Here is a 57,215-nt window from a genome sequence, read left to right as displayed (position 1 = left end):
TCGGCGTCGATGGTGGTGCGGATCACAGTATCGCCGGGCCGGGCGCGGCGCAGCCGGTCAGCGAGCAGCGCGGCATGGGCCGGGAAGGGGCGGCGCGTCTCCGGCAAGGGCGTGTTGCGGGCAGAGGCTGCGGCCTCGGCATCGATAATGCCTTCCGCCTCGGCCCGGTCGATGACCCGGTTTCGGGCGGACAGCGCCGCTTGCCGCCGCGTGGGTAAATCCGGGCGGCGGGTTTCGGGTGATTGGGGCAGGGCGACCAGCAAGGCTGCCTCCGCCGGGGTCAGCCGGGCGGGTTCCTTGCCGAACCACATCAGCGAGGCCGCCCGCACCCCTTCGGTATTGCCGCCATAAGGCGCAAGCCGCAGATACAGCGCCAATACCCCGTCCTTGCCGATCTGCCGCTCAAGCGCCATTGCCAGCCGCGCCTGCCGGATCTTGCCCTGCCAGTCGGCGGTCGGTCCCCGCTCCAGCAGCCGCGCGGTCTGCATCGACAGCGTCGACGCGCCAGAGACGATCCGGCCGTTCCAGACCGCCTGAAGCGCCGCCCGCATCACGGCGCGGCCATCGACGCCGGAATGGGTTGCAAAGCGCCGATCCTCCCACGCGATCAGCATTTGCAGGAAACGCGGATCGACGCCGCTTTCCGGCGGGGCAAGCCGCCAGATGCCGTCACCGACCTGAAAGCCGCGCAGCAGGCTGCCGTCGCGCGCCAGCACCTGCGTTCCCGTCGCCACCTCCAGCGGCGGCATCGGCGTGGCGTCGGTCCAGCGGTCGAAGCGGTCCCGTCCGGCATCCGCACCTGCCGCCAGCATCAACAGGGACAGCGCTGCACCGATCAGCCACCGTCCGGCGCGGCGCGACGGATCGCGGCGGTCAGGGGAGGATGACAACCGTGCCACTCCCGGTCCAGCCGCGTCGCTCCGGCCTGTAGAAGTCGCTGACCGTCGCTGCCGGGTGATGGAAGCTGCCGGGGGTCACGGCGCGAATGCGATAGGCAAAGCGCAGCGTCGCGCCGCCCCAGATTTCGAGCGAGGTCGCGAAGCGGTCGGCGCGGAATTCCGTCATATCGGTGTCCGTGGTCAGGTCCAGCCAGTCGAGATCGTCGAGTTCCCCGGCCTCGATCAGGTTCGGGTTGTCGATCTCGAAACCGGCGGGCAGCGGGTCGGTGACGATGATCTGGCCCTCTGCATCCTCGTCAAAGGGGCGGATTTCGACAACCGTGACGAGCCGCTGGCCCTGTGCGACAAGCGCCGGGTCCATCGGCGTGCCCTCGGGCGTGTAATAGCTGCGGGTGATGGCATAGGCGTTGCCGCCCGCCTCCACCGGCGCGCCCGGCACGGCGGTCGCGGACAGGGTGACGTCGACGGGTCGGTCGCCGTTATTTGCGATTGGCTGGCGCATCGGTGCCGCCGCGTCACCAAGGTCGATGATCGGGGCGGAAAGCGGCGCGCCGCCCAATGTCACGCCCTGTGCCGGATCGCTGCCCGCCGTGATCGCCTGACCGGCCAGCACGATCCACATCGCCTCCTGCGTCGACAGGCCACCGTCGCGGTTGATGAGCGCCGAGGCGATTTCATCCGCCTGCCGGTTCAGATCGACCCGTTCCGTCCCGGCCTCCGCCGCCAATGCCATGACAGCGGCGCGGTCGCGGATCAGCGTGCCGTAATCGCTGCGCCGGCCTGCCGGGTCGGCCCGTTCCTCCAGCAGCAGGGCTGCGCGGGAGAACATGCGGTCGGCGCGGGGCTGATCGCCCAGATAGGCCATCGCCGCCCCCATCTGCGCCGCCGCCAACGGTGTCGCGAAGCTGCTTGCGCCGGTATCGACATAGTAGCGCAGATCGCTGACCACAGCCGCGCGTTCCCGTGCCAGCACATAGGCGGCATAGGCCATCCACGCGGCCTCTCCGGGATCGGCATATTCCGGGTTCGTCGCCGTGTTCAGCCGGTTCTGCAAATTGGTCAGGGCGCGGCGGAAATTCGCGTCCGGCACCTCATATCCCTGCAACCGGGCCCGCGACAGGAAATCCGTCGCGAAGGCGTCCAGCCACGGATCGGAGCCGCGCGCGTTCCACAGCCCGAAACCGCCGCGTGTGGTCTGGCGGGTGAGGATCTGGGTGATCGTCTCGTCCACGCTGCGCGTCTGTGTATCCGGGCGGGCAGGCGAGTTTTCCGGCATGAGCCCGGCGGCGTAAAGCGTGGGCATGGCGGCGGAGGCGATCTGTTCGGTACAGCCGTAATCGAAATCGCGCAGCAGCGTCAGCGCTGCGGGGATGTTCAGCCTAGCATAGGCCCCGGCGGCAAGGCTCACCCGCCCGGTGCCGGGGACGAAATCGCCCAGGGCCGAGAAATCCGGGGTCTGCGCCGCGCCCGGCGCCAAGGTCAGGCGCATCGCGCGCGTGATCGCGGGGTCGAGGCGCATGACCGGGATTTGCAGATCCTTGGTGATGGTCCGCCCGTCCGGCAGCGTCGCGGCGATGCGCAACCCCGCCGCGCCCTCCACTGGCGGCGCGTCCAGGCTGAGGGGAAGATCGATCCGCTGCCCCGCCGTCAACTCGACCTGATCGCGGGTCGTGGCGCTGATCCGCACGTCCCGATCCAGCGGCGTCACCGAAAGCTGCACCGCGCCGGTCGGTCCGGTTGCATGCGTCAGCGAAAGCTGTGCCGTCGCCTGATCGCCGGGGGCGAGGAATTGCGGCACCGTGGCGGTCATCACGACAGGATCGCGGACCAGCATCGTCGTATCGGCCTGACCCACGGCACGACGGCTCCACGCAAGGGCCATCACCCGCACCTCGCCGTTGAAATCCGGCAGCGGCACCGACACGGTCGCGTGCCCCTGAGCGTCCAGCGTGACAGGGCCGGAGAACCACGCCATCAGCCGCTCGGTCGGCGGCGGCGATTGCGGTCCCGGCGCGGTCTGATCGCCGCCGCTTCGGATCGCGCCATCCGCTGCACCGGAGGCGAGGATTAGCCGCCCGTACAGATCGCGCAGCCCGACGCCCAGCCTGCGCTGTCCGAAATAGTGGTTGGAGGCCGAGGGCGGCGTGTATCCGGTGAGGTTAAGGATACCCTGATCGACGGCCCAGATTGTCGCCTGAACCGTCTCACCCCCGGCACCGTCGACCGTCAGCGTGACCTCCGCCGCGCCGCGCGGATCGGCCTCCGCCGGGGCGCTGAGAGAGACGTTCAGCAGCTTATCCGCCGGATCGACGGCAGCAGGGGCAAGCCCGATCCCCCGCATCGGGGCATGGCCCGCGTCCGGCCCGACCGGGCGGATGGCGCTGACCGCGACATAGACGCCCGCGCCCCAGTCATCCGTCACCGGAAGATCGACACGGTTCACGCCTTCCACAGCCTCGACGATCTGCATGGCAACCAGCCGGTTCGACAGGACGGAGATAAGCGCCGTGCCATTCGCTGCCGCCTCGAACGTCACCTGCGCGGTATCGCCGATGCGATAGGCGGGCTTGTCCAGCGTCACCCGCAGCCTGTCGGGGGTTTCCTTTTCGCTCGCGACCGCACCCCAGCCCGCGTCGAACTGGTACGATGTCTCCGCCCCGTTCGGCGCTTTCAGGGTCAGCTCAAAACGGCCCCATTCCACCGGGACAGACAGGGTCGCTGGCGTTGTGTCATCGACCGAGAGCGATCCCGATCCGGCGGAAAAGCGCTGCACGACCGGCTCCCACTGCCAGTCGCCGTCTATGGCGTACCACTGATACTGGGTTTCGATCCGGCTCAGCGTCCAGTCGATCTCTTCTGAAATGGCGGTGCCGTCGGGGGCAAGGGCGATGACCTCGAACCCGGCATCGCTGCCCTCGGGGACGATATCGCCTTCGAAACCCGGCTTCAGCCCGATGGCGTTTTGCGCGGGCAGGATGGTGACCTCGCCCCGCCGTTCCACCGGGCGGCCTGCACCTTCCAGCACGCGAAGCTGCATTTCCGCCGTCCAGGGGCGGGTGGAGGCGGTGATGGCGGGGGGCAGGTCGAAGCTGGCGGCGTAGCGACCTTGCGCATCGGTCTGACCCAGCAGCATGTCGGCGGATTGGGGCAGGGTATCGTCCTGCCGCCCGAAGACATAGCCCGGCCAGTCTGGCAGGCTGCGGGCGGGGCGCAGCGTCAGTTCGCCCTCGACGGGCAATTCGGCGGCGGGGGCGCCGAACAGCCAGCGGGCGTTAATCTCGGTGCCGAGGCGCGCTTGCGGCGGGATCGGTTCCTCCGGCAGTCGCAGGTCGAAATCGATCCGCTCCGGCAGGAAATCCTCGACCAGCATCCGGGAGGTGGCGAGCGGGGGGCCGTCAGCCTCCACCCGGTACTCGATCCGCCATGCCCCGCGAGGCGCGGTGTCAGGGATCGGCAGGTTCAGCACATAGCCGCCGTCACCGACCGGCGCGGGCATCATGGTCGCGAATTCCGCCCCGTCCGGGCGCAGTATCTTCGCGCTCAGCGGCAATCCGTCTATGGCAGCGGCGCGGGCATCGCGGGTCAGGATCGTGGCATGTGCCGTCTCTCCCGCGCGGTAAGCACCCCGGTCGAGAGCGGCAAATACGTCAATCGGGGGCGCGGGCGGATTGCCCTCCACCCCCCGGTCGGAGAGGTCGAATTCCGGGTCGATCAGCGACAGGAAACTGAGATCGGCGACGCTCTCCCCCTCGCGGCGGGTTGCGGTTATCAGCGCCGGTTCGGCGGCATCGCGACCGCGCGTCAGCCCGGCATCGAAATGCGCCACGCCCTCTGCATCGGTGGTGGCCCGGCCCAGAACCGCATTGCCGCGAGAGATCAGCGCGACCTCAACGCCAGCGCGCGGTCCCGCATCAGACAGGCCGCGCACGGCGACGGTCAGCCCATCGGTGCCGGAAAAGCTGCTGAGACCCAGATCGGAGACCATGAACCACTGCGTCGCGGCGGGGCTGACATCTTCATCGGCATTGGGAACCGCCGCCCGCAGCGCATAGACGCCGGGTTCAAGCGGCCCCGCCTCCTCCCGCAGGTCAAGCCGGGTCACGACCTCGCTGTTGATCGCATGTTCGCCGCCCCCGACAGGCGGTGCGACGGTGGCGAAGCCCTGCCAGACGCTTTGCCCCAGCGTGTCGGTGAAAAGCTGTTCCCGCCAGCCGCCAAGGGGACGCCCGAACATGCCTTCGCGCAAGGCGCGGACAAGGTTGCGGTCGGACATGCGGTAGAGCGTCAGTTCCACCTCACCAGTGTTGACCGTCGACATGGTCAGGCCGAGATCGCCGGAGGCGGGCAGTACATAGGCCCGGCCCGGAAAGCGCACCTCGGGGCTGCGGTCGGGGATATAGGCGGTGATCTCCACATCCCGGCGCAGCGCCTCGCCACTGGCGGCGGGCAGGCCGGCGCGGACGCGGATCGTCGCATCCTGACCGCGCGGCAGGCCGGAGACGCAGAGGTCGTTCCCATTCGCCTCGACCGCCAAGGTCGGGTCGGGCAGATCGACATAGGGCCGCAGGTCCTGACCGCGCGCGATGTCGTCGCTGAAGGTGATGCAAAGCTGTGGCATCGGGCCGCTGGCCTGGACGTAGTGATCGCGGCTGGCGAAACCGTAGCGCCCCTCGAAATCCTCGATGATCGCGGCAATGGATGGCGCCTCCGCCGGGCCGCTGCGCAGCGCCAGAAGGCCGTCGCGGCCGCGCCCCTCCTCATCCGCCGCCTGCGCCCAGAGCGAGAGGTAATCCGGCGCGGGTCCGTCTGCCCGCAGCCACGCATTCGTTGCCGCTTGCAGCATTTCGCGCCGTATCCGGGATTTGTCCTCGGCAGACCCCAGAACGTCGCGATAATCCCGCGCCAGATCCGCCCAGTCCGCTGCATCATCCGTCATCGCCACCAAAGCGCCCTGCAATTCCAGCCTGCGCCAGTCGCTGATCGCGTCATTGCGGTTGAGGACATCGCGCAAGGCGTCTGCCGGAAAGCCGTTGCCCGGAAAACGCTGCCCGATCTCCCGCGCCTGTGCCTTTGCTGCGGCGATGTCACTCGCGGACAGCCAGTCCTGCGCCGATGCGGCGCGGTCGCGGGCGCGGGTTGCCACTGCCGGATCGGTGCGGATCGCCGGGCCGGACAGCGCGCCCTCGAACGGGGTCGGCTCGCCTGCGCCGGATTTCGGGAAACAGGCATTGGAGCGGGCGTTATAGGTCAGTTGCGTGCAGGCCTCGTTGCTGAGGCAGGCATTGACGCAGGCATCCTGCGAAATCTCGAAGATCGGGCCAAGATCGCCGCCCGGCAGGTCGAAATCCTCCTGAAGCGCGACCCGCCCTTCTGGCAGCGGCGATTCAGTCTGGGCGAACGACATCAACGGGAGGAGCGCAAAGACAAGAGCCTGAAACATCTTCTTGCGCATCGAATTACCCCGAATTGTGTGCGGTAGGGCAAGCTTGCCAGACGGCAGGTGTTCCGGCAACTGCCTATCAGTGGCGAGCGGGTGTTTTGGGGGCGCGTGGTAAATGCGCGGGTTGACCCGGCGGGGTGCAGCGTCGAAACATGGCCGGGGTAATGGGAGTATGCAAGATGAAGACACGCGCCGCAGTCGCTCTGGAAGCCGGCAAGCCGCTTGAGGTCATGGAGGTCAACCTCGACGGACCAAAAGCTGGCGAGGTTCTGGTGGAGGTCAAGGCCACAGGTATCTGTCACACCGACGAATTCACCCTGTCCGGCGCTGATCCGGAGGGCATTTTCCCGTCCATCCTCGGCCATGAAGGCGCAGGCGTGGTGGTGGAGGTCGGCGCGGGCGTGACCAGTGTGAAGCCGGGGGATCATGTGATTCCGCTTTATACCCCGGAATGCCGTCAATGCGCCTCCTGCCTGTCGGGCAAGACCAATCTCTGCACCGCGATCCGGGCCACGCAGGGGCAGGGTCTGATGCCGGACGGGACCAGCCGGTTTTCCATGCCGGATGGTACGCCCATTCATCATTACATGGGCTGCTCGACTTTCTCGAATTTCACCGTTCTGCCGGAAATCGCCGTTGCCAAGGTCCGCGAGGACGCGCCGTTCGACAAGATCTGCTATATCGGTTGCGGCGTGACCACGGGGATCGGTGCGGTCATCAATACCGCCAAGGTCGAGATCGGGGCCAAGGCCGTTGTCTTCGGGCTTGGCGGGATCGGGCTGAACGTCATTCAGGGGCTGCGGCTCGCCGGTGCGGATATGATTATCGGCGTCGATCTGAACAACGACAAGAAAGAGATGGCCGAGCGCTTCGGCATGACCCATTTCGTGAACCCCTCCGAAGTGGAGAACACGGTTCAGGAAATCGTCGAGCTGACCAAGACCCCGTTCGACCAGATCGGCGGCGCGGATTACAGCTTCGACGCGACCGGCAATGTGAAGGTGATGCGTGACGCGCTTGAATGCACGCATCGCGGCTGGGGCGTTTCGGTGATTATCGGCGTCGCACCTGCGGGGGCGGAGATCAGCACGCGGCCCTTCCAGCTCGTCACGGGCCGGATCTGGAAAGGCACGGCATTCGGTGGTGCGCGCGGCCGGACCGATGTGCCGAAGATCGTGGACTGGTACATGGACGGCAAGATCGAGATCGACCCGATGATCACCCACACCATGCCGCTGGACGACATCAACAAAGGGTTCGACCTGATGCATGCCGGTGAATCGATCCGCTCTGTGGTGCTGTATTGAGCGATGCAGCCACGCTCTCCCGCCTGTCCGTCCGGGCAGCAGGGGAGGCGGATCACGACGCGATCTGGGCGATCCTGCGACCGGTTTACCGGGCAGGCGAAACCTATTGCATCGCGCGTGACATCGACCGGGATGGCGCGCTGGCGGATTGGTTCGCCGCGCCGTTCACCGCGTTTGTGGCGGAGAAGGACGGCGTCATCCTCGGCACCAGCCATGTGGGCGCGAACCGGCCCGGCGGCGGCAGCCATGTCGCCAATGCGAGCTTTGCCACGGCACCTCAGGCGCGCGGGCAGGGCGTGGCGCGGGCGCTTGTCGGGCATGCAAAGGACTGGGCGCGGTCGCAGGGGTTTCTCGCCATGCAGTTCAATTTCGTCGTGGCGACGAATGACGATGCGATCCATAGCTGGAAAAAGGCGGGGTTCGATGTGGTCGGCAGGCTGCCCGGCGCGTTCGCGCATCCGGCCTTGGGTTATGTCGATGCGCTTGTGATGTATCACGATCTGACGGAAGGAAACCGGGATGACGCTTGAAACGATCAGCGAAAACCGCAGCTTTGACGGCATTCAGGGCGTCTACCGCCATGCCTCCGCGGTGACTGGAACGGACATGACCTTCGCGGTCTATCTGCCGCCTGCGGTCGAATCCGGGCCGGTGCCGGTGCTGTGGTATCTTTCGGGCCTGACCTGCACCCATGAGAACGCCATGACCAAGGCGGGCGCGCAGGAACATGCCGCGCGTGAGGGCATTGCGCTGATCTTCCCCGACACCTCGCCGCGTGGCGAGGGCGTGGCGGATGATGAGGCTTATGACCTCGGGCAGGGCGCGGGCTTCTATGTTAACGCGACGCAGGAACCGTGGGTGAAGCATTTCCGCATGTGGGATTACATTGCGCAGGATCTGCCGGATCTGCTGTTCAGCCAGTTCCCGCTGGATCGGGAGGCGCAAGGCATTACCGGGCATTCGATGGGCGGTCACGGCGCGCTGACGCTGGCGATGACCATGCCGGAGACCTACCGTTCGGTTTCCGCTTTTGCGCCGATTGCCAACCCGACCGAATCCGACTGGGGTCGAAAGCAGCTTACCGCTTATCTGGGCGACGACCCGGCGGCATGGGCGGCGCATGATGCAACGCTGCTGATGCGGGAGCAGGGCTATCCCGGCGAGGTGCTGATAGATCAGGGAACGGAGGATCAGTTCCTCGACCTGCTGCGCCCCGAAGCTCTGGCGCAGGCGATTGCCGCACGACGCCAGCCGGGGGTGATGCGGATGCAGCAGGGCTACGATCACAGCTATTTCTTCGTACAAAGCTTCATGGGCGATCACATCGGCTGGCATGCTGAACGGCTGTGGCAAAACGCCTGAGCGGTGATCCTGCTGCAAAATCCATCTTGTATGCAGGCAAGTGATAGGGTTTCTATGCGCAGGCCAAACCGGCAGGCCGCCGAAACCGGCTGTCCGGTTCACTCAGATTCATCGGGAGGACGATATGACCTTTACTCGCTTCAGCTTCGCCGCGCTTGCGGCAACCACGATCCTCGCCACGGCGGTTCAGGCGGAGACGCTGCGCCTGTCGCATAATGTCGGCGACACCACGACCTGGCAGCAAGGCGCGGAACGCTTCGGTGAGCTTCTGGCGGAAAAGACCGGCGGCGAATATGACGTCCGCGTCTTCCCGAACGCTCAGCTTTCCGGCGGCGACCAGATGAAACAGGCGGAAATGGTCGGCCGTGGCGCGCTTGATCTGGTGGTGACCTCGGCGATCAACGTGACGCCGCTGGTGCCGGAAATGGCCGTGTTCTCGCTGCCCTATATGTATGCGAATTACGAACAGGTCGACGCCACCACGCAGGGCGATGCGGTTGCGCCGCTGGAAGAGATCCTGCTGGAAAAGGGCATCAAGGTGCTCGCATGGGGTGAAAATGGTTTCCGCGAGCTGACCAATAACAGCAAGCCGGTGAAATCGCCCGCCGATATGGAGGGCATGAATGTCCGCGTCGCCGGGCCGATGTATATCGACGTGATGAACGCGCTCGGCGCGAACCCGCAGCAGATGCAGTGGTCCGAGACGCTGACCGCGCTTCAGCAGGGCGTCGTCGACGGTCAGGAAAACCCCATCGGTGCGGTCATCATCCCGCAGCAGGTTTACGAGATGCAGAAATACATCACGACCTGGCATTACTCCTATGACCCGCTGTTCCTCGGCATCTCCAAGGAACGCTGGGACGGGATGGACGAGGAAACGCAAGCCCAGTTCCAGGAAGCCGCGACCGAGGCGATGGCCTATCAGCGTGAGATCAGCCGGACCGGAACCGCCGAAGGCATCGACTTCCTGAAAGAGCAGGGCATGGAGGTCTATGAGCCGAATGCAGAAGAACTCGCCGCTTTCCGTGAAGCGACCCAGCCTGCGTTTGACACATGGGCCGAAAAGGTCGGGCCGGATCTGGTGAAGGCATTCCAGGACGCTGTGGCCTCGGCTCAGTAATAATCATCCGGCAGGGCGGCGCGCGCTGCCCTGCCTCGCGAAAGGGACAGGATGCGTTTCATCCTCGATGAGGCCGAAAAGATCATCTGCGCGGCGATCTTTCTGGGTATGACGGCGATCGGTTTCGCCAATGTCTGCGTGCGCTACCTGACCAATTATTCTCTTGCGGCCTCGGAAGAACTGCTGACCAATGGTTTCCTGCTGCTGACCGTCTTCGGTGCCGCCATCGCGGCCCGGCGGGGTGAGCATCTGGCAGTGACCCTGTTGACCGACTATCTGCCCCGTGGGCTGCGCAGATTGCTGTTCCTGATCGCTACGGCGCTGAGCGTGCTTCTGTTGGCGATGTCGGCGTGGTTTTCATGGCAGGCTCTGGTCAACCTGATCGGGAACGGAATGCGATCTTACGCGTTGCAGATCCCGGCGTGGTATTATCAGGCGGCGGTGCCGTTCGGCTTTGCGCTGATCATTATCCGCTACCTGCAATATGCGTGGAAGGGTCGCCGCGATCCGGATGATGCCCCGTTGGAGCTCCCCGATGTTTGAGGCGCTGAGCTCCATTCCCGCCGGCACCCAGATGGTGATCGCCTTTTTCCTGCTGATGGCGATTGGCGTGCCTGTGGCGTTTTCGCTGGGCCTGTCGGCGCTGTTCGCCATGTGGCTGATCGGCTTCGGCTTCGATCTGGCGGGCGATCTGATCGCCTCGGGCATTGCGAAATATTCGCTGCTGGCGATCCCGTTCTTTATCCTTGCGGGTGCGCTGATGGGCTCGCTTGGGATCGCGGAACGGATGATCCGGTTTTTCCGCGTGCTGATCGGCAGCCTGCCCGGCGGGATGGGCGTTGTCGGCACCGTCGTCTGCCTGTTCTGGGGCGCGGTCTCCGGCTCCGGCCCCGCATCGGTCGCGGCAATCGGCCCGATGCTGATCCGCGCGATGGAGGAGGATGGCTATTCCCGCCCCTTCGCCGCCGGTCTGGTCAGCACGGGGGCCGCGTTTTCCATCGTCATTCCGCCCTCCATTGGGCTGGTGATCTTCGGGGTCATCGCTGAGACCTCGATTTCCGACCTGTTCATCGCCGCGATCATCCCCGGCGCCTTCATGGGGCTGACCATGCTGGCGGTACTGCCGCTTGCGGGGCGGGGCCAGACAGGGGCGAGGGGCCGCGCGGCGCTCGACCGGCTGAGCCCGGACCCCTATGCGGGGCAGAGCTATCCGTCACGGCTCTGGCACAGCTTCCGCGACAGTTTCTGGGGGCTGCTGACGCCGGTGGTGATCCTTGGCGGGATCTATTCCGGAATCTTCACCCCGACCGAGGCGGCGCTGGTCGCAACCGTCTATGCGCTCGCCGTGGGCGGGATCGTGTACCGCACGCTGACCGTGAAAGGCCTCTATGAGTCGCTGGCCGACGCGGCATCGTCGTCAGCCGTTGTCATGATGGTCGTGGCCTATGCGAGCCTGTTTGGTTGGGTCGTCACCGTTGAGGATCTGGTTGGCAGCTATTCCACGGCACTGCTTGGCCTGTCGGATAAGGGCGCGGTGATCCTGATCGTCATCATGCTGATCCTGCTGATCGCGGGGATGTTCATGGATGCGGTCACGGTCATGTTCATCTCGCTGCCGATCTTCATGCCGGTTGTGCGGGAACTCGGCTGGGATCCGGTCTGGTTTGGCGTGCTGACGATGGTCAACCTTGCCATCGGGCTGATCACGCCGCCGGTCGGGATCAATCTCTACGTCGCCGCCAATGTGACGAAGCTGAGCATAGAGCGGGTGGCAAAAGGGGCGCTGCCCTTCCTGCTCGCCAGTCTGGTCGGTCTGGCCGTGGTGGCGATGTTCCCGGAATTGTCGCTCTATCTGGTGCGTGCGCTCGGCGGGTGATGGTCGGGTTGAGATGTTTCCAGCCCTTGGGCGTGTCGATGCAGGTCAGAGCTTTGCTTTCTCGTAAAAGCTGTCGATTTCCGCTGCATATTTGCTGAACAAGTCGATACTTTCGGCGACGGTATAGGTCAGTTGATGCCCTTCTCCGAAGTGTATCTCGCTCTGAAAGTTGATTTTCAGTTCGCATAGTCGCTGAATGAAGGGGAGCGTTTGTTCTTCGATATAGCGAGGTTTGTCCCACCTTATCCCGCTGAGAATGAAGCTTGTGGGAAGCTCGGGAGTCAGAATTTCAGTCAGATTGTTGAACCTTGACGGCTCGTTCGGAGCGAAAATCGGTTCGAAAAACTTCTTCATTCCACCGTCAGAATATGAGGACCCCAACAGCAGCGTTTGAGGAATATTCGCATACACGGCCTTTGCCTCGTTCAGTATCCCGTGAAGGATTGCTCCGTAGCCGCCCATCGAACTGCCACAGAAAAAGATGTCCGGGCTATCTTGGTGAAGTTTGATTAACTTTGAAATCGCGTCGAGCCAGAAGTGATCGCCGTGTTCGCCCAGATACCAGGAGCCCCAACCTTCGTAGCCAAAGTTGTCGATTGGACACAGGACATTATAGGCGGGGTTCCTGTAGCGAGAAGCCGCAGGTTTTTTGCTGTGACCATGAAGAATGAGCAGAAGGGGCGCAGCGGGCTTTTCTGCTGGCCAAAACGTGTACGAAATCTCGCGTGATCCCAGCTTTAGCGTTCTGTGGTTTTCCGCATTCATAAGGCTTTCCTTCTGGCTCGACTTTGGAGGCAGAGTATATCGTTCCTACCCAATCGTCAGATTCTCGTTCAACTGTTTTCTATCGGCGCTGCGTCGCAGCTATTTGCGTTATTTTTCTTTAATTTCATTTTTGTAAATGGATATTTCTCCAATATTTGAAACCTGTTTGCTGCGCAAGGTCGGCCTCCTTAGCAAGCACTGGTTGTAGATTTCTTATCGAAGCGCCTTGACAGTTTGGGCAAGAATCGGTTGAATATTGGAACGATCCAATTTGATTTGGCTTTGGGGGAGGTCGTGGCGATGAAATGGGGTTTGATCGGCGCAAGCGCGATTGCCGGGAACACGATGATCGACGCGTTCCGTCGCAACGGGCATGAGGTTCTGTCGGTGCAAAGCTCCGGGCAGAGCCGCGCGGATGAGTTTGCGGCAAAGCACATGATCCCCCATGCGACGACTGATGTGGAAGACCTGCTGGGGCAGGATGTCGACGCGGTGTATATCTCTTCGACCAATGAAAAGCATTTCCCGCAGGCGATGGCGGCGATCCGTGCGGGCAAACATGTGCTGTGCGAAAAGCCGGTGGCGATGAATCTCGGTGATGCGGTCACGATGGTGAAGGCGGCGGAAGATGCAGGGCTGGTTTTCGGCACCAATCACCACCTGCGCAATGGTGCCAATCACCGTGCAATCCGTGACCTGATCCGAAAGGGCGCGATTGGTGAGGTGCTGAGCGCACGGGTGTTTCATGCTGTTTACCTGCCGCAATCGCTTCAGGGCTGGCGCATCGACAATGCCGGTGCGGGTGGAGGCGTGATCCTCGATATCGTGGTCCACGACGCCGATACGATCCGCTTCCATCTGGGTGAAGACCCTGTGCAGGTGGTGGCGCAAAGCACCTCGGGCCGGTTGGGCAATGGGGTGGAGGACAGTGTGATGTCGGTCTGGTCCATGCCGTCGGGCGTGCAGGTGCAGACCCATGAGAGCTTTACCCACGCCCATGCGGGCAACGGGATCGAGTTTCACGGCACCGAAGGTTCGATCATCGCCCGTGGTGTGATGCAGAAACCCGAAGGCGAAATCGTGCTGCGCCGGGGTGACGAGGTGACCCCGGTCGCGTTCGAGCCGGAGGATCTCTACGAACGCAGCGCCCGGCTGTTTGGTGAGGCCGTGGCGGGCAAGGGCAAACCGGCGGCAGATGGGCGCGACGGGATCGCGTCGCTCGCCGTGGCGCTTGCCGTGGCCTGGGCGGCGGAGACCGGGCAACGCACCGCCGTCGATTATGGGGATATCTGATGTCGAAGATTGTTTCCGCCGCAGATGCTGCCGCACGGATCGGGGATGATGCCGTTGTGTCGGTCAGCTCGTCCTCCGGGCTGGGCTGCCCGGACGCGGTCTTGGCCGCCATCGGCGCGCGCTTTGAGGCTGAGGGGCATCCGCGCGGGTTGACCACGCTGCATCCGATTGCGGCGGGGGATATGTATGGCGTCAAAGGTGTGGACCACATTGCCAGGGACGGCTTGCTGACGAAGATCGTGGCGGGGTCGTATCCCTCCGGCCCGTCCTCCCTGCCGATGCCGGAGATCTGGCGCATGGTCGTGGAAAACCGGGTTGCGGCCTATAACGTGCCGTCCGGCATCCTGTTCGACATGAACCGCGATGCGGGCGCGCGGCGTCCCGGCGTGCTGACCCGCGTCGGGCTGGACACCTTCGTCGATCCGATCCGCGAGGGTTGTGCGATGAATGATCGCGCGGCTGCCGATCCCATCGTGTTCCGGCAGGAATTCGGCGGCCAGACATGGCTGCATTTCCCGAATATCATCCCCGATGTCGCCATTATCCGCGCCACCACGGCGGATGAGCACGGCAACCTGACCTATGAACATGAGGGCGCTTATCTGGGCGCACTGGAACAGGCTATTACGGCGCGCAATCATGGCGGGCTGGTGATTGCGCAGGTCAAGCGGGTGACGGCGCGCGGATCGCTGCGTCCGCATGATGTCCATGTGCCGGGCCATCTGGTCGATCTGATCGTGATCGCTGAGGACCAGATGCAGACCACCGAGACGCCCTATGATCCGGCGATCTCGGGGCAGGTGATGCGCCCCTGGGACAGCTTTACCTTTGCCGAGCATGGGGTGGAGAAGGTCATCGCCCGACGCGCCGCGATGGAGTTGAAGCGTGGCCAGACCGCCAATCTCGGCTTCGGGATCAGCGCCATGGTGCCGCGTATCCTGCTGGAGGCGGGCCATCCCGACGCGGTCACATGGGCCATTGAGCAGGGTGCTGTTGGCGGTATGCCCCTGACCGGCTTTGCCTTCGGTTGTGCGTCGAACGCGGATGCCTATGTCCCCTCGCCGCAGCAATTCACCTATTTTCAGGGTGGCGGGTTCGACCTGTCGTTCCTGTCCTTCCTTGAGGTGGATGTGGAGGGCAATGTCAACGTCTCCAAGCTTGGCAAGAAACCTTATCTGACAGCGGGTTGCGGCGGGTTTGTCGACATTACGGCCAATGCGCCGGAGATCGTGTTCTCGGGCTTTTTCGAGGCCGCGGCGGATCTGGAACTGACGGCTGACGGGCTGCGTGTGCGGGCGCCGGGCAAATTCACCAAGATGGTCGAGACGGTCGAACATGTCACCTTCTCGGGCCGCCGCGCGGTCGAGACCGGGCAGAAGGTGCTTTATATCACCGAACGCTGCGTGATCCGGCTGACCGCTGACGGGCTGCTCGCGACCGAGATCATGCCGGGGATCGAACCGCAGCGTGACATTGTCGAGGCGTCGCAAGGCCGCGTGAAGCTGGCGGAGAACGCCACGCTGATGCCGAAATCCCTGCTGGCCGAGGGCGTGATGGAGTTGCCGCTATGACCGCCTCGCTGGATCTGGAAATTGTCGATGGCATCGCGACGCTCAGCCTGAACAATCCGCGTCGGCTGAATGCGTTCACGCCGGATATGCTGGCGGCGCTCGACCGTCATTCTGTGGCACTGGATGGCGATCCGGCCGTGCGCTGCGTGATCCTGCGTGGTGAGGGCGAGCGGGCCTTTTGCGCTGGTGCCGATATCAAGGCGTGGTCGGTCCTGTCGCCCTTCGATTTCGCGCGGGACTGGGTGCGGGGCGGGCATCGTATTTTTGACCGGCTGGCGCGGCTGTCGAAACCGACCATTGCCGTCATCCACGCCCATGCCTTCGGTGGCGGGCTGGAGCTTGCTTCCTGCTGTGACATCCGCGTCATGGCCCCGCAGGCGACGCTGGCCCTGCCGGAGACGCAGGTCGGTATCGTGCCCGGCTGGTCCGGCACGCAGCGTCTGGCCCGGCTGATCCCGGTGCCGGTGCTGAAGGAGATGGCGATTTTCGGGCGGCGGATCGACGCGCAGCGGGCGCTGTCGCTCGGGCTGGTGGCGGAGGTCGCGGACGATCCGCTGGACGCAGCGCGACAGATCGCCGCGAAGTTGCGGGAGACCTCGCCACGGGCGACGGAAGTTGCGAAATACATGATCCACGCCGCGACCGGCGAAGATCGCAATGCAATGATCGAAGCGCTCGGCAGCGGCATGATCGCGGCCAGCGATGACAAGGCCGAAGGCGTTGCTGCCTTCGCCGAGAAACGTAAACCGGCCTTTCCGGGGAGTTGACATGACCGAACTGACCGTAATTTCCGATGCAGGCGCGAGCATCCCCGAAGCGCGGCAGAACCGCCATCTGATCGGCGGGGCGTGGCAGGACAGCGCCGACGGGGCGACCTTCGAGCGGGTCTCGCCCTCGCATGGGCTCGTTGTCAGCAACTCCGCCAAGGGTGGAACGGTTGAGACCGAAGCCGCGATTGCCGCTGCCCGCCATGCTTTCGACGAAGGCACATGGCGGCAGATGCCGGGCAAGGATCGTGCGGCGCTACTGAACCGCGTGGCCGATCTGATCGACGAGAACCGGGAGCGTCTGGCGCTGATCGAGGTGTTGGAATCCGGCAAGCCAATCAGCCAGTCCCGTGGCGAGATCGAGGGCGCGGCGGATCTGTGGCGCTATGCTGCATCACTCGCGCGGACGGTGCATGGCGACAGCCATAACAGCCTCGGCGCGGATATGCTGGGCGTGGTGCTGAAAGAGCCGATCGGGGTCGCGGCAATCATTACGCCGTGGAATTTTCCCTTCCTGATCGTCAGCCAGAAACTGCCCTTCGCATTGGCTGCGGGCTGCACGGCTGTGGTCAAACCGTCCGAGATGACGCCGTCAACCACGGTCATTCTGGGCGAATTGCTGACCGAGGCCGGGTTGCCGGCGGGTGTGGTGAATATCGTGCTGGGCTTTGGCGATCCGGTCGGGACGCTGATGTCATCGGATGCCCGCGTCGACATGGTCAGCTTCACCGGCTCCACCGGGGTCGGCAAGCGCATCGTCGCTGCGGCCTCCGGCACGCTGAAAAAAGTCTCGCTGGAGCTCGGCGGCAAGAATCCGCAGGTGATCTTCCCCGATGCCGATCTGGATGCGGCGGCGGATGCCATCGTGTTCGGCGTCTATTTCAACATGGGCGAATGCTGCAATTCCGGCAGCCGGATCATCGTGCATGAGGATGTGGCCGAAGAACTTGTTGCCAAGGTGAACAAATTGTCAGCAAAGGTGCCGTTCGGTGATCCGCTGGATGCGCGGACGCAGGTCGGGGCGATTATCTCCGACGCGCATCAGGGCAAGATCGACAGCTATGTGAAGGACGCGGCGAAGGCGGGTGCAAAGGTGGAAATCGGCGGCGCCCCGCTGGAGGTGCCGGGGCTTCAGGGCCGTTTTTACCAGCCGACCGTGGTGTCCGGCGTGACGCCCGATATGCCGATTGCGCGGGAGGAGGTGTTCGGCCCGGTCCTGTCCGTGCTGACCTTCCGCGACGAGGATGAGGCGATTCGGCTGGCCAATGATGCGGCTTATGGCTTGTCCGCCGGTGTCTGGAGCGAGAATATCCATACCTGCCTGAAATTCGCCAGAAATGTTCAGGCCGGAACGGTCTGGACAAATACATGGATGGACGGATTTGCCGAAATGCCGTTTGGTGGTGTCAAGGAAAGCGGTCAGGGCCGCGAGCTTGGCCGCTACGGGCTGGAAGAATATCTGGAGGTCAAGACCGTGCAGCTGCGCGTGGCGCGTGGACGGTCGCTCTGGGTGAACGCGGGCTGACGGAACAACCGTCACAACATAAACGTAAACGGGAGGTAACCATGCGTTTGAAACTGAAACTGGCAACCACGGCGGCAATGGCGCTTGGCCTGACGGCCGGGGCGGCGAGTGCGGCGGATGTGGAAGTCCTGCACTGGTGGACCGCTGGCGGCGAGGCCGCGGCGCTGAACGTGCTGAAAGAGGATCTGGAAAGCAAAGGCATCGGCTGGGCCGACATGCCGGTCGCAGGTGGCGGCGGCGAGGCGGCGATGACTGCGCTGCGCGCCCGCGTCACCTCCGGCAACCCGCCGACCGCCGTGCAGATGCTGGGCTTCGATATTCTCGACTGGGTCGATCAGGGCGATATTCTGGCTGACCTGAACGAGGCGGCTGAGGCCGAGAACTGGGACGAGGTGATCCCGGCTGCCATCCAGAAATTCTCCAAACCCGACGGAAGCTGGATCGCGGCTCCGGTCAACGTCCACTCGACCAACTGGGTCTGGGCGAACAAGGCCATTCTGGACGAGCTTGGCATCGCACAGCCGACCAGCTGGGACGAATTCATCGCCGCCCTTCAGGCTGTGAAGGATTCCGGCAAGGTCGCGCTCGCACATGGCGGTCAGCCGTGGCAGGAAGCGACGATCTTCGACAGCGCGGTTCTGGCCTCCGGCGGGCCGGAATTCTATCAGGCCTCGATGATCGATCTCGACCCGGAGGCGCTGAACTCGCCTGAAATGGTCGAGGCGTTCAACAAGATGGGTCAGCTTCGCGAATTCGTGGACGACAATTTCTCGGGCCGCGACTGGAACCTTGCCTCCGCAATGGTCATCAACGATGAAGCCGCGTTCCAGATCATGGGTGACTGGGCCAAGGGCGAATTCCTTGGCGCGGGCAAAGTACCGGGCGAGGATTTCCTGTGCTTCCGCGTGCCGGGCACGGAGGGCGTCGTGACCTTCAACTCCGACCAGTTCGTGATGTTCAAGCAGGGTGACGAAGAAGCCCGTGCGGCGCAGCTCGAAATGGCGAAATCCATCGAGGCTCCGACCTTCCAGGCCGCGTTCAACCAGGTGAAAGGCTCGGTTCCGGCCCGGACCGATGTGTCTGACGAAGGTTTCGACGCCTGCGGTCAGCAGGGCATGAAAGACCTCGCCGCTGCGTCCGAGGCCGGCACGCTTCTGGGCTCCATGGGTCACGGCCATGCCAACCCGGCGGCGGTGAAAAACGCCATGTATGACGTGATTACCGCGCATTTCAACGGTGAGTACAGCAGCGAAGAAGCTGCCGAGGAAATGCTGAACGCCGTCGAAGGCGCGATGTAATCAGTATCCCGTGCGCGGCGGCCCCGAACCGGGTCGCCGCCACCTTGCGCGGATCTGTCCGCGCCATCGTTACCAAAGGGGAGGAATGTCAATGGCCCGGTCCGACCGCGCGCCACAGGATCTGCGCACCGTTTTGCAGAACTGGCTGCCCAAAATCGTTCTGTCGCCGTCACTCGCGGCAATGCTGATTTTCGTCTATGGCTTCATCGCCTACACGATTTACCTGTCCTTTACCGGCAGCAAGATGCTGCCCAGCTATGACCTTGTCGGCTTCGAGAACTATGCAAGGCTGTTCGGCCTGTCGGCATGGACGACGGCGCTGATCAACCTCGCGATCTTCGCGACGCTGTATATCGTGATCTGCATCGTCATCGGGCTGATGCTGGCGATTTTTCTCGACCAGAAAATCCGGGGCGAGGGGTTGCTGCGCCCGATCTATCTCTATCCGATGGCGCTCAGCTTCATCGTCACGGGGACGGCGTGGAAATGGTTTCTGGACCCCGGTATCGGGCTGGAAAACACCATGCATCTCTGGGGCTGGGAAAGCTTCGAGTTCGGCTGGATCAAGGATCGCGACTACGCCATCTACACGCTGGTGATCGCCGCTGTCTGGCAGTCATCGGGCTTTGTCATGGCGATGTTTCTGGCGGGCCTGCGCGGCATCGACAATGAGATGCTGAAGGCCGCCCAGATCGACGGCGCGTCGAACTGGAACCTGTATCGCCGCATCGTGATCCCGCTTTTGCGTCCGGCGTTTCTGTCGGCCTTCGTGATCCTCGCCCACCTTGCGATCAAATCCTATGACCTTGTGATCGCGCTGACCGGCGGCGGTCCGGGACGGGCGACGGAGTTACCGGCGACGTTCATGTACAGCTACACCTTCACCCGCAACCAGATGGGCGTCGGCGCGGCATCTGCGGTCATCATGCTGATGGGCATCGCCGCGATCATGGTGCCTTACGTCTATGCCGAATTGAAGGAGCCGAAGTGATGTCCGGGGGCGCTCAGGACCAGGCCGTCCGTACAGGCCGTATCACCCGCACCTTTATCTATGTGGTGCTGATCTTCTTCGCATTGTTCTACCTGCTGCCGTTCTTCATCATGGCGATCAACTCGATCAAGCCATTGCCGGAAATCACCGGCGGCAACATGATGTCGCTTCCGGCGGAGCCGACGCTGGCGCCCTGGGGCTCGGCGTGGTCATCCGCCCAGATCGGGGTCGAGGCGACCGGGCTGAAACCCTATTTCATGAACTCGATCCTGATGGTCGTGCCCGCCGTGGCGATCTCGACCATTCTTGGCGCGATGAACGGCTATATCCTGACGAAATGGCAGTTCCGCGGGTCGAATATCCTGTTCGGGCTGATGCTGTTTTCCTGCTTCATCCCGTTCCAGATCGTGCTGATCCCGATGGCGCGGGTGCTGGGTACGCTGGGGCTTGCCGGATCGACCACCGGGCTGATCCTTGTCCATGTGGTCTACGGCATCGGCTTCTCGACGCTTTACTTCCGCAATTACTACGCTGCTTTCCCGACCGAGCTGGTCCGGGCGGCGATGATGGACGGGGCCGGGTTCTTCCGCATCTTCTGGCGCATCATGCTGCCGGTGTCGGGGCCGATCGCGGTCGTCTGCATCATCTGGCAGTTCACGAATATCTGGAACGACTTCCTGTTCGGCGCATCTTTCGCCGATCTCGATTCCATGCCGATGACCGTGGCGCTGAACAACCTCGTGAACAGCTCCACGGGGGTCAAGGAATATAATGTCCACTTCGCCGGCGCGATCCTCGCCGCACTGCCGACGCTGCTCGTCTATATCGTGGCGGGCCGGTATTTCGTGCGCGGGCTGATGGCCGGTTCTGTGAAAGGGTGAGGAATGACTTTTCTCAACATTGACAACGTCACCAAATCCTATGGCAATGTCGAGGTGCTGCACCGCGTCGATATCGGCGTGGAGGAAGGCGAGTTCCTCGTCCTCGTCGGCCCGTCCGGTTGCGGGAAATCGACGCTGTTGAACATGATCGCGGGGCTGGAGAATATCACCAGCGGAGAGATCTCGATCAAGGACCGGGTGGTCAACGACGTACACCCCTCCAAGCGCAATATCGCGATGGTGTTCCAGAGCTATGCGCTTTACCCAAACATGACCGTTGGCGGCAACATCACCTTCGGGATGGAGATGCACGGCATTCCGAAGCCTGAGCGGGAGAAGAAGCTGGATGAGGTCGCGAAGCTCTTGCAGATCGACCATCTGCTGGACCGCAAGCCGGGGCAGCTATCGGGCGGACAGCGGCAGCGCGTAGCAATGGGCCGGGCGCTGACCCGCGACCCGGATGTGTTCCTGTTCGATGAACCTTTGTCCAACCTCGACGCCAAGCTGCGCGTCGATATGCGGACGGAGATCAAGAAGCTGCATCAGCGGCTGAAAAGCACCATCGTCTACGTCACCCATGACCAGATCGAGGCGCTGACGCTCTCCACCCGGATTGCGGTGATGAACAAGGGTTACGTCCAGCAGCTTGGCACACCGAAGGAAATCTATGACCAGCCGGCGAATATGTTCGTCGCGGGCTTCATGGGCAGCCCGTCGATGAACCTGCTTCCGGCGACGCTGCGCGAGGTTGATGGCGGGCTGGCTGCGGAGCTGAAGGACGCGCAAGGCCAGCCGGTCGCGCTGCGCCTGTCGCAGGACGGCGAAAACCTGCGCGGCTATCTCGGGCGCGAGGTGGTGCTGGGCATCCGGCCGGAGGCGATCACCGACCCGGACGGGGTGGACCGCAATGCGCGCAACACCCAACCCCTGCATAATCTGGTCAGTGTCACCGAACCCGCCGGGTCCGACACCTTCGTCGAGACCGAGCTTTCGGGCAAATCCTGCATCGCGCGGATGCGCGCCGATGTGGATGTGCAGGCAGGGCAGGCGTTCGATTTTGTCGTGAACATGGACAAGGCGGTCGTCTTCGACCCCGAGACCGAAGACCGGATCGTTGGCTGAGATGGACGCTGATCTGGTCATTATCGGCTCCGGCATGGGCGGCGCGACCCTCGCCGCCGCCCTGGCGCCATCGGGCAGGCGCATCCTGATCGTCGAGGCCGGCGAGCGGATGCAGGACAGTCCGGAGGCGCGCGACGGTTATGCGATCCACGGTCGCGGCGTGTTCCGGCCCGATGAGACATGGCTGGACGGGCAGGGGCAGGCATTCAGCCCCGGAAATTTCTACTATGTCGGCGGCAACTCGAAATTCTACGGCGCGGTGCTGCTGCGCTATCGTGAGGCCGATTTCAGCCCGATCCGCCATATGGGCGGCACCACCCCCGGCTGGCCGATTTCTTACGCGGAGCTGGAGCCGTGGTATCAGGTCGCGGAAGAGATGTATCGTGTGCGCGGCGATGCCTCGACCGACCCGACCGAGCCGCATCATTCCGGCAGCTACCCCTTCCCGCCGATCCCGGACGAGCCGGAGATTGCGGATCTGCGCGCCCGTCTGCGCCGGATCGGGCTGAACCCCTCGGCGCTCCCTTTGGGCGTCGATCTCGATCGTTGGTTGGAACGTGCCAATACCGGATGGGATGGCTACCCCGACACCAATGGCGGCAAGATGGATGCGGAGACCGTCGGTATTGCGGAGGCGCTCCGGCATCCGAACGTCACCCTGCTCACCGGCACCCGTGCCACGCGGCTTGACTGCGACGCAAGCGGGCGGATCACGGCGGTTCATGTCACCGGCGCAGAGGGTGCGCGGCGGATCGAGGCGCCATTGATCGCGCTCGCCACCGGCGCGGTCAACACGGCGGCACTGCTTCTGCGTTCGGCGGATGAGGCGCATCCCGGCGGGCTGGCGAACAGCTCTGACCAGTTGGGTCGGAATTTCATGAACCACAATTGCTCGGCGGTGCTGGCAATCCACCCCTTCCGGCGCAACCACAGCGTCTACCAGAAAACGCTGATGGTGAATGATTTCTATGAGACGGGCGGGCCGGATGGCGCGCCGCTGGGCAATATTCAGATGTTGGGCCGGGTGACGGGACCGATCCTTGCCGCCGGGTCGGGATTGCCGATGCCGCTGGCGAAGTTGATCTCCTCACGCGCGCTCGATCTCTATGCCATGTCAGAGGATCTGCCCAACCCCGAAAGCCGCGTGACGCTGAAGGGGGATCAGATCGTGCTGGACTGGAAGCGCTCGAACTGGGACGCGCATGAGGCGCTTGTGGCGCGGCTGAAAAAAGAACTCCGGCGGGCGGGCTATCCGCTGGTGCTATCGAAGCCCTTCGACCGGCGCACACCCAGCCATCAATGCGGCACGGCAAAGATGGGCCTCGACCCGGCCAGCTGTGTCACCGATGTCTATGGGCGGAGCCACGACCACCCGAACCTGTTCATCACCGACGCCAGCATCCTGCCGACCTCCGCCGCCGTGAACCCGGCCCTGACCATTGCGGCGCTGTCCCTGAGGGCGGCGGATCATATCCGCGGGCGCGACTGGGCATGAGCGGCGTGGCCCTTGTCACCGGCGGCCAACAAGGTATCGGGCTGGGCATCGCGACGGCGCTGCACGGTGCGCAATGTGACCAGCATGATCTGGCGAATCTCGCTGATGATCGCCCGTCGATCGCTTCCTCACTTCGGCCAGCGCTGAAATGGTCTCTTCGGAGCGTGCAGAACACTGCTTCCCCAAGGCCGGGCGTTGATGAGGGCGAAGCGCCTGGCCGCGCCGTGCTGCCTCTGGTGCGGGGCGAGATGGCATTTTCGACCGGCAGCGTGATCGCCGTGGATGGCGGGCTGTCTATTTCGCGACTTTAGAAGGAGGCCGGATATGGCCGAGGCATATGATTTCATCATCGTCGGTGGCGGCACCGCGGGCTGTGTGCTCGCCAACCGGCTGAGCGAAAACCCCGATGCAAGCGTGCTGCTGATCGAGGCGGGGCCGCGTCCGCGCCACCCGTTCTACGCCATGCCCGCCGGTTTCGCGAAGATGACCAAAGGCATCGGAAGCTGGGGCTGGTCCACTGTCCCGCAGAAACACATGATGGACCGCGTGATCCGCTTCACCCAGGCCCGCGTGCTGGGCGGCGGGTCGAGCGTGAATGCCCAGATCTATACCCGTGGCAATGCGCTTGATTATGACGAGTGGCGGCAGATGGGCTGCGAGGGCTGGTCTTACGAGGACGTGCTGCCCTATTTCCGCAAATCCGAGGATAACGATAGTTATAACAACGAATATCACGGACAGGGCGGCCCGCTTGGCGTGTCGAAACCCGCCGCGCCGCTGCCGATCTGCGAGGCGTATTTCAAGGCCGCCGGTCAGATTGGCATTCCCTTCAACGAGGACATGACCGGGGCCGAACAGGCGGGCGTGGGTTATTACCAGCTCACCCAGAAACATGCCCGCCGCAGCTCAACCTCGGTCGCGTTTCTCGATCCGGCGCGGAGCCGTCCGAACCTGACCGTCATGTCAGGCGCGCAGGTCTTGGGGATCGCGGTCGAACAGGGCCGTGCGACCGCCGTGCGGGTCGATGACGGCAATGGCGCGCGGCGGATCGAGGCGGGGGCGGAGGTGATCCTCTCCTCCGGTGCCATCGGCTCGCCGCGTCTCTTGATGCTCTCGGGGATCGGGCCTGCGGATCACCTGCGCGAGGTCGGCGTGGATGTGGTCTTCGATCAGCCGGAAATCGGTGCCAATCTTCAGGACCATATCGACCTGTTCACCATCTGGGAATGCACCGGCCCGCATACCTATGACCGCTACGCCAAGCCGCATTGGTCCGTCCTTGCCGGTCTGCAATATATCCTGACCCGCAAGGGGCCGGTCGCCTCAAGCCTGTTTGAAACCGGCGGGTTCTGGTATCTGGAAGAGGGCGCCCGCTCGCCCGATGTGCAGTTCCATCTGGGGCTGGGATCGGGGATCGAGGCCGGGGTTGCGGCGATGCCGGACGGCGGCGTGACGCTGAACTCCGCCTATCTCCGGCCCCGCTCACGCGGAACGGTCAGGCTGGCCAGCAACGACCCCAAGGCCGCGCCGCTGATCGATCCGAATTACTGGGCCGACCCGCATGACCGCGAGATGTCGATCCGTGGCCTGAAGCTGATACAGGAGATCATGTCGCAGGAGGCGCTGAAACCCTTCGTCAAGCGCGAGGTGCTGCCGGGGCCGGAGGTGCGGACGGAGCAGGAATATTTCGAACATGCCTGCGCCAATGCCAAGACCGACCACCACCCGGCAGGCACCTGCCGGATGGGCGCGGATGACGGCGCGGTCGTGGATACGCGTCTGCGCTTTAACGGAATTGAGGGCTTGCGCATTGTCGATGCGTCGATCATGCCAAGGCTGGTATCGTCCAACACCAATGCGCCGACCATCATGATTGCCGAAAAAGCCGCCGATATGATCCGCGCCGATCACGGGGAAACCCGGTGATCCGCCGTCCTGCTCGCGCCATCGTCCGCGCCGGTTGCCCGGTGCGGCCTGTCGCGGGATGAAGCGGCGGCCAACCATTCTTGATGTCGCACAGGCGGCAGGTGTGTCGAAATCCACCGTTTCGCTGGTGCTGCAAGGCAGCGATCTGGTGCGCGAGGAAACCGCCACCAGCGTGCGCGAGACGATGGCGCGGCTCGGCTATGTCTATAATCGGGCGGCGGCCAATCTGCGCTCTGCCTCCACTGGGCTGATCGGGCTGGTCATCAACGATCTGCGCAACCCGTTCTTTACCGAATTTGCCACCACGATGCAGATGCGCATGGCAGAACAGGGATACGCCACCGTCATCGGCAATTCGGACGAGGATCCGGCGCGTCAGGGGCAACTGGTCCGGTCGATGATCGAACACGGTGTCGCCGGTCTGGTGATCTCTCCCGCTTTCGGCGATCCCGGGCAGGTCGTGGACCAGATCAAGGCAGCGGGCATTCCGGCGATGCAGGTGCTGCGCCAACTGGAAGGGGCGGAGGCACAGCTGCCTTTCGCCTCCTTCGACTATGCCGCTGGCGGGGCGGAGGCAACGCGGCATCTTCTGGAACAGTGTTGCCGGAAGATCATCTTTCTGGGCGGTCTTGCGGGTCGCCCGATCACGGCAGAGCGCGCTTCGGGCTATATTGCCGAGATGCAGGCGGCAGGGCTGGAGCCGGTCTGTATGGAAGGCCCGGCCACACGGCTGCACGGCAGCGAGGCGGCGTCCAGCCTTCCCGATGACACCGAGGCGGTCCTGTGCTTCAATGACCTCGTTGCCCTTGGTCTGCTGAACGGGCTGGCGCGGGCCGGCAGACATGTGGGGAAGGATATCCGTCTGGTCGGGTTCGATAATATTCAGGAATGTAATGAGGTCTATCCCGCCCTCAGCTCCGTCAGTTGCGACATCGCGCAATTCGGGCATGATATGGCGGGACGTCTGCTCAACTGGCTGAATGCGGGTGAGCGGCCACCAATGGAAACCCGCGCCCCGGTCGCCCTGATCGCGCGCGCATCGAGCCTGGGGGGATAAATGGGCGAGGCTGAATTTCTGCGGGCGATGTTCGACCGCGCGGTCGCGGTTGCCGACCCGATGCGTTTCATTGCTGTGAACCTGCCCGAGAAGCCGACAGGTCGGCTGCTCGTTGTCGGTGCCGGGAAAGCATCGGCACGGATGGCGGAGGCGGTCGAGGCCGAATGGGGTCCGTGCGAGGGGCTTGTGATCACACGCTACGGCTACGGTCGCCCCACCCAGGGGATCGAGATTGTCGAGGCGGCGCATCCGGTGCCCGATCAGGCCGGTGTGGAGGCGACGACGCGGATGCTCAACCTGCTGGACGGGCTGGGCGCGGATGATCTGGTGGTGATGCTGATCTCCGGCGGTGCCTCGGCGCTCTTATGCGCGCCTGCGGGCGCGATGACGCTGGAGGAGAAACAGGCGGTCAATGCGGCGCTTCTGTCATCCGGCGCGCCGATTGGGGATATGAACGTCCTGCGCAAACATCTCAGCCGGGTGAAGGGCGGTCAGCTTGCGGCAGCGGCGGCACCGGCGCGGGTGGTGGCGCTGATGATTTCCGACGTGCCGGGGGACGATCCGGGGACCATCGGGTCCGGGCCGACGGTCGGAGATGGCTCGACCACTCAGGACGCCCGGGCGATTGTCGACCGCTGGAAAATCGCGCTGCCCGAGACGGCACGGCAGGTTCTCGGCGGTCGGACGGGGGTTGTCCCAAAGGGCGATGAACTTCTGTCCCGCGTCGAAAACCGGGTCGTCGCGGCCCCGGCGCAATCTCTCGCAGCGGCGGCGGATCTCGCGCGGGAGGCGGGGTATGCCTGCGTCATCATCGGTGACGATCTGGATGGTGAGGCACGGGAGGTGGCGGCGAAACATGCCGCCCTTGCCCTGACCATGCAGGCAGACATGACCGCCGGGGACGACCCCGTCATTGTCCTGTCCGGCGGCGAGTTGACCGTCACCCGGCGCGGCGACGGGGTCGGGGGCCCGAACGCGGAATATGCGCTGGCCCTTGCGGCGGCGCTCGACGCTGCGCCCGGCATCCATGCGATTGCCTGCGACACGGACGGCGTCGATGGCGCGGCGGAGGTGGCGGGGGCGATCATCTCGCCCGATACACTCGCCCGCGCCAGGGCCGCCGGTCTCGACCCGGCGGAGGCTTTGGCGAAGAACGATGCGCACAGCTTTTTCGCAGCCCTCGGTGATCAGGTCGTCACCGGCCCGACGCTGACCAATGTGAATGATTTCAGGGCGATTATCATCCATCCCGCTTAGCGCCGTATCCCTGTCACTTGTCCGCCCCGACCGCTTTGACATTCGCCGGTGAATCGCGTTCCTTGCTGCCAGAAACGGAGGCGCGCATGTCAGACCCGGTCGATCTGTTCATCATTGGCGGCGGCATAAATGGCTGCGGGATCGCGCGTGATGCGGCGGGGCGCGGCCTGTCGGTGCGGCTGGCGGAAAAGGACGATCTGGCGCAGGCGACGTCGTCGCGCTCAACCAAGCTGTTTCACGGCGGGTTGCGCTATCTGGAATATTTCGAGTTCCGGCTGGTGCGTGAGGCGCTGCACGAACGCGAAATCCTTCTGCGTGCCATGCCGCATATCAGCTGGCCGATGCGCTTTGTGCTGCCGGTGCTGCCGGATATGCGCTTCGATTCCGACACCCCGACCTCGCGCCTGCTGGGGTTGGTGATGCCGTGGATGAAGGGGCGCAGGCCCGCGTGGCTGATCCGGCTGGGGCTGTTCATCTACGATCATCTGGGCGGGCGTCAGATCCTGCCCAAGACCCGCAAGCTGGATCTCTCCACCGATCCGGCAGGTGCGCCGCTGAAATCAGGCGCGCGACTGGCCTATGAATATTCGGATTGCTGGGTGCAGGATGCAAGGCTGGTGGTGCTGAATGCCCGCGACGCGGCGGCGCGCGGTGCGGATATCCGCACCCGGACGCGGGTCGAATCGGCAATCCGTGACGGCGATCTGTGGCGGATCGAGACGGTTACGGCGGCGGGGCAGCGTGAGACCCACAGCGCCCGCGCATTGGTCAACGCGGCAGGGCCGTGGGTCGGGCAGGTCATCGAGGCGATCACCAGCCTCGACAGTACCGAGCGGGTGCGGCTGGTTCGCGGCAGTCATATCGTCGTGCCGCGCATCGCCGGTCATGACCGCTGCTATTTCTTCCAGGGCCCGGACGGGCGCATTATCTTCGCTATTCCCTATGAGCAGGAATTCACCCTGATCGGCACGACCGATGCCGAACATGACGGCTCGCCACAGGATCCCGAAATCACGGCAGAGGAAATCCGGTATCTCTGCGATTTCGCCAGCCGCTATTTCGCCGATCCGGTTCGGCCCGAGGATATAGTCTGGAGCTATGCTGGCGTGCGCTCGCTCTATGATGACGGGGCGAAATCCGCGACGGCGGCGACGCGCGATTATGTGCTGTCGCTCGATGAGGATGGCCCGCCCGCGCTCAATGTCTTTGGTGGCAAGATCACCACCTATCGGCGTCTGGCCGAAAGCGCGCTTAAGAAACTCGCGCCGCATTTCCCCGATGCCTCCAGCGCGTGGACGGCGGGCGCTCCGTTGCCCGGCGGCGATTTTCCGGTCGATGGCGCCGATAAGCTGATTGCAGAACTGCGCGCGGCGCACGGATTCGGCGCGATGCAGGCTGAACGGTTGATCCGGGCCTACGGGACCGAGGCCGCGACGATCTTTGCGGACGGGCCGGGCGCAGATCTCGGCGGCGGGCTGACCGAGGCGGAGCTGAACTGGCTGACCTCCCGCGAATGGGCGCAGACCGCCGAGGACGTCATCTGGCGGCGCAGCAAGCTGGGGCTGAAGATGAGCGGCGCGGATATCGCCGCACTTCGCGACAGGCTGGGGCAGGGCGCGGAAGCGTGACGCCGCGCCTGTCCCCGTGATCGCGATACGCATGGTTTGACCGCAAGACGGTGGCGAAGATTGCGAAATCTGGGCCGGTTTCGCAAGATTCCTGAAACCTGATTGCAAATCCCGACCAAATCATGCGCAATCCGAGTCAGAGACGACTTGCAAGGATGAGGGAGGACCGTTCATGCCCGACGACATCACCAATGACCGCCGTCAGGAGGCGCTCGACTACCACGAGTTTCCGAAACCGGGAAAGCTGGAGATTCGCGCGACCAAGCCGATGGATACCGGGCGCGACCTGTCCAACGCCTATTCGCCCGGCGTGGCCGAAGCCTGTCTTGAGATCGAGAAAAACCCGCTCGACGCGATGCGCTATACGGCGAAAAGCAACCTCGTCGCTGTGATCTCGAACGGGACGGCGGTTCTGGGGCTTGGCAATATCGGCGCACAGGCCTCGAAGCCGGTGATGGAGGGCAAGGCGGTTCTGTTCAAGAAATTCGCCGGTGTGGATTGTTTTGATATCGAGGTGGACGAGACCGATCCCGAAAAGCTGGCGGAAATCGTCTGCAAGCTGGAACCGACCTTCGGCGCGGTCAATCTGGAGGATATCAAGGCCCCCGATTGCTTCCTCGTCGAACGTATCTGCCGCGAGAAGATGAATATCCCGGTTTTCCACGACGACCAGCACGGCACCGCCATTGTCGCGGCGGCGGCGGCGACCAATGCGATGCGGCTGTCGAAGAAGAAATTCGAGGACATCAAGGTCGTGGCGCTTGGTGCCGGGGCGGCAGGGATCGCCTGTCTGAAAATGCTGATGGTGATGGGGGTGCAGAAGCAGCATATCACCATGCTCGACAGCAAGGGCGTGGTGCATACGCAGCGCAACGACCTGAACCCGGAAAAGCAGGAATTCGCGCGCGACACCGAAATGCGCAGCACGATGGAGGCAATGGAGGGCGCCGATCTGTTCCTCGGCGTCTCCGGCCCCGGTCTGCTGACTGCAGAGATGGTGGCGAAGATGGCCGATAACCCGATCATCTTCGCGCTTGCCAACCCCACACCCGAGATCATGCCGGAGGAGGCGCGAAAGGCCGCCCCGAACGCGCTGATCGCCACCGGACGCAGCGATTACCCCAATCAGGTGAATAATGTGCTGTGCTTCCCCTTCATCTTCCGTGGCGCGCTCGATGTCGGGGCGACGACGATCAATGACGAGATGAAAGTCGCCTGTGTCGAGGCGATTGCGGCACTCGCGCGCGAGACGACATCTGCCGAGGTCGGGCAGGCCTATCGCGGCGAAACGCTGACCTTCGGGCCGGAATATCTGATCCCGAAACCCTTCGATCCGCGCCTGCTGCCGAAAATCGCCACCGCCGTCGCCAAAGCCGCCATTGAATCCGGCGTCGCCACGCGTGAGCTGGATCTGGACGATTACAGCCGCCGCCTGAATGGCCGCGTCTATCGCAGCTACAATATCATGCGCCGCGTGTTCGAGGCCGATCACGTCGTCAATCGTCGTCTGGTGTTTTCGGAAGGGGAGGATGAACGCATCCTGCATACCGCGCGCCAACTGGTTGAGGAGGGGTATGACACGCCGATCCTCATCGGTCGCCCCGAGGTGATGAAACAACGGCTGGAACGTGAGGGGATCCGGCTCGATCTCGATGCGCTGGAGATCATCAATCCCGAAAGCGATGCGCGTTACCGCGATTACTGGACCGCCTATCACCAACTCATGCGGCGGCGTGGCGTGACGCCCGATCTGGCCCGCGCCATCATCCGCACCAACACCACGGCGATTGCGGCGATGATGGTGCATCTGGGCGATGCCGACAGCATGATCTGCGGCACGTTCGGCGAATATCGCTGGCATCTGCGCTATGTGAGCGAAATCCTCGCCCGTGGCGGCGCGCATCCGGTCGGCGCGCTGTCGCTGATCATTCTGGACCGGGGACCGCTTTTCCTTGCCGACACGCAGGTCCATCTGGACCCGGAGCCAAGCCAGATCGCGGAGGCCGTCATCGGTGCCGCCCGCCATATCCGCAGATTCGGGGTGGAGCCGAAAATCGCGCTCTGCTCCGCCTCGCAATTCGGCAATCTGGACACCCAGACCAGCCGGAACATGCGTGCGGCGATGGACATCCTCGATTCGATGGAACTCGATTTCGAATATGAGGGGGAGATGACGGCGGATGTGGCGCTCGATCCCGAATTGCGCGAGCGGCTTTATCCCGAGGGGCGGCTGACAGGCCGCGCCAATGGGCTGGTTTACGCCAATGCCGAAATCGCCAACGCCGCGCGCAATATGCTGCGCTCCGTCGCGGGCGGGCTGGAGGTCGGGCCGATCCTGATGGGGATGGAGAACCGCGCCCATATCGTCACGCCGGGCATTACCGTACGCGGGCTGATGAATATCTCGGCCCTCGCTGGCAGCAATGTCTCCAGCTACGGCTGAGCAATATGTGGCTTTCCGGTGTCCGTTTTTGGTCGGGGACACCGGAAACTCCGTATCCGTCGCAAAACTATTCTGCGGCTTTGTTTGAAGCTTCTTGGGAAAAATCGGCGTTATCTTCACCGGGCGGCATCGGTTAGCCTGACAGGAACGAGCCGGAGGAGAGCCTTATGACCGAATTTGCCATCATCTGGGATTGGATCGGCTTTGCCGTCCGCTGGACGCATGTGATCACGGCGATTGCGTGGATCGGGTCCAGCTTCTATTTCATCGCCCTCGACCTTGGCCTGCGCAAGGTGCCGCATCTGCCCGCCGGCGCGCATGGCGAGGAATGGCAGGTTCATGGCGGGGGGTTTTACCATATCCAGAAATATCTGGTCGCGCCGGATAATATGCCGGACCACCTCATCTGGTTCAAATGGGAAAGCTATTCGACCTGGCTGTCCGGGGCCGCGCTGCTGATGATCGTCTACTGGGTCGGGGGGGAGCTGTATCTGATCGACCCGGCAAAGGCTGAACTGGCGCTGTGGCAAGGCATCCTGATCTCTGCCGCGTCGCTGTCGATCGGCTGGCTGGTCTATGACCGGCTGTGCAAATCCGGGCTGGGGGAGCGGCCGACGCTGCTGATGCTGCTGCTCTTCGTGCTGCTGGTGGCTATGGGCTACGGCTATAACCAGATCTTCACCGGCCGCGCGACCATGCTGCATCTGGGCGCGTTCACCGCGACGATCATGACGGCGAATGTGTTCTTCATCATTATGCCGAACCAGCGGATCGTCGTGAAAGACCTGCAGGAAGGCCGCAAGCCCGATCCGAAATACGGCAAGATCGCCAAGCTGCGTTCCACCCATAACAACTACCTGACGCTGCCGGTCGTGTTCCTGATGCTGTCGAACCACTACCCGCTGGCCTTCGCGACTGAATTCAACTGGCTGATCGCCGCGCTGATCTTCCTGATGGGCGTCACCATCCGGCATTTCTTCAACACCATGCACGCCACGGGCAGCATGAAATGGTGGACCTGGGCGGCGACGGCGGTCCTGTTCATCTGCGTGATGTGGCTGTCGACCGCGCCGCTCTGGCAGTCGAGCTACGAGGAATCTGAGGCGCAGGTCCTGTCGCCCATGCAGCAGAAATTTGCCGATGCGGCGGGGTTTGACGATGTCATGTCCATCGTGCCCGGCCGCTGCGCCATGTGCCACGCGCGCGAGCCGGGATATGAGGGCATTCGCCGCGCGCCGAAGCATGTGTTGCTGGAAACCCCCGACGATGTGACCCGCGCCGCGCGGCAGATCTATCTTCAGGCCGGGCTGACCCACGCCATGCCGCCCGCCAATGTCAGCTATATGGAGCCGGAGGAGCGTCAGGCGATTGTCGACTGGTATCGCGAGGCGACCGGCGAAGACCCTGTGCAACTGGCACGGAACTGACGCCGTTCCTGCCGCCGGGGTTTCCTCCCCGGCGGAGGATCGCGGGCCAATTGTCCGTTAACCACCGAAACATTGCCTATTTGGTCCGGGCCGCGTAGTGACACGGGTGCGATGCGTTCGCGCCCGAAGGCGCAACTTAAACGCGATCTGAAGCTGAGCTGAAAGACCGGACGATATGGCGACTGATCCTGCCCGACTCTATCCCGTTATCCTCTGCGGCGGTTCCGGCACCCGGCTCTGGCCGTTGTCGCGCAAATCCTACCCGAAGCAATTCGTGCAGCTTCTGGGTGAAGAAACCCTGTTCCAGCAGGCGGCGCTGCGCTTTGCGCCCGATCAGGACGGCAGCGGCTTTCAGGCCCCGGTCGTCGTCACCGGCTCGGATTTCCGCTTCGTCGTGACGGAGCAACTGGCGGCGGTCGGCGTCGATCCCGGTGCCGTGCTGATCGAGCCGGAGCCGCGCAATACCGCCCCCGCCGTCCTTGCCGCCGCCCTCTACCTGAACGCGCGCGATCCCGATGCGGTGATGCTGATAGCCCCCTCCGATCACGCCATTCCCGACGCTGCGGCCTTCCGGGATGCGGTCGGTTCTGGGCTTTCCGCCGTGCAGGCGGGCAAGATCGTGACCTTCGGGATCACCCCCGACCGGCCCGAAACCGGATATGGCTATCTCGAACTCGGTGCAGCACCTGCGGATGCGGGCGCGGTCGATCTGATCCGCTTCGTCGAAAAACCACAGGCCGAGCGCGCCGCCGAGATGCTCGCCTCCGGCAACTTTCTGTGGAATGCCGGAATATTCCTCGCCCGCGCTGCCGATATGGTCGAGGCATTCAGCCGCCATGCCGCCGATGTCACTGGCCCCGTCGCCGCAGCGCTGCAACACGCGACCGTCGATCTCGGCTTCCTGCGCCTCGCGCCGGAGCATTACGCGCAAGCGCCCTCGATCTCCGTCGATTACGCGGTGATGGAAAAGGCGGAAAACCTCGCCGTGGTGCCGTTCTCCGCCGGTTGGTCCGATCTCGGCGGCTGGGATGCGGTCTGGCGCGAGATGGGGCCGGATGCGGCAGGCGTCGCCCTGTCAGGCCCGGCAGAGGCCATTGACTGCCGCGACACGCTTTTGCGCGCCGAATCCGAAAAACAGGTGCTGGTCGGGATCGGGTTGGACAACATCATTGCAGTGGCGATGCCGGATGCGGTTCTGGTCGCGCCGAAGGACCGCGCGCAGGATGTGCGTAAGGCGGTCGATCTGCTGAAATCGCGCCAGCAGCCGCAGGCCGAGACCTTGCCGCGCGATTACCGGCCCTGGGGCTGGTATGAAACGCTCGTGCTGGGATCGCGCTTTCAGGTCAAGCGCATCGTCGTCAATCCAGGCGCGGCGCTGAGCCTGCAAAGCCATCATCACCGCGCCGAACACTGGATCGTCGTCGAAGGCACGGCCAAGGTGACCGTCGATGACGAGGTGCGGCTGGTCAGTGAAAACCAATCCGTATATGTCCCGCTCGGCTCGGTTCACCGGATGGAAAACCCCGGCAAGCTGCCGATGGTGCTGATCGAGGTCCAGACCGGCAGTTATCTGGGCGAGGACGACATCGTCCGCTACGACGACATCTATGCACGCGGGCAGGGGGCCAAGGGCTGATGACCGGACTAAGCTGTTTCAAGGCCTACGACATTCGTGGCCGTCTGGGTGAAAATCTGGATGCGGGTATCGCATACCGCATTGGCCGCGGCTTTGCGCGGGCTCTGTATGCACGGGTCGTGGTGCTGGGCCGGGACAATCGCGCCTCCAGCGAGGAACTGGCCGATGCCGTCGCCCGTGCGCTGAGCGACGAAGGCGTGGAGGTGTTCGATCTCGGCCTCTGCGGCACGGAAGAGATGTATTATGCCGTTACCCATTTTGGGGCCGATGGCGGGATCGAGGTCACCGCGTCCCATAACCCGATGGATTATAACGGCATGAAAATGGTCCGCGCCGGGTCTGCGCCCCTTGGCAGCGAGTCCGGCCTGCTGGCGATCCGCGATCTGGCGGAGGCGGATGATTTCGGCGCGCCGCGTCCGGGCGGCACGCGCCGGGATGTCGCCGCAGAGGCGCGGGCGGCCTATGTCGCGCGGGTGATGCAGTTCGTCCATGTCCCGGCGCTGAAGCCGCTGAAAATCGTGGTCAATTGCGGCAATGGCACGGCTGGCCCGACCTTCGACGCGATTGCCGATGCGCTGCTGACGGCGGGCGCGCCGCTGGAATTCATCCGCATCCATCACCAGCCCGATGGCAGTTTCCCGAACGGCATTCCGAACCCGCTTCTGCCGGAAAACCAGCCTGTCACGGCCAATGCCGTGCGCGATCACAACGCCGATCTCGGCATTGCCTTCGACGGCGATTTCGACCGCTGTTTCTTCTTCGACGAAACCGGCGCCTTCGTGGATGGCGAATATATGGTCGGACTGCTCGCCGCCGCCTTTCTGGCCCGCGAACCCGGCGCGAAGATCGTCCATGATCCGCGCGTCGTCTGGAACACCCGCGACATTGTCGAGGCTGGGGGCGGCACCGCGATCCAGTCGCGCACCGGGCATGCGTTCCTCAAGGCGGCGCTGCGCGAACATGGCGCGGTCTATGGCGGCGAAATGTCGGCGCATCACTATTTCCGCGATTTCGTCTGTTGCGACAGCGGCATGATCCCGTGGCTTCTGGTCATCGAACTGATCGGGCGCTCCGGGCAAAGCCTGTCCGCGCTGATTGCCGAGAGACGGTCGGAGTTTCCGTCATCTGGCGAGATCAACTTCGTCGTGCTCGACCCCGATCTCGCCCGCGCACGGGTGGAGGCCGCCTTCGTCGCCGACGCCAAGGGGCGCGATGACACGGACGGGCTGTCGCTGGATATGGGCGCGTGGCGGTTCAACCTGCGGACCTCGAATACCGAACCCGTGCTGCGCCTGAACGCGGAATCGCGCGGCGACCGCGTCTTGCTGGAGCGGCAGGTGACAAAGCTGAAAGCCCTTATCGATGAGGGCGAGGTGGTCAGCTGACCGGACGGCGGCGCGGATCAGAAAATCTCGATCTGCCCGCCCTTGCCGTGATCCGTGCTGCCCGAACTCAGCGTCTGCGCGACGTGGCGCAATCTGAGATGGTGCAGAATTTCCTGCCACCCCATGACACGCCCCTGTATTTCCGAGCCGGCCGCAAGACCAAGTGCGACGGCCAGATCGTCCAGAATCTGCGTCATCCGATCCAGCGACTGCAGCAGCGCGACATCCGCCGCGACACCGCGATGACGCTGCTCCGCCTCCATCACGGCGGCCAGATGCAATTGCAGTTTGTGGGCGTCTGCCGCACCGGCCCGCAATATCTGCGCCGCATTGCGCAGCAGATCACCGACCGGCAGATGATCCGGCGCGTCGCTCATAACCGCCCGACCACGGCTTCAAGACAGGCGCGCAGATCGGGGGCGCCGAAGGGTTTCTTGATGAAATTATTCATGCCGAGCGCCTTGCCGCTGTCGACGATCTCCTTATCCGCCTTGCCGGTGATGAGGATGAAGCCGATCCCCTTGGTTTTCGCATTGCCGCGAAGCGCGCGAAGCAGTTCGATCCCGTCCATCCCCGGCATATTGTAATCCGACAGCACCAGATGCACCGGCTTTGCCGCCAGCAGGCCGATTGCATCGGCACCGCTGGCAGCGTGGTGAATATTGGCGATGCCCATCGATTCCAGCGCCTGAACGATCAGCGCCCGGCTGGTCGACATGTCATCGACCACGAGGATCTGGATTTGGTCTTTGAGGCTCATTTTGTTTCCCTCGCGCGTTCAGTCGGGTTTGCGGTAGGCGGTCAGACCGCTGGGCTGAAGATAGTCGTGCTGGATCACCGGCACCCGCTCCGAATGGCCGATCAGCAGCCAGCCGCCGGGCCTCAGATGCAGGCTCAGCTTGCGCCACAGCCGGTCCTGCGCCGACTGATCGAAATAGATCGCGACATTGCGGCAGAAGATCACATGAAAATGCTGGGTGAGCGACCATTCGGACACCAGATTCAGTTGCTGAAACGTCACAAGGCGCGAGACCCTGCGCGAGATCCTCAGCATATGCTCATCTGTCTGCCCGGCAACCGGGGTGAAATGCCGCGACAGGCAGCCCGTTCCGACCCCGGAAAGTTCGCCCGGCCTGAAAATCCCCTGCTTCGCCTTGTCGATGATCGTGGCGTCGATATCCGTGGCCAGTATCTTCACCTTCGCGGCAAGCTCTGGCCGCGCATCCAGGATCGTCATGGCAATCGAATAGGGTTCCTGCCCGCTGCTGCATCCCGCCGACCAGATGTGGATCCCGTCGCTGTCATCGGTGATCGACGGCAGAATGGTCTCGGTCAGCAGGTCGAAATGATGCGCCTCACGGAAGAACGAGGTGAAATTCGTCGTCAGCGAGGAAATGAACCGATTCCGCTCCGCCCGCCCCGACGGGCCGTTCAGCAGGTCCAGATATTGCGACATGGCAGAGAACCCAAGCGCCTGCATCCGCTTTTGCAGCCGCGCCCGGATCATGCTGTGCTTTTCCGGGCCGATGACGATGCCAGAACAGGCATGGATGATCCGCCGCAATTCCCTGAACTCCCGGTCGCTCATCGACCAGCCCATCTCAATCGGCATGGCGAGGCTCATGCGACATCCCGCGTCTCCCGGGTCACGATATGATCCAGATCCAGCAGCCGGATCAGCTTGTCCCCGACCAGCAGCAGCGACCGGATGAATGCGGTTCCTTCCGAAGGCCCGATCTCCGGCGGGGTCTGCATCTCCGCGGGCGACACGGTCAGGATGTCGGAGACTGCGTCGACCAGCAGGCCAGCCGGGTTGCCGTCAAGGCTGACGACGATGATGACATTGCGGTCAGCGGGCTCGATCGCGCGCATCCCCAGCCGTGCGGACAGGTCCACCACCGGCAGCACCGTGCCGCGCAGATTGATCACACCCTTGATATGCGGCGGCGCAAAGGGCAGGGGTGTCGCCACCGTCCAGCCCCGTATCTCCCGCACCGACATGATGTCGACGCAATATTCCTGATCCTGCACCCGGAAGGACAGCAGTTCCAGATCATGCTCGGCGGCTTCGTCTGCGTTCTTGATCATTATCTTATCCAACTGCTTTCAGATCCTGTGAAGAAGATGCGCTGCCCGACCGGACCAGATCCGCCGGATCGAGGATCAGCGCGATTTGACCGTCGCCAAGGATGGTCGCGGCGGCGACGCCGGGAATATTGCCGTAGCTCTGCCCCAGCCCTTTGATGACGACCTGACGCTGTTCCATGATCGCATCCACGATCAGCGCCGCGCGGCGTCCGTCATCCTCGGCAATCAGCAGCACGATCCCTTGATCCGCCCCCGGATCGGCACCGCCGCGCCCGGCGCGGAAGCCGAGCCGCTGGCCGAGATCCAGAAGCGGCACGAACTCGCCCCGGATCTGCATCATCTCACCCCCGGCGGCGATGCGCTGAATGGTGGCGTCGCGCAGCTTTGCCGTCTCGATAATCGCGGAAAGCGGCACAACCAGCGTCTGCCCGGCAGCCTGCACGACCATCCCGTCCAGCACTGCCAGCGTCAGCGGCAGCGAGATCGAGAATTTCGTGCCGACCCTGGGCGCGCTGGTGATCGAAACCCGCCCGCCAAGCCCGGTGATCGCGCTTTTGACGACATCCATGCCGACACCCCGGCCCGACAGCGACGACACCTGATCCGCCGTCGAAAATCCGGGCAGGAACAGCAGATTGTCGATCTCCGCATCGCTCAGCTGCGCTGTTTCCGCCACCAGCCCTTTGCGGACGGCAATATCGCGCACCTTGCCGCGATTGATCCCGGCCCCGTCATCCTCCAGCTCGATCATGACCCGACCCGCGCGATGGCTGGCCGACAGCGTAATGACCCCCTCGGCGGGTTTGCCGCAATCGCGGCGGATCTGCGGCGTTTCCAGCCCGTGATCGACGGCATTGCGGATCATATGGGTCAGCGGCTCGGCTAGCCCCTCGATCACGGTCTTGTCGACCTCGGTATATTCGCCCTCGGTCCGCAGCCTGACCTGCTTGCCGACGCTCAGAGAGGCTTCGCGGACGATCCGTCCCATGCGCTGAAACAGTGATTTGACCGGCTGGGCGCGGATCATCATGACGCTTTCCTGAATATCCCGCGTCAGGCTCATGAAGGATTCCAGCCCGGCCAGAACCTCCGGGTGATGACCGATCCCGGCCTCGTCGACGCTCTGCGCCAGCATGGCCTGATTGATGACCAGCTCGCCCACAAGGTTGACCAGCCGGTCGATCTTCTCCAGATCGACGCGCACCGTCGCAGAGGGAATATTCGGCTTGGCGCTTGACGCGCTGGCGGGCTTGTCCGCCGGAAGGGGAGAAATCGGTGTGACATTCTCCGGCAGCGTTTCTGGGGGCGCTGCGCCGCCCGATGAAGCGGCGGCGTTTTCCTGACGCGCCTCGACAGGCGACGGCGCAGCGGCCAACGCCGCGCGTTCCCCGGCCCATGCCGTTTGCGAAATCTCCAGATCGCAGACATCCGCGACGAAATCGAAAACCTGCTCGATATCCGCTCGCGTCACATCGCCCATCAGCGTCACCGTCCACGACAGCAGCGGCGTTTCCGCGTTCTCCCCGGTCGGGGCGGGCAGATCCGCCGGGATCTCGCATGTGACTTGCACCTCGCCCAAATGCGACAGGCTGCGCAGGATCAGCAGGGTTTCGTTGCCGCTGGCATAAAGCCCCGCCTGTGGGGTGAAGCGAAGCTGCCAGACGGGTTCCTCCGGTTCCGGCGCGGCCTCCGTCTCTCCGAAATCCAGCACCAATCCGGCGGGGCTGAACTCCAATTCGTCCTCCGCCGCACCAGCCTGATCGCCCAGCAACGCCTCAAGCCGGACCAGAACTTCCTCCGCCCCCTCCGGTGCGGCCTCATCATCCCGTGCGGCGCGGACATGGTCCTGCAGCATATCCGCCGCCTGAAACAGCAGCTTGACCGCGTCCGGCGTCACCTCCAGCCTGCCGGCGCGCAGCTCATCCATGACGGTTTCATAGCGATGCGCGAAACCCACCAGCGCATCCAGCCCGAACGCACCGGCGCCGCCCTTGATCGAATGGACGGCGCGAAACACCACATTCACCGTCTCGGTATTGCCGGTGCCGTCATCCAGCGCGATCAGCGCATCCTGAAGGCTCTCCAGCAATTCCTCGCATTCCACAAAGAACGAAGCTCGGATTTCTGCCATCGGATCATTGCTCATCAGACACCCCCTTACCCGGTCACCATATGAAGCGCGGCGACCAGCTTTTGCGGGTCGAACGGTTTCACGATCCAGCCTGTGGCCCCGGCATTGCGCGCCCGCGCCTTCATCTCCGGCGCGCTTTCAGTGGTCAGCATCAGAATCGGCGTCGCGCGCAGCCGGTCGATCCGGCGCACCGCCTCGATGAAGGCGAACCCGTCCATGCGCGGCATATTCACATCAGAGATGATCGCATCGGGCTGCAACGTCTCCAGCGTTTCCAACCCGTCCAGCCCGTCTTCGGCAGTGGTGATCTCCATCCCGGCGCTGACGAGCGATATGCGCAGCATGTCGCGCATGGTGCGGCTGTCATCGACCGCAAGCACGCTGAGGCTCATCCGTCTTCTCCGTCGATCAGCTGGCCGGGGCGGATGCCGAACTGCGTCAGGGCCGCCGTGAAATCCTCCGAAGGGTTCACGATCCGAAATTGTCGTCCCGTCGACTGCGCCTTCTGCCGGGCCGCAAGCAGCACCTGCAGGCATAACCCGCCCAGCAGACGCACTTCGGAGGCATCCAGCGTCACATCGCCCGTCATGGCGGCGATGTCCCGCGACAGCGGTTTTGCGGCGGAAATATCCAGCCGGTCGGGCAGTTTGAGAACGCAGGTCATGGCAATCCGGCGCCCTGACGCCTGATCTGGCAAGAATGCCGCATATGAGAATCCCTCCACTCGGTCTGTTTCAGCAGTTTTATCCGGGCCGGGTTAAGCTTCGGTTGATCGCGGATCGGAAACCCCCGCCCGCCTTCCGCTGAGGGGCGGAAAACTATATAAAATTTGAATGATCGCCGCGTTCTGGCCCGCCCGCTGCGACCGGGGCTTGCCAAACCGCCGGGGATCGCCTAAATGCCACCCCACTTCACAGGCAGAGGCGGGCCTTCCGGGGAGACATCCCGGTCTGGTCCACCGGTTGGGGGCGACCCTGAAATCCTCTGCCAAGGCGCAAACCGGAAAGGAAATGGACATGGCGCTTCCCGATTTCTCCATGCGTCAGCTGCTTGAAGCTGGCGTTCACTACGGTCACCAGACGCAACGCTGGAACCCGCGGATGTCGCAATACATCTATGGCGACCGCAACGGCATTCACATTCTCGACCTGACGCAGACCGTTCCGATGCTGGATCAGGCGCTGCAAGTCGTCCGCGACACCGTCGCCAAGGGCGGCCGGGTTCTGTTCGTCGGCACCAAGCGTCAGGCGCAGAAGCCGATCGCGGATGCGGCGGAACGCTCGGCGCAGTTCTACATGAATCACCGCTGGCTCGGCGGTACGCTGACCAACTGGAAAACCGTTTCGCAGTCGATCAGCCGCCTGAAAACCATCGATGAGACGATGGAGCAGGGCGCCGAAGGCCTGACCAAGAAAGAGCGTCTCCAGCTTGAGCGTGAACAGGCCAAGCTTCAGGCCTCGCTGGGCGGGATCCGCGAAATGGGCGGCCTGCCGGATCTGCTGTTCATCGTTGACGTGAACAAGGAAGACCTCGCCATCGCGGAAGCCAGGAAACTCGGCATCCCGGTCGTGGCCGTGGTCGACACCAACTGCTCGCCCGAGGGTGTGGATTACGTCATCCCGGGCAATGACGACGCAGCCCGTGCCATCGCGCTTTACTGCGATCTGGCAAGCCGCGCGGCACTTGACGGCATGTCGGCTCAGATGGGCGCGGCTGGCGTCGATATCGGCGCATTGGCCGAAGCCCCGGAAGAAGAGCTGGAAACCGAAGAAACCGCAGCGGCTGAAACTGTTGCCGCTGAATCGGACGCCTGACGCCTACGCGTTACGGAACTGTTACCGGGCGGGGCTATGTCCCGTCCGATCTTCATAGAAGGAGAAGCCACATGGCGATTACCGCTCAGATGGTGAAAGAGCTGCGCGAAACCACCGGCGCAGGCATGATGGACGCCAAGAAGGCGCTGACCGAAAATGACGGCGACATGGAAGCCGCCGTTGACTGGCTGCGCACCAAAGGTCTGGCGAAAGCCGCCAAGAAAGCCGACCGCATCGCCGCGGAAGGTCTGGTCGCGGTTGCTGTCGAGGGTGGCAAGGGCGTCGCGGTCGAGGTGAACTCGGAAACCGACTTCGTGGCGAAAAACGAAGAATTCCAGAAGATGGTCGCCGGTATCGCGCAGACCGCTCTGGGCGTCGATTCGACCGAGGCGCTGCGTGACGCGCAGCTGAACGGCAAGCCGGTCAGCGAAGTCGTGACCGATGCCGTCGCCAAGATCGGCGAGAAGATGGATCTGCGCCGTATGGCTGCGGTCGAGGGCGAAAGCGTGGTTTCCTATGTCCACAACGCCGCCGCGCCGGACATGGGCAAGATCGGCGTTCTGGTTGCGCTGAAGGGCAACAACCCCGAAATCGGCAAGCAGATCGCGATGCATATCGCCGCGACCAACCCGGCCTCGCTGTCGGAAGCCGATCTCGACCCGGCGCTGGTTGAGCGTGAGAAATCGGTCCTGACCGAGCAGGCGCGCGAATCCGGCAAGCCGGAAAACATCATCGAGAACATGATCAAGGGCCGCATGGCCAAGTTCTTCGAGGAAGTGACCCTGCTGGGCCAGAAATTCGTCGTGAACCCCGATGTGACCGTGGCGCAGGCTGCGAAGGATGGCGGCGTCGAAGTCCTCTCCTTCGTGCGCATGGGCGTCGGTGAAGGCATCGAGAAGAAAGAGGAAGATTTCGCGGCAGAGGTCGCCAAGACCCTCGGCGGAAACTGATCCCGTTTCATAGCTTCAGAACGCCGGTCCCATGACGGGGCCGGCGTTTTGCGTTGCGCATCATGCCTTTCCCGTGGCAGACCCGCCGAAAGCCACATGAGGTCGATATGCCGTTCACGATTGCCATCGACGGGCCCGCAGCGTCCGGCAAGGGCACCATCGCCCGCGCATTGGCGCGGCGCTACGGCTTTCATCACCTCGACACGGGGCTTCTGTATCGGGCGGTCGGGGCAAAAGGTGGCGATGCGGTTGCTGTGGCCCGCTCGCTTGTGCCGGCGGATCTGGAGCGCCCCGATCTGCGCAGCAACGAGGCCGGGCAGGCGGCCAGCCGGGTGGCAGCGATCCCCGAGGTCCGGCAGGCTCTGGTGGAGTTTCAGCGCCGCTTCGCCGTGCAGGAGCCGGGCGCGGTGCTGGACGGGCGCGACATCGGCACGGTGATCTGCCCCGATGCCCGGCTCAAGCTTTATGTCATCGCCTCTGATGCGGTCCGGGCGCGGCGGCGTGCGGCGGAAATCGGGGCCGACCCGGCGGAGACGCTGGCCGCATTGCGCGAACGCGACGCCCGCGATTCATCGCGCCAGACCGCCCCTTTGCTGGCGGCGGAGGATGCGATCACGCTCGACACCACCGACATGACGATTGACGAGGCCGTGGCGATTGCCGTGGCCGAGGTCGAGGCGCGGCGCGGCTGATCCGGCGAAACCCCGGCCAAACCCCGGCGAAACCCTGCCGAAACCCGTGTTTTCCTGCCTGAAACGCAGGTTACGGGGTTGTGATTGCCGCGATCTGTGCGTATATGCGCGGCCAAGTCGTTCGGATGACATGGCCAGAACAGGCCGATTTTGACCGGGTCGGGCCATTGCCTCGACCCTTTGTCGTTCCGAAAGGCCTCATAAAGACCGGCGGAGCCAACCGTCAGGCCAGTTAATCAATGTAAAGGAAAACGAAAGCTTATGGCTGAACGCGCAAGCATGGAAGACTTCGAGGCGATGCTCAATGAGAGCCTCGACATCGACACCCCGAACGAGGGGTCTGTCGTTAAAGGCAAGGTTATTGCCATTGAGGCCGGACAGGCCATCATCGACGTTGGCTACAAAATGGAAGGCCGCGTCGAGCTGAAAGAATTCTCCAATCCCGGCGAGGACGCCAATCTGAGCGTCGGCGACGAGGTCGAAGTTTATCTGGACCGCGTCGAGAACGCCCGCGGCGAAGCCTCGATCAGCCGCGAGAAAGCCCGCCGTGAAGAGGCGTGGGACCGTCTCGAAAAAGCCTATGCTGCGGAAGAGCGCGTCGATGGCGCCATCTTCGGTCGCGTCAAGGGCGGCTTCACCGTCGATCTGGGCGGTGCCGTGGCCTTCCTGCCCGGCTCTCAGGTCGATGTCCGCCCGGTGCGCGACGCTGGCCCGCTGATGGGTCTGAAACAGCCCTTCCAGATCCTGAAAATGGACCGCCGCCGTGGCAATATCGTCGTCTCGCGCCGCGCCATTCTGGAAGAAAGCCGTGCCGAACAGCGTGCGGAAGTCATCTCCAACCTCACCGAAGGCCAGACGGTTGACGGCGTGGTCAAGAACATCACCGAATACGGTGCCTTCGTCGATCTCGGCGGCGTTGACGGCCTGCTGCATGTCACCGACATGGCCTGGCGCCGGGTCAACCACCCGTCGGAAATCCTGTCGATTGGTGAAACCGTCAAGGTTCAGGTCATCAAGATCAACCGCGACAGCCACCGCATCAGCCTTGGCATGAAGCAGCTTCAGGCCGATCCGTGGGATTCGGTCGGCGAGAAATTCCCGATCGGCTCCGTCCATCAGGGCCGCGTGACCAACATCACCGATTACGGTGCGTTCGTCGAACTGGAAGCGGGCATCGAAGGTCTGGTCCACGTCTCCGAAATGAGCTGGACCAAGAAGAACGTCCATCCCGGCAAGATCGTCTCGACCTCTCAGGAAGTCGACGTCATGGTGCTGGAAATCGACGAAGCCAAGCGCCGCGTCAGCCTTGGTCTCAAGCAGACCATGCGCAACCCGTGGGAAGTCTTCGCCGAAACCCACCCGGCCGGCACCCAGATCGAGGGCGAGGTCAAGAACATCACCGAATTCGGTCTGTTCGTCGGTCTCGACGGCGAAATCGACGGCATGGTTCACCTGTCCGACATTTCCTGGGATGCCCGTGGCGAGGACGCCATTCAGGACTTCCGCAAGGGCGATGTCGTGAAAGCTGTCGTTCAGGAAGTCGATATCGAGAAAGAGCGTATCTCGCTGTCGATCAAGGCGCTTGAAAACGAAGCCATGGCCGAAGCCGTAGAAGGCGTGAAGCGTGGCGACGTCATCACCGTCGAAGTGACCGCGATCGAAGATGGCGGGATCGAGGTCGAATATAACGGCGCGAAATCCTTCATCCGCCGGTCCGATCTGGCCCGCGACCGTCAGGACCAGCGTCCGGAGCGCTTCGGCGTGGGCGACAAGGTCGACGTGCGCGTCACCAATGTCGACGCCAAGTCGCGCCGTCTGGGCCTGTCGATCAAGGCCCGCGAGATCGCGGAAGAGAAAGAAGCCGTCGAACAATATGGCAGCTCCGATTCCGGTGCCTCGCTCGGCGATATTCTGGGCGCCGCGCTCAAGAGCCGCGAATAAGGCCGACAGGCGGTATTTTCCGCCGCTTTACACACTGAAAGAGGTCCCCGCAGATTGGCGGGGGCTTCTTTTTTTGACATATGGGGCAAATTATGGCTATTTTTCTGCAACCAAATGAATACTTTCGCGTTTCTGACTTACAAGTGTTGCGAGTTTGTAATGGGCTCGCTTGCGGTTAATGTACGGGGGAAGAATGATTCGTTCAGAGCTTATTCAGAAAATCGCGGAAGAGAATCCGCATCTCGTTCAACGGGACGTGGACAGGATTGTCTCGACCATTTTTGACGAAATCATCGACGCGATGGCGCGTGGCGAGCGTGTGGAGCTGCGCGGTTTTGGCGCGTTTTCCGTCAAGCGGCGCGATGCGCGGGTTGGCAGAAACCCCCGCACGGGCGAATCCGTGCCGGTCGAGGAAAAGCATGTCCCGTTCTTCAAGACCGGCAAGCTGCTGCGTGACAGGTTGAATGACGACGCGTGATCTGGCACATGCTGTAACCAGCTGATCTTCATTCGATCCGGGGAATACCATGCGCTTTATCCGCCTTCTCTTCGTCGCCGTGCTCGCCATTATTCTGGTGGGGATTGCACTGGCCAATCGCGGTACCGTTACGGTGCGCGCCGTGCCTGAAGGGTTGGAGCAGTATTTCTGGGGCGGGTGGCAGATCACCATCCCATTGTTCCTGGTCATTTTTCTGGCGATCCTGTTCGGGATCGTCATCGGCCTGATCTGGGAATGGCTGCGCGAGGCGCATATCCGCAGCGAGGCCGCGCGCCGCAAGGAAGAGGTGGCCCAGCTTCAGCGCGAGGTCGGGTCGCTCCGCGATACCCACAATGCCCCGCGTGACGAGGTCAAGGCGATCCTCGACAAGCCCAAGCCCGTCCCCTCTGCCGAGCCGGCACCGGGCAGCACCCTGCCTGCGACCCGCTGAGCCTTGGCGCAGGTCAAGATCTGCGGGCTGACGCGGCCTGACCATATCGCGGCGGCGGTCGGGGCCGGGGCGGCTTATCTCGGCTTCAACTTCTTTCCGAAATCGCCGCGCTATGTCAGCCCGGAGGATGCTGCCGCCTTGGCTGTCGACGTGCCGACCGGTGTCGCGCGTGTCGGGCTGTTTGTGAACCCCGATGATGATCTGCTGCGGTCGGTTCTGGACGTGGTCCCCCTCGACATCGTGCAGCTTCACGGGGCGGAGACGCCGGAGCGGGTGACGGAGGTCAAGGCGCTGACCGGGCTGCCGGTCATGAAGGCGGTTGGCGTGGCCGGGCCGGACGATCTCGATGCGCTTTGGGATTACGGGCTGGTCGCGGATCTGCTGCTGGTCGATGCGAAAGCCCCGAAAGACGCGGTTCTGCCGGGCGGCAACGGGTTGCCCTTCGACTGGCGCTTGCTGGTAGGCCGCAAATGGCTGACACCGTGGATGCTGGCGGGGGGGCTTACGCCTAAGAATGTGGGCGAGGCGATCCGCCTGACCGGCACCCGCATTGTCGATGTGTCCTCGGGCGTCGAATCCGCGCCGGGGCAGAAAGACCCCGACCTGATCCGCCAGTTCATCGCCGCGTCGGCGTGATAGATTTCAGGCCAGCGACGCGCGATGACGTGGCCGCGGTCGTGGCGCTTCTGAGCGACGATATGCTGGGACGGGGGCGCGAGAGCCGTGATCCCGCCCCGTATCTCGCCGCTTTCGACGCCATGCAGGCCGAGGGCGGCAATATGCTCTATGTCGGTGAGGCTGAGGGGCGCATCGTCGCCACCTATCAACTCACCCTGATCTCCGGCCTGTCGCTGACCGCCGCCCGGCGGGCGCAGATCGAGGCGGTGCGTGTCGACGCGGCTTTGCGGGGGCAGGGTGCCGGTGCGGCGCTGATGGCCGATGCGGAGGCCCGGGCGCGCGCAGGCGGGGCGCGGCTGATGCAGTTGACCAGCAACGCAGCCCGCGCCGATGCGCATCGGTTCTATGAAAGGCTGGGCTATGAACCCAGCCATATCGGGTTCAAGAAGCCGCTTTAGGGGCGCAATGTCGTCACGCCGCGCGCGGAGCGGATCTGGATTTCGCGGATCCGCGACAGCTCGATGGTCGAAACCGGCAGGGCGATGTTCAGAATATCCACCTGCGGGTTTGCGGCCAGCGGCAGCGTGGCTTCCTCCGCCGCCGGCGGGTTGCCGACCAGAACCAGCCGCAGCACGCCGAACCCGTCAGGGCGAAGCTGGCCCGCCGGTTGCAGCTCTTCGGTGATCAGTTCCAGATCGTACCAGCCCTTGACCGGCGCGAAGGCCCGGACCAGCAGGATCTGGCCTTCATTCATCGGTTCCATCTCGACGGAAAGGATCTGCGGTACGGGCTGGCGCGCATCGCGTTCCGGCGTGGCCCATCCGCCCTCCGGTTCAAGCGTTGCGGCCGGGCGCGAGCCGCCGAACCAGCCCAGAGGGTTCAGCCCGCTGTCGCTGCCAATTCGGGAACAGCCGGTGATGGCCAGAACGGTGCCAAGGGTCAGGGCAAGGGTCGCTGCGCGCATGATCTCTCCACAGGTCGTATCGCCCCCTGTGATAGGCGATTGACGGGCAGGGCGCAAAGCCTCTTTGACCTTGCCGCCGTGCCGCGCTAGCAGGGACGCGCCGCCAAGGAGGGCGCATGATGAGTACGACCGCTTTCGAAGACATCGTCGAGACATTCGAATTTCTGGATGACTGGGAAGATCGCTATCGCCACCTGATCGAGCTTGGCAAGGCGATGCCGCAGATGGACCCGGCCCTGCAGACCAAGACCAGCAAGGTCGAGGGCTGTGCGAGTCAGGTCTGGATCGTGCCGAAGGTCGATGATGGCCGGTTCGATTTCATCGGTGACAGCGACGCGCTGATCGTGCGCGGGCTGATCGCAGTCGTTCATGCGCTTTACGCCGGGCGTCCCGTGGCCGAGGTTGCGGATGTCGATGCGGGCGCGGAGCTGGCGCGGCTGGGTCTGGACGAACATCTGTCGGCACAGCGGTCCAACGGGTTGCGGGCTATGGTGGCCCGGATCCGCGATTACGCCGCAGCGGCTTAGGCGATCAGCCGCCACAGGAATACGGCGGTCATGCCAAAGCCGACAGCGGCGATCAGGATACGCAGCGCCGGCATCGGGATGCGCCGCGAAACCGGCGCGCCTGCCAGCCCGCCAATGATCGTGCCAAGCGCCATGACGATGGCCGGGATCCAGACGATCTTGCCGCCCGAGGCGAAAATCGCCAGCGAGACGACCGAGAGCGCGAAGCTCAGCCAGGATTTCAGCCCGTTCATGACATGCAGATTGGTCATCCCCCACATCGCGAACAGCGCCAGCAGGACGATGCCCAGCCCGCCGTTGAAATAGCCGCCATAGATTGCCACCGGCACCATCGACCCGGCCCCGAAGGCCGTGACCGCGCCGCGCCGCCGTGCCGCCCATTCCCGAACCTGCGCGCCACGCAGGAACACCAGCGTCGCACCCAGCAGCAAAAACGGCACCAGCACCGCGAATGCAGCGTTGGAGGAGATCAGCAAGAGCCCCGATCCGATGGCCCCGCCAAGCATGGTCCAGCCGGTCAGCCGCAGCAGCAGCGCCCGGTCCAGCTCCGCAATATCGCGCCGAAACCCGATGGCCGCCGACAGATAGCCGGGCATCGCCGCGACGGTTGAGGTCGCATTCGCGACGATCTCCGGCACGCCGATAAAGACGAGGGCGGGAAAGGTGATGAACGTTCCCCCGCCTGCAATCGCATTCAACAACCCGCCGAAAACCCCGGCCACGAAAATCAGAATCAGATCAGCCATGACCGGCGATCATGCACGGCGCCACGGCAATGGAAAGCGGCAAAGCAGCTTGACCGTTGTTAAGGTCGCGAAAGCCGGTCCGGGGCAGATTGGTCGCGGAATGGACGAGCCCGTCATGTCGGTTCTGCTGTGTGTCCGTGCCGTGTCGTTTAGGGGGTGAGCCTGTCCGGCGTGGCAAGGGATCGCGGCAAATCCGGCCTGACCAGTCTGATGCCAGTCCGAGTGATGGAGTGGAGCCGGTATGACCAATTCTCCTGCAAATCTGTTTCGCGCCGGGTGGCGGGTGTTTTTCTGGGCAGCGGGTCTTTGGGCCGTGTTGTCGGTTGCGGTCTGGACGCTGTGGCTGTCGGGCCAGTTCATGGGCCTCGACATGGCCGGACCCGGGGGGACGCCGCAGCTTTGGCATGCCCATGAGATGATTTTCGGCTATGCGACAGCAGCACTTGGCGGGTTCTTTCTGACCGCGGTGCCGAACTGGACCGGGGCGCGCGCGGCACCGGAACGCTTTATCGCCATCGTGTTCAGCCTGTGGCTGGCGGGGCGTTTCGCGGTCTGGATCGCGCCGCAATTGCCGCCGGTTGTGGTCGCCATCGTCGATCTGGCGTTCCTGCCGGTGCTGGCCGCCAAGGTGCTGACCCAGCTTCTGGCGCGGCCGAAACCGCAGAACATGATGTTTCTGCTGCTGCTCAGCATGGTCTGGACCGGAAATCTGCTGGTGCATCTGGACTGGATCGGCGTCGCCGGGACCGAGTGGCAGGGTCTGCGTGGCGGGCTTCTGACGATTGCGGCAATGATCGCAGCCCTTGGTGGCCGGGTGACGCCCGCCTTCACCCGCAATGCGCTGCTGCGTGCGGGGCGGGCGGCGGAGATGCCGAAAATCCCGGTCGCAATCGACCGTCTTGGGGTGGTCCTGCCGATTGCAGCGGCTTTGAGCGTGCTGCTTGGCCTGCCGGACGGATTTGCCGGGGTTCTGGCGCTTCTGGCCGGTCCGGTCGCGTTCCTGCGGCTTTGTGGCTGGGCGGGCTGGCGGATGCGGGATCAGCCGATCGTCTGGGCGCTGCATCTGGGTTACGCGATGCTGGCGCTTGGGCTGGCGCTGTGGGGGCTTTCGATGTTCGGGATCGGGTCGGAGACCGGGGCGCTGCATATCCTCGCCATTGGTGCGATTGGCGGCATGACGCTGGCTGTGATGAGCCGCGCCAGCCTTGGCCATTCCGGGCGGGAACTGGTGGCACCGGGGCCGGTCGCGCTTGGTTATGCGCTGCTGCCGGTCTCCGCCCTGCTGAGATGGGCGGCATCCGCCTGGCCCGCGCAGTTCTATGAGACCGGGATCATCCTGTCGGGATTGCTGTGGATCGCGGCGTTTGCGCTGTACCTCGCCGCGCTGTGGCCGATCTTCTTCGCGCCGAGGGCGGATGGCAAACCCGACGCGGCATGAACCAGCGCCGCTATCGCTGCCAGGGCTGGCCCTTGTCCTGGCTGGCGATTTCGCGGAGCTTCTCGATATCGTCGATGACGGCCTTGTTGCCGTCCATCCGTACGCCATGGCTGCGCAGCCGGGCGAAGGCGCGTGACAGGCTTTCGGGCTGGATGCCCAGATGGCCCGCGATCAGAACCTTGTTATAGGGCAGGGCGACCTGACACGCGGGGCCATCCTGATCGGCCAGCTTGACCAGAAACTCCGCCAGCCGCTGCACGCCGGAGCGGGCCTTGAGCTGCTCGACCTGGCCGACAAGCGCATGCAGATGCACATAGCTGGCGGCCAGCAGGCTGACGGCAAGCTCGGGGTCCGACATCAACTGACGACGCAGCCATCTGCCGTCGATCTGCAGAAGCTGGGTATCCGCAATCGCTTCTGCCGAGACCGGGTAAGGCTGATCGCGCAGCGCCACGGCCTCGCCGAAGCTCTGGTTGCGGGCAAGGATCGCCACGACCGCCTCCGCCCCGCCGGTGGAGACGCGGAACAGTTTCACCCAGCCCTCGATGATCAGAAAAACCGCATCGGCTGGCTCGCCCTGGACAAAAATCGTCTCCCCGTTCGCCACCTTGCGCTCCGTCGCGCCATCCAGCAGCCTGCGGCAAAGCTCGTCCGGCAGGTGACGCAGCAATACGGAATTTCTCGCTGCCTGAGCGACGTGAGGAACCATTCGATTTTTCCGGCATTATTTCAGTTCGCGCCTGAAAATTAGTCCTTTTGTCGGCAAACGCCAACCCCGCTGCGGCGCATTGCCACGCGTTGGATACATTAAATGTGATGCCTGCCGAAAAAAGCCGAGCCTGACGGACGACAAGCCGATATAAAAAGCCCCGCAGCCTGTCGCCACGGGGCTTCAGACGCGCATCCGCGCCGGGATGGGCGGGTTCAGTCGTCGAGAATGAACGTCACCATCATATTGACGCGATATTCGGTGATCTCGCCGTCATCGCATTCGACGAGTTGTTCCTTGACCCAGGCGCCCTTGACGTTGCGCAGCGTTTCATGCGCGCGCTTGAGCCCCTGCTTCACCGCATCCTCAAAGCCGGTTTTCGAGGTCGCGGAGATTTCAGTGATACGTGCAACGGTCATATTCGTTTCCTCCTGTTTTTCGCGTTCTCCCACAGCACAACGCGAAAAAGCGGGGAATTGTTTCTCTTGCGGTCCGGGTCCGGCGGTGCCGCGCCGATGCAGCCTTGCCCGATAAGGTTGCCGCCGCTGCCGGTTTCGTCCTAACAACGGCGGGAAGAAACAAAACAGCGGGACAGGATCATGGAACGGCGCCGAATAAACCTCGCGCTGCAGGGTGGCGGCTCGCACGGGGCGTTCACCTGGGGTGTGCTCGACCGGCTTCTGGATGAAGAATGGCTGGAGTTGGCGGCAATCAGCGGCACCTCGGCAGGGGCGCTGAACGGTGCCGCGCTTCAGGCCGGGATGGCGTCGGCGAAAGGGCGTCAGGCACGGGAGGCGGCACGGCAGAACCTGCGCCATGTCTGGAACGAGGTCGGGCAGGTCAGCGATTCCCGTATCGTGCGCTGGCTGCATTCGGTGTTCCCGGTGCCCCGCCATATGGAGCGGCTGACAGAGACGTTCAGCCCTTTCGCCTGGTTCGACAGCATGACGCGGCTGTTCAGCCCCTATGATTACGGACCGTTCTACACCAACCCGCTGCGCAGCATTCTGCGCACCTTGCCCTATCCCGAATTCGGCGGAAAATGCGAAACCCGGATTTTCGTGAACGCGACCAATGTCAGGACCGGGCAGACGCGGGTTTTCCGCGACAAGGAGGTTACGGTAGACGCGATCCTTGCGTCAGCCTGCCTGCCGACGATTTACCGCGCCGTGAAGCTGCATGATCCGGTCACCGGACAGATGGAATCCTACTGGGATGGCGGATATTCGGGCAATCCGTCGCTCTGGCCGCTTTATCACCCGGACCTGCCGCGTGATATCGTGATCGTGAACATCAACCCGATGCGGCGCGACGATGTGCCGAAAACGCCTGCCGAAATCGCGGATCGGGTCAATGAGATCAGCTTCAACTCGGCCTTGCTGGCGGAATTGCGCGCGATCAATTTCGTGAAGCGGTTGCATGACGAAGACAGGCTTCAGGGCAGGGTCATGAAGAATGTGCTGATGCATATGATCCTTGATGACACGTTGATGAACGACCTGAACGCGCGCAGCAAAATCATGCCTGATCCCGGCATGTTGGACCGCATGTTCAATGCAGGACGTGAATCGGCGCATGCGTTCATCGAGCAGCATGCCGATGACCTCAATCAGCGGGATTCGGTCGATTTTTCGGCGTTGTTTCCGCGCGTTGCCTCTGGCGGGTAGACCAGACCGCCCGAGATGACCAGCTTCGCGGCCTCCTCCGGCGTCATGTCGAGGATATGGACGTCCTGCTCCGGCACGAACAGCAGAAAGCCGGAGGTCGGGTTGGGCGTCGTCGGCACGAACACGGCGAGGAACTTGCCCTGACCGCGCAGCGCGGCGGTGCGCGAGATTTCTCCCTTTGCCGGGCCGGCGATGAAGCCCAGACCCCAGGTGCCGCGGCGCGGATATTCGACAAGGCAGGCACGGTCGAATTTGCCGTCGCCCTGGCTGAGAATGGTTTCCGCGATCTGCTTGATGCCGCCATAGATTGCCCCGATGATCGGCATCCGCGCGAAAAGCGCCTCGCCCGAACCGATGACCGCCCGTCCGATCCAGCCGCGTGCGATGGAGCCGATGAGCAGGGTGAACAGCAGAAACACCAGCACACCCAGCCCGCGCAGGTCGATGCCGATATATTGCTCTGGCCGCCAGCGGGGCGGGATCAGTGGCAAAACCCAACTGTCCATCCAGCCGGTCAGCGTCCAGATCAGCCAGACGGTGATCCCGATGGGGGCGACGACGATCAGCCCGGTCAGGAATGACGTGCGCATCGTGGCCAGCGGACCGCTGCGGCGGCGCAGCAATCTGGTCTGGCGGGAGGGGTCGTCATGATTCATTTGCTCGCGTCCTTCCCCGCGATGCTTAGACCCGGAACGGCGGCGGTCAAGTGCCGAGATGCAACTTATTCACCTCTCTGGCGATCTGTGCCCCGAGGCGCGCATTATTCAGCACGAGTGCGATATTCGCCTCCAGCGACCGGCCCTCTGTCAGTTCGAAGATCCGTTGCAGCAGATACGGCGTCACGGCTTTCGCCGCGATCCGGTGCCGGGCGGCGTCGGCAAGCGCCTGCTCGATGATCGGGGTGATCGTGGCGCGCGGGATTTCCGCCTCCGCCGGGATCGGGTTGGCTATAAGCTGGCCACCGGGGATGTTCAGTGCCGCCCGCGCCGCGGCGGCGTTTGCGATGTCCGCCGGGTCGTCCATGCGCAAGGGTGCGCGCAGCCCGGAATCGCGCGACCAGAAGGCCGGAAGCTGGTCCTGCCCACAGGCGATGACAGGCACACCCAGCGTTTCCAGCACTTCAAGCGTTTTGGGCAGGTCGAGGATCGCCTTGGCCCCGGCGCAGATCACTGTGACTGGAGTTTGTGCCAGTTCCTGCAAATCTGCGGAGATGTCGAAGCTGTTTTCCGCGCCCCGGTGAACGCCGCCGATGCCGCCGGTCGCGAATACCCCGATCCCGGCCAGATGGGCGCAGATCATCGTCGCGGCGACAGTCGTGGCCCCGGTCCGGCCTGCGGCGATACAGACCGCCAGATCGGCGCGGGACAGTTTCATCACCTGCGCTTGCGGGGTTTTCGCCAGCCGCTCCATTGCCGCGTCGTCCAGGCCGATGCGGATCTTGCCGTCGATCACGGCAATCGTCGCGGGAACTGCGCCGTGCGCCCTGATTTCCGCCTCGACCTTGCGGGCCATGTCGAGATTTTGCGGATAGGGCATCCCATGTGTGATGATCGTCGATTCAAGCGCCACGACAGGGGCTTTCTCCTGCTTCGCCGCCGCGACCTCCGCCGAGAGTTCGATAAAATCAATCATGGCATGTCCTTTCCCGAAACATGGGCCGAGGCGGCCTCTGCCGCGCGTGTCAATGCGGTCTGGCGATCTGCCTTGTCGCGTTCTGCGGCCAGATGCGCGGCCAGAAAACTGTCGCCTGCGCCGGTGACGCGGTTGATCGCCACGTGCGGCGGCGCTGCGACGATCATATCACGTCCCGCAAGACCATCCGCCACCATGCCCCCGCCATCCGTCACGATAACCCGTTTCATGCCACGTTCCAGCATGGCGCGCGCCGCAGCCGGGGCATCGGGCAGATCGCGACCGGCCAGAATCTCGGCCTCGAACCGGTTGAGGTAGAAACAGCCGTTTTCGACCCCGATCAGGGGTTCCAGCCGCTCCGCCTTGCCGGGGCTGGCGGGCACGATGCGCAGATCGGCACCGGCCAGCCCGGGCTCGGCTGCGATCAGCGCGAGTTGCTGCGTCGTCAGATTGCCGTCTATCACTGCCACCCCGGCCCAGGGCGCTGCGGCAGAGGCGAGGCGTCCGTCCCTTATCGGTGCAAGGACCATGTCGCCCGCATCTTCCAGCGAATGTGCATCGGCGATGGCGGCGATCAGCCCTTCGGCGTCCTCGATCGCCATATAAACATCCGTCGGGCCGCCATCGCGGTAAAGATAGCCGGTCAGAACCTCATGCTTCCCGACCGCGCCGATCAGCGCCTCGCCTTCGGCATCGCGGCCCACGGCAGAGAGGATGGCGGGCGTCATGCCCCATCTCGCGACCGCCATCGCCACGTTGAGCGCCACCCCGCCCGGAATATGCGCGATCCGCCCCGGCAGGTCCGCGCCCGGCGCCATCACGGCACGGCTGCGCCCGATCACGTCCCAGAGCATGGCACCGATACAGATCAGCTCTGGCGTCTTTTCGGGTGGTGCGGGTGTCATCACGGATGCTCAAGGATAGATTTGCGGGACGGTCGTGGTTACTCCGCCGCTGCAACCGGAGATGTCGCATTCGTGGCCGGATACAGCCTTGTTATCCCGACCGAAGCGGCCCGCGCAAGCTCCGGGTCGAGTGACATGGTCGCGTATTCGCCACGCCGCCACAGAACCGCGAGGTCGTCATAATGGCGCGACAGCGGATGGCCGGATTGTCCGGATGCGATGATAAAGGCCGAACTGTCCGGGTCGGCGAGGTCGTAAATCCCGCGATAACCTGCCGCCGCGACACTGCGGAAGGGCTGATCGCCGGTCCCCAGCAGCGGCGCACGGGCCAGCGTCGTGTCGCCGCCGGACAGGGATTGCCGCAGATTGACGATCCAGCCGAGCCGCGAGGAGATGCCCAGACCCGGATGGATCTGCGTCGCCTCATGCGCGTCGCCCCATCTCCAGCTTGTGACATCGGGGCCATAACGCTCCGTCAGGTCCAGAATGGCCTGATCGAGCGCCTGCCGCGAAATCGTGGTGCAGCTTTCCACATCCGCCGTCGCCACCCGGTCACACCATTCGGCAGCGCCGCCCCGGTTGCGAAAGACACGTTCCAGGAAGCCGGGATGCAGTTCGGTGATCTGGTCGGCGAGCGGTCCCAACTCGTCACGGATCAGCCGGTCCTGCAGCGCGCCCAGCCAGGCGGCGTAGATCAGCGGTTCCGGCAGATGCTCGCTCATGGCACCGTCCCACTGGAACAGCAGGTCAAGCGCGTCCTGACGCTGCCGCTCCGGCGTGCCGCTGGCGGCAGGTTCGTCGGCGAAGCGCAGCTCCGCCCCGATCAGCGGCAGCAGCGCACGGGCAGCAGGGCTGACGATATCGAGTTGGGTTTCGACAAAGCTCTCGTGGCTGTGAATTTCGCGCGCATCGAGCCGCCGCCGCAACCACTCGCTGCGCAGCGATGAATCGCCGTCAAAGCCCAATGGCATGTCGCCGCTGAGGGGTGGCAGG

General features: G+C 63.7%; 53 protein-coding genes (2 of these 53 running past the window's edge). 35 read left to right on the top strand and 18 right to left on the bottom strand.

The window, feature by feature from the left end:
- Both pbpC and PAF12_RS07080 read right to left on the bottom strand, forming a co-directional pair.
- A protein-coding gene (pbpC, locus tag PAF12_RS07085) for a penicillin-binding protein 1C (protein ID WP_368045166.1) crosses the window boundary here: on the bottom strand, window positions 1–890 show its beginning. The gene continues 1,237 nt to the left of window position 1, outside the view; only the first 890 of its 2,127 coding nucleotides appear in the window; its start codon is at window positions 888–890; its stop codon lies beyond the left edge, outside the window.
- Entirely contained in the window at window positions 874–6,351 is a 5,478-nt protein-coding gene (locus PAF12_RS07080) for an alpha-2-macroglobulin family protein (RefSeq protein ID WP_271109466.1), read from the bottom strand. The genes pbpC and PAF12_RS07080 overlap by 17 nt, the downstream gene beginning before the upstream one ends.
- 167 nt (window positions 6,352–6,518) lie before the next feature.
- On the opposite strand from PAF12_RS07080, the gene PAF12_RS07075 reads away from it, so the two are divergent.
- The 6 genes from PAF12_RS07075 (at window position 6,519) to PAF12_RS07050 (ending at window position 12,004) form a co-directional block, all read left to right on the top strand.
- Complete coding sequence (locus PAF12_RS07075) at window positions 6,519–7,646, top strand: S-(hydroxymethyl)glutathione dehydrogenase/class III alcohol dehydrogenase (RefSeq protein WP_271109465.1); 1,128 nt, start codon at window positions 6,519–6,521, stop codon at window positions 7,644–7,646.
- Entirely contained in the window at window positions 7,643–8,176 is a 534-nt protein-coding gene (locus PAF12_RS07070) for a GNAT family N-acetyltransferase (RefSeq protein WP_271109464.1), read from the top strand. The genes PAF12_RS07075 and PAF12_RS07070 overlap by 4 nt, the downstream gene beginning before the upstream one ends.
- The gene (gene fghA, locus PAF12_RS07065) at window positions 8,166–9,008 is read left to right on the top strand and encodes an S-formylglutathione hydrolase (protein WP_271109463.1); all 843 of its coding nucleotides are present in this window, start codon (window positions 8,166–8,168) and stop codon (window positions 9,006–9,008) included. The genes PAF12_RS07070 and fghA overlap by 11 nt, the downstream gene beginning before the upstream one ends.
- 124 nt (window positions 9,009–9,132) lie before the next feature.
- A complete protein-coding gene (locus tag PAF12_RS07060) occupies window positions 9,133–10,128 on the top strand; it encodes a DctP family TRAP transporter solute-binding subunit (RefSeq protein ID WP_271109462.1) in 996 nt (331 codons plus the stop codon).
- A 51-nt stretch (window positions 10,129–10,179) separates the two neighbouring features.
- Entirely contained in the window at window positions 10,180–10,671 is a 492-nt protein-coding gene (locus PAF12_RS07055; RefSeq protein WP_271109461.1) for a TRAP transporter small permease, read from the top strand.
- On the top strand, window positions 10,664–12,004 hold the full coding sequence (locus PAF12_RS07050) for a TRAP transporter large permease (protein ID WP_271109460.1): 1,341 nt from the start codon (window positions 10,664–10,666) through the stop codon (window positions 12,002–12,004). Before PAF12_RS07055 ends, PAF12_RS07050 begins: the two co-directional genes overlap by 8 nt.
- A 45-nt stretch (window positions 12,005–12,049) precedes the next feature.
- On the opposite strand, the gene PAF12_RS07045 is transcribed toward PAF12_RS07050, so the two are convergent.
- A complete protein-coding gene (locus PAF12_RS07045) occupies window positions 12,050–12,769 on the bottom strand; it encodes a S9 family peptidase (protein WP_271109459.1) in 720 nt (239 codons plus the stop codon).
- A gap of 300 nt (window positions 12,770–13,069) precedes the next feature.
- On the opposite strand from PAF12_RS07045, the gene PAF12_RS07040 reads away from it, so the two are divergent.
- The 18 genes from PAF12_RS07040 (at window position 13,070) to PAF12_RS06955 (ending at window position 36,471) form a co-directional block, all read left to right on the top strand.
- Complete coding sequence (locus PAF12_RS07040; protein ID WP_271109458.1) at window positions 13,070–14,062, top strand: Gfo/Idh/MocA family protein; 993 nt, start codon at window positions 13,070–13,072, stop codon at window positions 14,060–14,062.
- Window positions 14,062–15,633 (top strand): acyl CoA:acetate/3-ketoacid CoA transferase, encoded by a 1,572-nt coding sequence (locus PAF12_RS07035; protein WP_271109457.1) that lies wholly within the window; start codon window positions 14,062–14,064, stop codon window positions 15,631–15,633. The genes PAF12_RS07040 and PAF12_RS07035 overlap by 1 nt, the downstream gene beginning before the upstream one ends.
- Entirely contained in the window at window positions 15,630–16,400 is a 771-nt protein-coding gene (locus PAF12_RS07030; RefSeq protein ID WP_271109456.1) for an enoyl-CoA hydratase/isomerase family protein, read from the top strand. The genes PAF12_RS07035 and PAF12_RS07030 overlap by 4 nt, the downstream gene beginning before the upstream one ends.
- 1 nt (window position 16,401) lies before the next feature.
- Complete coding sequence (locus tag PAF12_RS07025) at window positions 16,402–17,925, top strand: aldehyde dehydrogenase family protein (protein ID WP_271109455.1); 1,524 nt, start codon at window positions 16,402–16,404, stop codon at window positions 17,923–17,925.
- A 41-nt stretch (window positions 17,926–17,966) separates the two neighbouring features.
- Window positions 17,967–19,223, top strand: a complete 1,257-nt coding sequence (locus tag PAF12_RS07020; protein ID WP_271109454.1) for an ABC transporter substrate-binding protein — start codon at window positions 17,967–17,969, stop codon at window positions 19,221–19,223.
- A 91-nt stretch (window positions 19,224–19,314) separates the two neighbouring features.
- Window positions 19,315–20,214, top strand: coding sequence for a carbohydrate ABC transporter permease (locus PAF12_RS07015; protein ID WP_271109453.1), 900 nt, complete (start codon window positions 19,315–19,317; stop codon window positions 20,212–20,214).
- A complete protein-coding gene (locus tag PAF12_RS07010; protein WP_271109452.1) occupies window positions 20,214–21,095 on the top strand; it encodes a carbohydrate ABC transporter permease in 882 nt (293 codons plus the stop codon). The genes PAF12_RS07015 and PAF12_RS07010 overlap by 1 nt, the downstream gene beginning before the upstream one ends.
- Window positions 21,096–21,098: 3 nt before the next feature.
- A complete protein-coding gene (locus tag PAF12_RS07005; protein ID WP_271109451.1) occupies window positions 21,099–22,217 on the top strand; it encodes an ABC transporter ATP-binding protein in 1,119 nt (372 codons plus the stop codon).
- 1 nt (window position 22,218) lies between these two features.
- Window positions 22,219–23,712, top strand: coding sequence for an FAD-dependent oxidoreductase (locus PAF12_RS07000; RefSeq protein WP_271109450.1), 1,494 nt, complete (start codon window positions 22,219–22,221; stop codon window positions 23,710–23,712).
- A complete protein-coding gene (locus PAF12_RS06995; protein WP_271109449.1) occupies window positions 23,709–24,023 on the top strand; it encodes a hypothetical protein in 315 nt (104 codons plus the stop codon). Before PAF12_RS07000 ends, PAF12_RS06995 begins: the two co-directional genes overlap by 4 nt.
- A 13-nt stretch (window positions 24,024–24,036) precedes the next feature.
- Window positions 24,037–25,638: a GMC family oxidoreductase gene (locus tag PAF12_RS06990; protein WP_271109448.1), complete on the top strand. Its 1,602-nt coding sequence runs from the start codon at window positions 24,037–24,039 to the stop codon at window positions 25,636–25,638.
- Window positions 25,639–25,696: 58 nt separating this feature from the next.
- Entirely contained in the window at window positions 25,697–26,695 is a 999-nt protein-coding gene (locus PAF12_RS06985) for a LacI family DNA-binding transcriptional regulator (RefSeq protein ID WP_271109447.1), read from the top strand.
- Window positions 26,696–27,952: a glycerate kinase gene (locus PAF12_RS06980; RefSeq protein WP_271109446.1), complete on the top strand. Its 1,257-nt coding sequence runs from the start codon at window positions 26,696–26,698 to the stop codon at window positions 27,950–27,952.
- A gap of 86 nt (window positions 27,953–28,038) precedes the next feature.
- Window positions 28,039–29,580, top strand: a complete 1,542-nt coding sequence (gene glpD / locus PAF12_RS06975; protein ID WP_271109445.1) for a glycerol-3-phosphate dehydrogenase — start codon at window positions 28,039–28,041, stop codon at window positions 29,578–29,580.
- Window positions 29,581–29,752: 172 nt separating this feature from the next.
- Entirely contained in the window at window positions 29,753–32,023 is a 2,271-nt protein-coding gene (locus tag PAF12_RS06970; protein WP_271109443.1) for an NADP-dependent malic enzyme, read from the top strand.
- Between the two features lie 167 nt (window positions 32,024–32,190).
- Complete coding sequence (locus PAF12_RS06965; RefSeq protein WP_271109442.1) at window positions 32,191–33,450, top strand: urate hydroxylase PuuD; 1,260 nt, start codon at window positions 32,191–32,193, stop codon at window positions 33,448–33,450.
- A gap of 175 nt (window positions 33,451–33,625) precedes the next feature.
- A complete protein-coding gene (locus tag PAF12_RS06960; RefSeq protein ID WP_271109441.1) occupies window positions 33,626–35,086 on the top strand; it encodes a mannose-1-phosphate guanylyltransferase/mannose-6-phosphate isomerase in 1,461 nt (486 codons plus the stop codon).
- Entirely contained in the window at window positions 35,086–36,471 is a 1,386-nt protein-coding gene (locus PAF12_RS06955; protein WP_271109440.1) for a phosphomannomutase, read from the top strand. Before PAF12_RS06960 ends, PAF12_RS06955 begins: the two co-directional genes overlap by 1 nt.
- Window positions 36,472–36,488: 17 nt before the next feature.
- Here PAF12_RS06955 and PAF12_RS06950 read toward each other — a convergent pair whose 3' ends face one another.
- The 7 genes from PAF12_RS06950 to PAF12_RS06920 are packed head-to-tail and all read right to left on the bottom strand — an operon-like array spanning window position 36,489 to window position 41,354.
- Window positions 36,489–36,848, bottom strand: coding sequence for a hypothetical protein (locus tag PAF12_RS06950; protein ID WP_271109439.1), 360 nt, complete (start codon window positions 36,846–36,848; stop codon window positions 36,489–36,491).
- The gene (locus PAF12_RS06945; RefSeq protein ID WP_271109438.1) at window positions 36,845–37,231 is read right to left on the bottom strand and encodes a response regulator; all 387 of its coding nucleotides are present in this window, start codon (window positions 37,229–37,231) and stop codon (window positions 36,845–36,847) included. The genes PAF12_RS06950 and PAF12_RS06945 overlap by 4 nt, the downstream gene beginning before the upstream one ends.
- An 18-nt stretch (window positions 37,232–37,249) precedes the next feature.
- Complete coding sequence (locus PAF12_RS06940; protein WP_271109437.1) at window positions 37,250–38,095, bottom strand: protein-glutamate O-methyltransferase CheR; 846 nt, start codon at window positions 38,093–38,095, stop codon at window positions 37,250–37,252.
- The gene (locus PAF12_RS06935) at window positions 38,092–38,559 is read right to left on the bottom strand and encodes a chemotaxis protein CheW (protein WP_271109436.1); all 468 of its coding nucleotides are present in this window, start codon (window positions 38,557–38,559) and stop codon (window positions 38,092–38,094) included. Before PAF12_RS06935 ends, PAF12_RS06940 begins: the two co-directional genes overlap by 4 nt.
- 4 nt (window positions 38,560–38,563) lie before the next feature.
- Window positions 38,564–40,705: a chemotaxis protein CheA gene (locus tag PAF12_RS06930; RefSeq protein WP_271109435.1), complete on the bottom strand. Its 2,142-nt coding sequence runs from the start codon at window positions 40,703–40,705 to the stop codon at window positions 38,564–38,566.
- An 11-nt stretch (window positions 40,706–40,716) separates the two neighbouring features.
- Window positions 40,717–41,082, bottom strand: coding sequence for a response regulator (locus PAF12_RS06925; protein ID WP_271109434.1), 366 nt, complete (start codon window positions 41,080–41,082; stop codon window positions 40,717–40,719).
- Window positions 41,079–41,354 (bottom strand): STAS domain-containing protein, encoded by a 276-nt coding sequence (locus PAF12_RS06920; RefSeq protein ID WP_271109433.1) that lies wholly within the window; start codon window positions 41,352–41,354, stop codon window positions 41,079–41,081. The genes PAF12_RS06925 and PAF12_RS06920 overlap by 4 nt, the downstream gene beginning before the upstream one ends.
- Window positions 41,355–41,706: 352 nt before the next feature.
- On the opposite strand from PAF12_RS06920, the gene rpsB reads away from it, so the two are divergent.
- The 8 genes from rpsB (at window position 41,707) to PAF12_RS06880 (ending at window position 48,092) form a co-directional block, all read left to right on the top strand.
- Window positions 41,707–42,504 carry a 30S ribosomal protein S2 gene (rpsB, locus tag PAF12_RS06915; protein WP_271109432.1) on the top strand — a complete coding sequence of 266 codons (798 nt, stop codon included), beginning with the start codon at window positions 41,707–41,709 and terminating at the stop codon, window positions 42,502–42,504.
- Between the two features lie 71 nt (window positions 42,505–42,575).
- On the top strand, window positions 42,576–43,454 hold the full coding sequence (tsf, locus tag PAF12_RS06910) for a translation elongation factor Ts (protein ID WP_271109430.1): 879 nt from the start codon (window positions 42,576–42,578) through the stop codon (window positions 43,452–43,454).
- 107 nt (window positions 43,455–43,561) lie between these two features.
- Window positions 43,562–44,146, top strand: a complete 585-nt coding sequence (locus tag PAF12_RS06905; protein ID WP_271109665.1) for a d(CMP) kinase — start codon at window positions 43,562–43,564, stop codon at window positions 44,144–44,146.
- Between the two features lie 261 nt (window positions 44,147–44,407).
- Entirely contained in the window at window positions 44,408–46,087 is a 1,680-nt protein-coding gene (gene rpsA / locus PAF12_RS06900; protein ID WP_271109428.1) for a 30S ribosomal protein S1, read from the top strand.
- 178 nt (window positions 46,088–46,265) lie between these two features.
- Complete coding sequence (gene ihfB / locus PAF12_RS06895; protein ID WP_271109427.1) at window positions 46,266–46,565, top strand: integration host factor subunit beta; 300 nt, start codon at window positions 46,266–46,268, stop codon at window positions 46,563–46,565.
- Between the two features lie 49 nt (window positions 46,566–46,614).
- Window positions 46,615–47,016 carry a lipopolysaccharide assembly LapA domain-containing protein gene (locus PAF12_RS06890; RefSeq protein WP_271109426.1) on the top strand — a complete coding sequence of 134 codons (402 nt, stop codon included), beginning with the start codon at window positions 46,615–46,617 and terminating at the stop codon, window positions 47,014–47,016.
- Window positions 47,017–47,019: 3 nt separating this feature from the next.
- Window positions 47,020–47,652 carry a phosphoribosylanthranilate isomerase gene (locus PAF12_RS06885; RefSeq protein WP_271109425.1) on the top strand — a complete coding sequence of 211 codons (633 nt, stop codon included), beginning with the start codon at window positions 47,020–47,022 and terminating at the stop codon, window positions 47,650–47,652.
- Window positions 47,649–48,092, top strand: a complete 444-nt coding sequence (locus tag PAF12_RS06880) for a GNAT family N-acetyltransferase (RefSeq protein ID WP_271109424.1) — start codon at window positions 47,649–47,651, stop codon at window positions 48,090–48,092. Before PAF12_RS06885 ends, PAF12_RS06880 begins: the two co-directional genes overlap by 4 nt.
- Here the strand turns inward: PAF12_RS06880 and PAF12_RS06875 are convergent.
- Entirely contained in the window at window positions 48,089–48,598 is a 510-nt protein-coding gene (locus PAF12_RS06875) for a hypothetical protein (RefSeq protein WP_271109423.1), read from the bottom strand. The two genes, PAF12_RS06880 and PAF12_RS06875, sit on opposite strands and share 4 nt — an antisense overlap.
- A 119-nt stretch (window positions 48,599–48,717) precedes the next feature.
- On the opposite strand from PAF12_RS06875, the gene PAF12_RS06870 reads away from it, so the two are divergent.
- Window positions 48,718–49,125, top strand: a complete 408-nt coding sequence (locus tag PAF12_RS06870; RefSeq protein WP_271109664.1) for a SufE family protein — start codon at window positions 48,718–48,720, stop codon at window positions 49,123–49,125.
- Here the strand turns inward: PAF12_RS06870 and PAF12_RS06865 are convergent.
- Window positions 49,122–49,871 carry a sulfite exporter TauE/SafE family protein gene (locus tag PAF12_RS06865; protein WP_271109421.1) on the bottom strand — a complete coding sequence of 250 codons (750 nt, stop codon included), beginning with the start codon at window positions 49,869–49,871 and terminating at the stop codon, window positions 49,122–49,124. The genes PAF12_RS06870 and PAF12_RS06865 overlap by 4 nt on opposite strands.
- A 241-nt stretch (window positions 49,872–50,112) precedes the next feature.
- On the opposite strand from PAF12_RS06865, the gene PAF12_RS06860 reads away from it, so the two are divergent.
- Window positions 50,113–51,309: an NnrS family protein gene (locus PAF12_RS06860; protein WP_271109420.1), complete on the top strand. Its 1,197-nt coding sequence runs from the start codon at window positions 50,113–50,115 to the stop codon at window positions 51,307–51,309.
- Window positions 51,310–51,319: 10 nt separating this feature from the next.
- On the opposite strand, the gene PAF12_RS06855 is transcribed toward PAF12_RS06860, so the two are convergent.
- Both PAF12_RS06855 and PAF12_RS06850 read right to left on the bottom strand, forming a co-directional pair.
- Entirely contained in the window at window positions 51,320–52,018 is a 699-nt protein-coding gene (locus PAF12_RS06855; RefSeq protein ID WP_271109419.1) for a Crp/Fnr family transcriptional regulator, read from the bottom strand.
- 215 nt (window positions 52,019–52,233) lie between these two features.
- Complete coding sequence (locus tag PAF12_RS06850; protein WP_271109418.1) at window positions 52,234–52,437, bottom strand: dodecin family protein; 204 nt, start codon at window positions 52,435–52,437, stop codon at window positions 52,234–52,236.
- Between the two features lie 180 nt (window positions 52,438–52,617).
- Between PAF12_RS06850 and PAF12_RS06845 the strand changes: the two genes are divergently transcribed.
- Window positions 52,618–53,685: a patatin-like phospholipase family protein gene (locus PAF12_RS06845; RefSeq protein ID WP_271109416.1), complete on the top strand. Its 1,068-nt coding sequence runs from the start codon at window positions 52,618–52,620 to the stop codon at window positions 53,683–53,685.
- Here the strand turns inward: PAF12_RS06845 and PAF12_RS06840 are convergent.
- The 4 genes in view from PAF12_RS06840 to PAF12_RS06825 are tightly spaced (at most 46 nt apart) and all read right to left on the bottom strand, a layout consistent with a single transcriptional unit that may run on beyond the window.
- Window positions 53,628–54,341, bottom strand: a complete 714-nt coding sequence (locus tag PAF12_RS06840; RefSeq protein WP_271109415.1) for a DUF502 domain-containing protein — start codon at window positions 54,339–54,341, stop codon at window positions 53,628–53,630. The genes PAF12_RS06845 and PAF12_RS06840 overlap by 58 nt on opposite strands.
- Window positions 54,342–54,387: 46 nt before the next feature.
- Window positions 54,388–55,317 carry a pseudouridine-5'-phosphate glycosidase gene (locus PAF12_RS06835; protein WP_271109414.1) on the bottom strand — a complete coding sequence of 310 codons (930 nt, stop codon included), beginning with the start codon at window positions 55,315–55,317 and terminating at the stop codon, window positions 54,388–54,390.
- Entirely contained in the window at window positions 55,314–56,222 is a 909-nt protein-coding gene (locus tag PAF12_RS06830) for a PfkB family carbohydrate kinase (RefSeq protein WP_271109413.1), read from the bottom strand. Before PAF12_RS06830 ends, PAF12_RS06835 begins: the two co-directional genes overlap by 4 nt.
- A 38-nt stretch (window positions 56,223–56,260) precedes the next feature.
- On the bottom strand, window positions 56,261–57,215 hold the end of the coding sequence (locus PAF12_RS06825) for a penicillin acylase family protein (protein ID WP_271109411.1). It continues 1,523 nt past the right edge of the window; 955 of the gene's 2,478 nt are visible here — the last part of the coding sequence; its start codon lies beyond the right edge, outside the window — the gene reads right to left on this strand; the stop codon is at window positions 56,261–56,263.

The sequence above is a fragment of the Paracoccus sp. SCSIO 75233 genome (genome assembly GCF_027912675.1).
Lineage (GTDB): Bacteria > Pseudomonadota > Alphaproteobacteria > Rhodobacterales > Rhodobacteraceae > Paracoccus.
This window is presented reverse-complemented; position numbering and strand designations above follow the sequence as displayed.

Bases quoted from the DNA above. Each gene is read 5' to 3' on its own strand.
- PAF12_RS07080 (WP_271109466.1), bottom strand. From the start codon at position 6,351: ATGCGCAAGAAGATGTTTCAGGCTCTTGTCTTTGCGCTCCTCCCGTTG.
- PAF12_RS07075 (WP_271109465.1), top strand. From the start codon at position 6,519: ATGAAGACACGCGCCGCAGTCGCTCTGGAAGCCGGCAAGCCGCTTGAG.
- fghA (WP_271109463.1), top strand. From the start codon at position 8,166: ATGACGCTTGAAACGATCAGCGAAAACCGCAGCTTTGACGGCATTCAG.
- PAF12_RS07060 (WP_271109462.1), top strand. From the start codon at position 9,133: ATGACCTTTACTCGCTTCAGCTTCGCCGCGCTTGCGGCAACCACGATC.
- PAF12_RS07055 (WP_271109461.1), top strand. From the start codon at position 10,180: ATGCGTTTCATCCTCGATGAGGCCGAAAAGATCATCTGCGCGGCGATC.
- PAF12_RS07050 (WP_271109460.1), top strand. From the start codon at position 10,664: ATGTTTGAGGCGCTGAGCTCCATTCCCGCCGGCACCCAGATGGTGATC.
- PAF12_RS07045 (WP_271109459.1), bottom strand. From the start codon at position 12,769: ATGAATGCGGAAAACCACAGAACGCTAAAGCTGGGATCACGCGAGATT.
- PAF12_RS07040 (WP_271109458.1), top strand. From the start codon at position 13,070: ATGAAATGGGGTTTGATCGGCGCAAGCGCGATTGCCGGGAACACGATG.
- PAF12_RS07035 (WP_271109457.1), top strand. From the start codon at position 14,062: ATGTCGAAGATTGTTTCCGCCGCAGATGCTGCCGCACGGATCGGGGAT.
- PAF12_RS07030 (WP_271109456.1), top strand. From the start codon at position 15,630: ATGACCGCCTCGCTGGATCTGGAAATTGTCGATGGCATCGCGACGCTC.
- PAF12_RS07025 (WP_271109455.1), top strand. From the start codon at position 16,402: ATGACCGAACTGACCGTAATTTCCGATGCAGGCGCGAGCATCCCCGAA.
- PAF12_RS07020 (WP_271109454.1), top strand. From the start codon at position 17,967: ATGCGTTTGAAACTGAAACTGGCAACCACGGCGGCAATGGCGCTTGGC.
- PAF12_RS07015 (WP_271109453.1), top strand. From the start codon at position 19,315: ATGGCCCGGTCCGACCGCGCGCCACAGGATCTGCGCACCGTTTTGCAG.
- PAF12_RS07010 (WP_271109452.1), top strand. From the start codon at position 20,214: ATGTCCGGGGGCGCTCAGGACCAGGCCGTCCGTACAGGCCGTATCACC.
- PAF12_RS07005 (WP_271109451.1), top strand. From the start codon at position 21,099: ATGACTTTTCTCAACATTGACAACGTCACCAAATCCTATGGCAATGTC.
- PAF12_RS07000 (WP_271109450.1), top strand. From the start codon at position 22,219: ATGGACGCTGATCTGGTCATTATCGGCTCCGGCATGGGCGGCGCGACC.
- PAF12_RS06995 (WP_271109449.1), top strand. From the start codon at position 23,709: ATGAGCGGCGTGGCCCTTGTCACCGGCGGCCAACAAGGTATCGGGCTG.
- PAF12_RS06990 (WP_271109448.1), top strand. From the start codon at position 24,037: ATGGCCGAGGCATATGATTTCATCATCGTCGGTGGCGGCACCGCGGGC.
- PAF12_RS06985 (WP_271109447.1), top strand. From the start codon at position 25,697: ATGAAGCGGCGGCCAACCATTCTTGATGTCGCACAGGCGGCAGGTGTG.
- PAF12_RS06980 (WP_271109446.1), top strand. From the start codon at position 26,696: ATGGGCGAGGCTGAATTTCTGCGGGCGATGTTCGACCGCGCGGTCGCG.
- glpD (WP_271109445.1), top strand. From the start codon at position 28,039: ATGTCAGACCCGGTCGATCTGTTCATCATTGGCGGCGGCATAAATGGC.
- PAF12_RS06970 (WP_271109443.1), top strand. From the start codon at position 29,753: ATGCCCGACGACATCACCAATGACCGCCGTCAGGAGGCGCTCGACTAC.
- PAF12_RS06965 (WP_271109442.1), top strand. From the start codon at position 32,191: ATGACCGAATTTGCCATCATCTGGGATTGGATCGGCTTTGCCGTCCGC.
- PAF12_RS06960 (WP_271109441.1), top strand. From the start codon at position 33,626: ATGGCGACTGATCCTGCCCGACTCTATCCCGTTATCCTCTGCGGCGGT.
- PAF12_RS06955 (WP_271109440.1), top strand. From the start codon at position 35,086: ATGACCGGACTAAGCTGTTTCAAGGCCTACGACATTCGTGGCCGTCTG.
- PAF12_RS06950 (WP_271109439.1), bottom strand. From the start codon at position 36,848: ATGAGCGACGCGCCGGATCATCTGCCGGTCGGTGATCTGCTGCGCAAT.
- PAF12_RS06945 (WP_271109438.1), bottom strand. From the start codon at position 37,231: ATGAGCCTCAAAGACCAAATCCAGATCCTCGTGGTCGATGACATGTCG.
- PAF12_RS06940 (WP_271109437.1), bottom strand. From the start codon at position 38,095: ATGAGCCTCGCCATGCCGATTGAGATGGGCTGGTCGATGAGCGACCGG.
- PAF12_RS06935 (WP_271109436.1), bottom strand. From the start codon at position 38,559: ATGATCAAGAACGCAGACGAAGCCGCCGAGCATGATCTGGAACTGCTG.
- PAF12_RS06930 (WP_271109435.1), bottom strand. From the start codon at position 40,705: ATGAGCAATGATCCGATGGCAGAAATCCGAGCTTCGTTCTTTGTGGAA.
- PAF12_RS06925 (WP_271109434.1), bottom strand. From the start codon at position 41,082: ATGAGCCTCAGCGTGCTTGCGGTCGATGACAGCCGCACCATGCGCGAC.
- PAF12_RS06920 (WP_271109433.1), bottom strand. From the start codon at position 41,354: ATGACCTGCGTTCTCAAACTGCCCGACCGGCTGGATATTTCCGCCGCA.
- rpsB (WP_271109432.1), top strand. From the start codon at position 41,707: ATGGCGCTTCCCGATTTCTCCATGCGTCAGCTGCTTGAAGCTGGCGTT.
- tsf (WP_271109430.1), top strand. From the start codon at position 42,576: ATGGCGATTACCGCTCAGATGGTGAAAGAGCTGCGCGAAACCACCGGC.
- PAF12_RS06905 (WP_271109665.1), top strand. From the start codon at position 43,562: ATGCCGTTCACGATTGCCATCGACGGGCCCGCAGCGTCCGGCAAGGGC.
- rpsA (WP_271109428.1), top strand. From the start codon at position 44,408: ATGGCTGAACGCGCAAGCATGGAAGACTTCGAGGCGATGCTCAATGAG.
- ihfB (WP_271109427.1), top strand. From the start codon at position 46,266: ATGTACGGGGGAAGAATGATTCGTTCAGAGCTTATTCAGAAAATCGCG.
- PAF12_RS06890 (WP_271109426.1), top strand. From the start codon at position 46,615: ATGCGCTTTATCCGCCTTCTCTTCGTCGCCGTGCTCGCCATTATTCTG.
- PAF12_RS06875 (WP_271109423.1), bottom strand. From the start codon at position 48,598: ATGCGCGCAGCGACCCTTGCCCTGACCCTTGGCACCGTTCTGGCCATC.
- PAF12_RS06870 (WP_271109664.1), top strand. From the start codon at position 48,718: ATGAGTACGACCGCTTTCGAAGACATCGTCGAGACATTCGAATTTCTG.
- PAF12_RS06865 (WP_271109421.1), bottom strand. From the start codon at position 49,871: ATGGCTGATCTGATTCTGATTTTCGTGGCCGGGGTTTTCGGCGGGTTG.
- PAF12_RS06860 (WP_271109420.1), top strand. From the start codon at position 50,113: ATGACCAATTCTCCTGCAAATCTGTTTCGCGCCGGGTGGCGGGTGTTT.
- PAF12_RS06855 (WP_271109419.1), bottom strand. From the start codon at position 52,018: ATGGTTCCTCACGTCGCTCAGGCAGCGAGAAATTCCGTATTGCTGCGT.
- PAF12_RS06850 (WP_271109418.1), bottom strand. From the start codon at position 52,437: ATGACCGTTGCACGTATCACTGAAATCTCCGCGACCTCGAAAACCGGC.
- PAF12_RS06845 (WP_271109416.1), top strand. From the start codon at position 52,618: ATGGAACGGCGCCGAATAAACCTCGCGCTGCAGGGTGGCGGCTCGCAC.
- PAF12_RS06840 (WP_271109415.1), bottom strand. From the start codon at position 54,341: ATGAATCATGACGACCCCTCCCGCCAGACCAGATTGCTGCGCCGCCGC.
- PAF12_RS06835 (WP_271109414.1), bottom strand. From the start codon at position 55,317: ATGATTGATTTTATCGAACTCTCGGCGGAGGTCGCGGCGGCGAAGCAG.
- PAF12_RS06830 (WP_271109413.1), bottom strand. From the start codon at position 56,222: ATGACACCCGCACCACCCGAAAAGACGCCAGAGCTGATCTGTATCGGT.